This is a genomic window from Halomonas citrativorans (genome assembly GCF_014898005.1).
Taxonomy (GTDB): Bacteria; Pseudomonadota; Gammaproteobacteria; order Pseudomonadales; family Halomonadaceae; genus Vreelandella; species Vreelandella citrativorans.
This window is the reverse complement of sequence record NZ_JABUYX010000002.1, coordinates 114,009-171,347: the sequence shown is the minus strand read 5'-3', so window position 1 is coordinate 171,347 and position 57,339 is coordinate 114,009. Positions and strand designations below refer to the sequence as shown.

The 57,339-nt window shown below is 55.2% G+C and carries 54 protein-coding genes (2 of these 54 running past the window's edge); 24 read left to right on the top strand and 30 right to left on the bottom strand.

The window, feature by feature from the left end; genetic code table 11:
- Positions 1–1,020: the 3' portion of a TraB/GumN family protein gene (locus tag INT20_RS03910; RefSeq protein ID WP_193055265.1), read on the top strand. The gene continues 234 nt to the left of window position 1, outside the view; 1,020 of the gene's 1,254 nt are visible here — the last part of the coding sequence; its start codon lies off the left edge, out of view; it ends in the stop codon at positions 1,018–1,020.
- On the top strand, positions 1,017–1,922 hold the full coding sequence (locus INT20_RS03905; RefSeq protein ID WP_193055264.1) for a DMT family transporter: 906 nt from the start codon (positions 1,017–1,019) through the stop codon (positions 1,920–1,922). Before INT20_RS03910 ends, INT20_RS03905 begins: the two co-directional genes overlap by 4 nt.
- Here the strand turns inward: INT20_RS03905 and INT20_RS03900 are convergent.
- Positions 1,919–2,677 (bottom strand): tRNA-uridine aminocarboxypropyltransferase, encoded by a 759-nt coding sequence (locus INT20_RS03900; RefSeq protein WP_193055263.1) that lies wholly within the window; start codon positions 2,675–2,677, stop codon positions 1,919–1,921. The two genes, INT20_RS03905 and INT20_RS03900, sit on opposite strands and share 4 nt — an antisense overlap.
- Positions 2,678–2,846: 169 nt before the next feature.
- On the opposite strand from INT20_RS03900, the gene bioB reads away from it, so the two are divergent.
- Genes bioB through bioA form a run of 6 tightly spaced genes read left to right on the top strand, consistent with a single transcriptional unit; the run spans position 2,847 to position 8,504 of the window.
- Complete coding sequence (gene bioB / locus INT20_RS03895) at positions 2,847–3,899, top strand: biotin synthase BioB (RefSeq protein ID WP_193055262.1); 1,053 nt, start codon at positions 2,847–2,849, stop codon at positions 3,897–3,899.
- Positions 3,886–5,031 (top strand): 8-amino-7-oxononanoate synthase, encoded by a 1,146-nt coding sequence (gene bioF / locus INT20_RS03890; protein ID WP_193055261.1) that lies wholly within the window; start codon positions 3,886–3,888, stop codon positions 5,029–5,031. Before bioB ends, bioF begins: the two co-directional genes overlap by 14 nt.
- The gene (locus INT20_RS03885) at positions 5,028–5,744 is read left to right on the top strand and encodes an alpha/beta fold hydrolase (protein WP_193055260.1); all 717 of its coding nucleotides are present in this window, start codon (positions 5,028–5,030) and stop codon (positions 5,742–5,744) included. The genes bioF and INT20_RS03885 overlap by 4 nt, the downstream gene beginning before the upstream one ends.
- Entirely contained in the window at positions 5,741–6,532 is a 792-nt protein-coding gene (locus INT20_RS03880) for a methyltransferase domain-containing protein (protein ID WP_193055259.1), read from the top strand. Before INT20_RS03885 ends, INT20_RS03880 begins: the two co-directional genes overlap by 4 nt.
- The gene (gene bioD / locus INT20_RS03875) at positions 6,529–7,218 is read left to right on the top strand and encodes a dethiobiotin synthase (protein WP_193055258.1); all 690 of its coding nucleotides are present in this window, start codon (positions 6,529–6,531) and stop codon (positions 7,216–7,218) included. The genes INT20_RS03880 and bioD overlap by 4 nt, the downstream gene beginning before the upstream one ends.
- Complete coding sequence (bioA, locus tag INT20_RS03870; RefSeq protein WP_193055257.1) at positions 7,215–8,504, top strand: adenosylmethionine--8-amino-7-oxononanoate transaminase; 1,290 nt, start codon at positions 7,215–7,217, stop codon at positions 8,502–8,504. The genes bioD and bioA overlap by 4 nt, the downstream gene beginning before the upstream one ends.
- A 4-nt stretch (positions 8,505–8,508) precedes the next feature.
- Here the strand turns inward: bioA and INT20_RS03865 are convergent, their stop codons facing one another.
- The 12 genes from INT20_RS03865 to INT20_RS03810 form a co-directional block, all read right to left on the bottom strand.
- On the bottom strand, positions 8,509–9,222 hold the full coding sequence (locus INT20_RS03865) for an SIR2 family NAD-dependent protein deacylase (protein ID WP_193055256.1): 714 nt from the start codon (positions 9,220–9,222) through the stop codon (positions 8,509–8,511).
- Between the two features lie 24 nt (positions 9,223–9,246).
- Positions 9,247–11,001 carry a bifunctional isocitrate dehydrogenase kinase/phosphatase gene (aceK, locus tag INT20_RS03860; RefSeq protein WP_193055255.1) on the bottom strand — a complete coding sequence of 585 codons (1,755 nt, stop codon included), beginning with the start codon at positions 10,999–11,001 and terminating at the stop codon, positions 9,247–9,249.
- Between the two features lie 116 nt (positions 11,002–11,117).
- Entirely contained in the window at positions 11,118–11,954 is an 837-nt protein-coding gene (gene eutC, locus INT20_RS03855; protein ID WP_193055254.1) for an ethanolamine ammonia-lyase subunit EutC, read from the bottom strand.
- A complete protein-coding gene (locus INT20_RS03850) occupies positions 11,944–13,359 on the bottom strand; it encodes an ethanolamine ammonia-lyase subunit EutB (protein WP_193055253.1) in 1,416 nt (471 codons plus the stop codon). The genes eutC and INT20_RS03850 overlap by 11 nt, the downstream gene beginning before the upstream one ends.
- A 618-nt stretch (positions 13,360–13,977) precedes the next feature.
- The gene (locus INT20_RS03845) at positions 13,978–14,817 is read right to left on the bottom strand and encodes an SDR family NAD(P)-dependent oxidoreductase (protein ID WP_226912035.1); all 840 of its coding nucleotides are present in this window, start codon (positions 14,815–14,817) and stop codon (positions 13,978–13,980) included.
- A 1-nt stretch (position 14,818) separates the two neighbouring features.
- Complete coding sequence (locus INT20_RS03840) at positions 14,819–16,330, bottom strand: tripartite tricarboxylate transporter permease (protein ID WP_319022160.1); 1,512 nt, start codon at positions 16,328–16,330, stop codon at positions 14,819–14,821.
- Positions 16,331–16,332: 2 nt separating this feature from the next.
- Complete coding sequence (locus INT20_RS03835) at positions 16,333–16,863, bottom strand: tripartite tricarboxylate transporter TctB family protein (protein ID WP_193055252.1); 531 nt, start codon at positions 16,861–16,863, stop codon at positions 16,333–16,335.
- A 66-nt stretch (positions 16,864–16,929) separates the two neighbouring features.
- Entirely contained in the window at positions 16,930–17,922 is a 993-nt protein-coding gene (locus INT20_RS03830; RefSeq protein WP_193055251.1) for a Bug family tripartite tricarboxylate transporter substrate binding protein, read from the bottom strand.
- 65 nt (positions 17,923–17,987) lie between these two features.
- On the bottom strand, positions 17,988–18,701 hold the full coding sequence (locus INT20_RS03825) for an SDR family NAD(P)-dependent oxidoreductase (RefSeq protein ID WP_193055250.1): 714 nt from the start codon (positions 18,699–18,701) through the stop codon (positions 17,988–17,990).
- 4 nt (positions 18,702–18,705) lie between these two features.
- Positions 18,706–19,476: a citryl-CoA lyase gene (locus INT20_RS03820; protein ID WP_193055249.1), complete on the bottom strand. Its 771-nt coding sequence runs from the start codon at positions 19,474–19,476 to the stop codon at positions 18,706–18,708.
- 2 nt (positions 19,477–19,478) lie between these two features.
- A complete protein-coding gene (locus INT20_RS03815) occupies positions 19,479–21,005 on the bottom strand; it encodes a class I adenylate-forming enzyme family protein (RefSeq protein ID WP_193055248.1) in 1,527 nt (508 codons plus the stop codon).
- Positions 21,005–21,802, bottom strand: coding sequence for an IclR family transcriptional regulator (locus tag INT20_RS03810; protein WP_193055247.1), 798 nt, complete (start codon positions 21,800–21,802; stop codon positions 21,005–21,007). The genes INT20_RS03815 and INT20_RS03810 overlap by 1 nt, the downstream gene beginning before the upstream one ends.
- 309 nt (positions 21,803–22,111) lie before the next feature.
- Between INT20_RS03810 and zigA the strand changes: the two genes are divergently transcribed.
- Positions 22,112–23,338, top strand: a complete 1,227-nt coding sequence (zigA, locus tag INT20_RS03805; protein ID WP_193056474.1) for a zinc metallochaperone GTPase ZigA — start codon at positions 22,112–22,114, stop codon at positions 23,336–23,338.
- Between the two features lie 71 nt (positions 23,339–23,409).
- Here zigA and INT20_RS03800 read toward each other — a convergent pair whose 3' ends face one another.
- Complete coding sequence (locus tag INT20_RS03800) at positions 23,410–24,804, bottom strand: PepSY-associated TM helix domain-containing protein (RefSeq protein ID WP_193056473.1); 1,395 nt, start codon at positions 24,802–24,804, stop codon at positions 23,410–23,412.
- Positions 24,805–25,061: 257 nt separating this feature from the next.
- Between INT20_RS03800 and INT20_RS03795 the strand changes: the two genes are divergently transcribed.
- Positions 25,062–25,619 carry a DUF2946 domain-containing protein gene (locus INT20_RS03795; RefSeq protein WP_193056472.1) on the top strand — a complete coding sequence of 186 codons (558 nt, stop codon included), beginning with the start codon at positions 25,062–25,064 and terminating at the stop codon, positions 25,617–25,619.
- 259 nt (positions 25,620–25,878) lie between these two features.
- Here the strand turns inward: INT20_RS03795 and INT20_RS03790 are convergent, their stop codons facing one another.
- Positions 25,879–26,937, bottom strand: coding sequence for an SDR family oxidoreductase (locus INT20_RS03790; RefSeq protein WP_193056471.1), 1,059 nt, complete (start codon positions 26,935–26,937; stop codon positions 25,879–25,881).
- A 173-nt stretch (positions 26,938–27,110) separates the two neighbouring features.
- Between INT20_RS03790 and INT20_RS03785 the strand changes: the two genes are divergently transcribed.
- Together INT20_RS03785 and INT20_RS03780 are read left to right on the top strand one after the other, a co-directional pair.
- Positions 27,111–28,061, top strand: coding sequence for a LysR family transcriptional regulator (locus INT20_RS03785; RefSeq protein ID WP_193056470.1), 951 nt, complete (start codon positions 27,111–27,113; stop codon positions 28,059–28,061).
- Between the two features lie 174 nt (positions 28,062–28,235).
- Complete coding sequence (locus INT20_RS03780) at positions 28,236–29,351, top strand: metallophosphoesterase (protein WP_193056469.1); 1,116 nt, start codon at positions 28,236–28,238, stop codon at positions 29,349–29,351.
- Here INT20_RS03780 and INT20_RS03775 read toward each other — a convergent pair.
- The 4 genes from INT20_RS03775 to INT20_RS03760 all read right to left on the bottom strand — a co-directional run bounded on the left by INT20_RS03775 (position 29,342) and on the right by INT20_RS03760 (position 33,321).
- Positions 29,342–31,345 (bottom strand): RecQ family ATP-dependent DNA helicase, encoded by a 2,004-nt coding sequence (locus INT20_RS03775; RefSeq protein ID WP_193056468.1) that lies wholly within the window; start codon positions 31,343–31,345, stop codon positions 29,342–29,344. The two genes, INT20_RS03780 and INT20_RS03775, sit on opposite strands and share 10 nt — an antisense overlap.
- A gap of 81 nt (positions 31,346–31,426) precedes the next feature.
- Complete coding sequence (locus INT20_RS03770) at positions 31,427–31,645, bottom strand: DUF1653 domain-containing protein (protein WP_172118579.1); 219 nt, start codon at positions 31,643–31,645, stop codon at positions 31,427–31,429.
- A complete protein-coding gene (gene tcdA, locus INT20_RS03765) occupies positions 31,642–32,535 on the bottom strand; it encodes a tRNA cyclic N6-threonylcarbamoyladenosine(37) synthase TcdA (RefSeq protein ID WP_193056467.1) in 894 nt (297 codons plus the stop codon). The genes INT20_RS03770 and tcdA overlap by 4 nt, the downstream gene beginning before the upstream one ends.
- A gap of 12 nt (positions 32,536–32,547) precedes the next feature.
- Entirely contained in the window at positions 32,548–33,321 is a 774-nt protein-coding gene (locus tag INT20_RS03760) for a pseudouridine synthase (RefSeq protein ID WP_193056466.1), read from the bottom strand.
- A 171-nt stretch (positions 33,322–33,492) separates the two neighbouring features.
- On the opposite strand from INT20_RS03760, the gene sodC reads away from it, so the two are divergent.
- The 6 genes from sodC (at position 33,493) to INT20_RS03730 (ending at position 41,072) form a co-directional block, all read left to right on the top strand.
- The gene (gene sodC, locus INT20_RS03755; RefSeq protein WP_193056465.1) at positions 33,493–34,041 is read left to right on the top strand and encodes a superoxide dismutase family protein; all 549 of its coding nucleotides are present in this window, start codon (positions 33,493–33,495) and stop codon (positions 34,039–34,041) included.
- Between the two features lie 201 nt (positions 34,042–34,242).
- A complete protein-coding gene (locus INT20_RS03750; RefSeq protein ID WP_193055235.1) occupies positions 34,243–35,706 on the top strand; it encodes a carbon starvation CstA family protein in 1,464 nt (487 codons plus the stop codon).
- Positions 35,707–35,932: 226 nt separating this feature from the next.
- Entirely contained in the window at positions 35,933–36,772 is an 840-nt protein-coding gene (locus INT20_RS03745; protein WP_226912034.1) for an ATP-binding cassette domain-containing protein, read from the top strand.
- Positions 36,772–37,647, top strand: coding sequence for an ABC transporter ATP-binding protein (locus INT20_RS03740; protein ID WP_193056464.1), 876 nt, complete (start codon positions 36,772–36,774; stop codon positions 37,645–37,647). Before INT20_RS03745 ends, INT20_RS03740 begins: the two co-directional genes overlap by 1 nt.
- Positions 37,648–37,774: 127 nt before the next feature.
- The gene (locus INT20_RS03735) at positions 37,775–39,295 is read left to right on the top strand and encodes an ABC transporter substrate-binding protein (RefSeq protein ID WP_193056463.1); all 1,521 of its coding nucleotides are present in this window, start codon (positions 37,775–37,777) and stop codon (positions 39,293–39,295) included.
- Positions 39,296–39,308: 13 nt separating this feature from the next.
- Positions 39,309–41,072: an ABC transporter permease subunit gene (locus INT20_RS03730; RefSeq protein WP_193056462.1), complete on the top strand. Its 1,764-nt coding sequence runs from the start codon at positions 39,309–39,311 to the stop codon at positions 41,070–41,072.
- Positions 41,073–41,161: 89 nt separating this feature from the next.
- Here the strand turns inward: INT20_RS03730 and bfr are convergent, their stop codons facing one another.
- The 5 genes from bfr to lptF all read right to left on the bottom strand — a co-directional run bounded on the left by bfr (position 41,162) and on the right by lptF (position 44,828).
- Entirely contained in the window at positions 41,162–41,647 is a 486-nt protein-coding gene (gene bfr, locus INT20_RS03725; protein ID WP_172118571.1) for a bacterioferritin, read from the bottom strand.
- Positions 41,648–41,825: 178 nt separating this feature from the next.
- Positions 41,826–42,032: a bacterioferritin-associated ferredoxin gene (locus INT20_RS03720; RefSeq protein WP_087109929.1), complete on the bottom strand. Its 207-nt coding sequence runs from the start codon at positions 42,030–42,032 to the stop codon at positions 41,826–41,828.
- Between the two features lie 201 nt (positions 42,033–42,233).
- Positions 42,234–42,698 (bottom strand): RDD family protein, encoded by a 465-nt coding sequence (locus tag INT20_RS03715; protein WP_193056461.1) that lies wholly within the window; start codon positions 42,696–42,698, stop codon positions 42,234–42,236.
- On the bottom strand, positions 42,691–43,755 hold the full coding sequence (gene lptG / locus INT20_RS03710; protein ID WP_087109933.1) for an LPS export ABC transporter permease LptG: 1,065 nt from the start codon (positions 43,753–43,755) through the stop codon (positions 42,691–42,693). Before lptG ends, INT20_RS03715 begins: the two co-directional genes overlap by 8 nt.
- Positions 43,755–44,828 (bottom strand): LPS export ABC transporter permease LptF, encoded by a 1,074-nt coding sequence (gene lptF / locus INT20_RS03705; protein WP_193056460.1) that lies wholly within the window; start codon positions 44,826–44,828, stop codon positions 43,755–43,757. Before lptF ends, lptG begins: the two co-directional genes overlap by 1 nt.
- Positions 44,829–44,950: 122 nt before the next feature.
- Between lptF and INT20_RS03700 the strand changes: the two genes are divergently transcribed.
- The 5 genes from INT20_RS03700 (at position 44,951) to INT20_RS03680 (ending at position 52,395) form a co-directional block, all read left to right on the top strand.
- Complete coding sequence (locus tag INT20_RS03700; protein WP_193056459.1) at positions 44,951–46,468, top strand: leucyl aminopeptidase; 1,518 nt, start codon at positions 44,951–44,953, stop codon at positions 46,466–46,468.
- Between the two features lie 153 nt (positions 46,469–46,621).
- Positions 46,622–47,731: a branched-chain amino acid aminotransferase gene (locus tag INT20_RS03695; RefSeq protein ID WP_193056458.1), complete on the top strand. Its 1,110-nt coding sequence runs from the start codon at positions 46,622–46,624 to the stop codon at positions 47,729–47,731.
- Positions 47,732–47,800: 69 nt separating this feature from the next.
- Positions 47,801–48,232, top strand: a complete 432-nt coding sequence (locus INT20_RS03690; RefSeq protein WP_193056457.1) for a DNA polymerase III subunit chi — start codon at positions 47,801–47,803, stop codon at positions 48,230–48,232.
- Between the two features lie 50 nt (positions 48,233–48,282).
- Positions 48,283–49,473: an MFS transporter gene (locus tag INT20_RS03685; RefSeq protein ID WP_193056456.1), complete on the top strand. Its 1,191-nt coding sequence runs from the start codon at positions 48,283–48,285 to the stop codon at positions 49,471–49,473.
- A 63-nt stretch (positions 49,474–49,536) separates the two neighbouring features.
- The gene (locus INT20_RS03680) at positions 49,537–52,395 is read left to right on the top strand and encodes a valine--tRNA ligase (RefSeq protein ID WP_193056455.1); all 2,859 of its coding nucleotides are present in this window, start codon (positions 49,537–49,539) and stop codon (positions 52,393–52,395) included.
- 151 nt (positions 52,396–52,546) lie between these two features.
- Here the strand turns inward: INT20_RS03680 and INT20_RS03675 are convergent, their stop codons facing one another.
- On the bottom strand, positions 52,547–53,017 hold the full coding sequence (locus INT20_RS03675) for an META domain-containing protein (protein ID WP_193056454.1): 471 nt from the start codon (positions 53,015–53,017) through the stop codon (positions 52,547–52,549).
- A 19-nt stretch (positions 53,018–53,036) separates the two neighbouring features.
- Positions 53,037–53,477 (bottom strand): lactoylglutathione lyase, encoded by a 441-nt coding sequence (gloA, locus tag INT20_RS03670; RefSeq protein WP_193056453.1) that lies wholly within the window; start codon positions 53,475–53,477, stop codon positions 53,037–53,039.
- Positions 53,478–53,753: 276 nt separating this feature from the next.
- On the opposite strand from gloA, the gene INT20_RS03665 reads away from it, so the two are divergent.
- Positions 53,754–54,824: a metal-dependent hydrolase gene (locus INT20_RS03665; protein ID WP_193056452.1), complete on the top strand. Its 1,071-nt coding sequence runs from the start codon at positions 53,754–53,756 to the stop codon at positions 54,822–54,824.
- A 53-nt stretch (positions 54,825–54,877) separates the two neighbouring features.
- On the opposite strand, the gene INT20_RS03660 is transcribed toward INT20_RS03665, so the two are convergent.
- The 4 genes from INT20_RS03660 to INT20_RS03645 form a co-directional block, all read right to left on the bottom strand.
- Complete coding sequence (locus INT20_RS03660; RefSeq protein WP_193055221.1) at positions 54,878–55,603, bottom strand: MliC family protein; 726 nt, start codon at positions 55,601–55,603, stop codon at positions 54,878–54,880.
- A gap of 41 nt (positions 55,604–55,644) precedes the next feature.
- Entirely contained in the window at positions 55,645–56,157 is a 513-nt protein-coding gene (locus INT20_RS03655; protein ID WP_193056451.1) for a DUF3087 family protein, read from the bottom strand.
- Between the two features lie 69 nt (positions 56,158–56,226).
- On the bottom strand, positions 56,227–57,312 hold the full coding sequence (locus tag INT20_RS03650) for a 3-deoxy-7-phosphoheptulonate synthase (RefSeq protein WP_226912044.1): 1,086 nt from the start codon (positions 57,310–57,312) through the stop codon (positions 56,227–56,229).
- A 2-nt stretch (positions 57,313–57,314) separates the two neighbouring features.
- Positions 57,315–57,339 carry the final stretch of a hypothetical protein gene (locus tag INT20_RS03645; RefSeq protein ID WP_172118479.1) on the bottom strand. 131 nt of this gene lie beyond the right edge of the window, so only the last 25 of its 156 coding nucleotides appear in the window; its start codon lies off the right edge, out of view; the stop codon is at positions 57,315–57,317.

Below are 57,339 nucleotides of genomic sequence, written 5' to 3'. Positions count from 1 at the left end.
ATGGGTGAGCAGGACCTTTTTCAGGTATTCAAGCAGGGCAAAGCGGGTATGGTCGCGGCAAGCCTGGCACTGGGCGCTTTTCAACAGCGTATCGCTGAGCAGTCCGGCATTGAGCCAGGTGCCGAGATGCGCGCCGCGCTTGAAGAGTGCCGTAACCGTAACCTGCCGCTTTTACTGGTTGACCGCGATGTCGGGATAACGCTTAAGCGCATCTACCGCAACGTGCCCTGGTGGCAACGCTTTTCACTCTTTTCAGGCCTGATTGGCAGCGTACTATCGCGCCAGGACGTATCCAAGGAAGAGATCGAAAAGCTAAAAGAAGGCGATATGCTGGAAGCCACGTTTAGCGAGTTTGCCGCTGAATCGGAAGCCCTTTACACCCCGCTGATTCGCGAGCGCGACCGCTACATGGTGCTACGCCTTGCCGAACAGGCGCCGCCTGGGCGCTTCAAGAACGTGTTAGTGGTGCTGGGTGCTGGCCACCTGAAAGGCACCGCTGAGCACCTGGAAGCACCATTACCCGAGAACCCAACGGTAGAACGCGAAGCGCTGGAAGCTTCACCGCCGCCCTCCAAACTCTGGAAAGCCTTGCCTTGGCTGATTACGGCGCTGGTCATTACCGGCTTTGCCATTGGCTTCTCACGCAATACCGATTTGGGTTGGCAGTTGGTGCTGGAGTGGTTCTTGATCAACGGGATTCTGTCCGGCGGGGCGACCCTTATTGCGCTTGCTCACCCGGTCACCGTTATTACCACTTTCTTTGCCGCACCGCTTACCTCGCTTAACCCAACGATTGGGGCCGGTTTTGTCGCCGCCGGGGTGGAGCTTTACATGCGCAAACCCAAGGTGCGCGACTTCGCTTCGCTACGTCAGGATGTCACCCACCTCAAAGGGTGGTGGAAAAACCGGGTGTCGCGCACGCTGCTGGTCTTTATCCTCGCCACGCTCGGCTCAGCCGTGGGCACTTGGGTCGCAGGCTTTCGAATTGTAGGTGCCTTGTTTGGTAGCGGCGCGGCGTGAGTACGCTTAAACGTTCGCCCTGGCAGGCGGATGCCTTGCTACTGCTGGTAACCATACTGGCGGCAGCCGGATGGATTTTCTCCAAGGAAGCGCTTGCCGGTATGCCGCCGATGCTGTTTATCGGCACTCGCTTTTTGCTGGCTGGGCTCATCCTGCTGGGCTTTGCCTGGCCCGCCTTAAGCGCCATGCCAGCACGGCGTATTCGGCGCGGTATTTTTGTGGGTTTTCTGTTTAGCGGCGCCATTGGCTTCTGGATCATGGGGCTTGCGACGTCAAATCACCTGGGCGAAAGTGCGTTTATCAATAGCCTGGGGATATTACTGGTGCCTATCGTTGCCAAGCTGCTGTTTGGCGATAGACCTCCACGCACCACTTGGATCGCCCTGCCCGTTGCTCTGCTGGGCTTCGCGTTGCTTTCCCTTAATGCTGGTTTCAAGGTAGAAACCAGCCAGCTTTTGATGGTCTGCGCAGCACTCTGCTTTGCGTTACTCATCAATATTAATACCCGCGTCGTGCGAAACGTAGCCGCCCTACCGCTCACCACACTTCAGCTGTTATCCGTGGGCACCGTACTAACCCTGGTGTCCTTTATGTTTGAGCGCCAGCCCGTGGCGCTTAACACGTCTATTCTGGGCTGGTTTATGGCCAGTGTTCTATTGGCAAGCGCCCTGCGGTTTTTCCTGCAAATTACCGCCCAGGGAATGACCACGCCAAGCCACGCCTCGGTGGTATTGATGCTGGAAGCGGTATGGACCGCATTATTTGCCGCCTGGTGGTTTGGCGAAGTTATGGCGCCGCTACAGCTACTCGGCTGCGGGCTAATTTTTACCGCCCTGCTGATTAACCGCTGGTACTGGGTGCGCAAGATACTCCTGCGTTGGCTACCCGGCGCTGCCCGCTAGCGACGCTCTTCCCTCTCTTCAACCCCTTCCTTTCGTGCTAACAGGCGCGTCATTGCCTCAGTGGGTTCTGCAATTTTCTTGTAGAACCGGCTGGCGGCGTAGCTATCGTTAAACACATCGAAGTAGTCATCCAGCACGGCCGCCGCGTTGTTGTCGCCCCCTTGGCGCAACAGCTCAATGGCCACCTCTGCCGTACATAAATGCGCTTTCGAGGCGGGCTTACGCAGCCGGTAGCGGGTTTCGCGTTCGGTATGTAACGGCAATACCGGCAACGCATCCAGGTACGCACTCTTGCGAAACATGCGCCGCGCCTGCCGCCATGTACCATCCAGAATGATAAACACAGGAATACGCGATTCCTGTTTGGCGCTGTGTACGGCGTCCATTCCCACCACCCGGTCAGCATAATCGGGCTGGTCATCCGGGAAGATGACAAAGGGCACGTAGCGCGGGTCTGCCAAAAGCTCGGTTAACTGCGCATCCGGCGCCGTTCGATACCAGGTAAATACCTGCGTTTGCGCCAGCACATCCCCTATCAACCGACCCGTATTGGTCGGCTTATAGTGCTCCAACGGATGCGTCAGCAGCCATACCTGGGCGTGGCTTTCGGCCTTCACCTGGTACGGGCAAAGGCAGTTTAGCGCGGGCAAATTACAGCCCTCACAGCGTATGACAAAACTGCCCCGCGCCTTGAACTCTCGACGCGGTGGGCGAGGATGACCAGTGACAGAATCACATTCAGTTGAGGCAGGCATCCGCGCTCCAAAGGTCGTCAACAGGATGAAAAAGGGCGCAGAGTATAAAGCAGTGCTTGATCGTTGACGAATCCATCACCACCGTAAACCTTTTAAATTTTCATAGTTGACATAACAAACGCTTCATCGCTAGAGTCTTGTCAACTTTTTACACAGACATGGTTTACCAATGATCGCGACTGCTGCCCCACGCAATGACTGGACGCTTGAAGAAATCAACGCCCTGTTTGCTCTGCCGTTTAACGATTTGCTGTTCCAGGCCCAGCAGGTGCACCGAGCGCATTTCGACCCTAACGCGGTCCAGGTATCAACCTTGCTGTCGATTAAAACCGGCGCCTGCCCCGAAGACTGTAAGTACTGCCCGCAATCGGGCCACTACACCACACAGCTTGAAAAAGAGAAGTTGTTGGAAATCGAAAAGGTGGTGGAACAGGCCCAGGCCGCTAAGCAAGCTGGCGCCAGCCGTTTCTGCATGGGCGCAGCCTGGCGCAGCCCCCGGGACAAGGACCTGCTCGTTGTCGAAGAGATGGTCCGTCGGGTAAAGGCGCTGGGGCTTGAAACCTGCATGACGTTGGGCATGGTCAACGACCAACAGGCTACCCGTTTGGCAACCGCCGGGCTTGATTACTACAACCACAACCTGGACACGTCCCCCGACTACTACGGCGAAATCATCACCACGCGCACCTACAGTGACCGCTTGGAAACCCTGGCGACTGTTCGTGAGGCGGGCATGAAGGTCTGCTCCGGCGGCATTTTGGGCATGGGGGAAGGTGCTCAGGATAGAAGCGCCCTGCTGCAACAGCTGGCCAAACTCAGCCCGCACCCGGAATCGGTGCCGATTAACATGTTGGTCAAAGTGCCCGGCACGCCACTTGAGAACGTGGAAGATCTCGACCCGCTGGAGTTTATCCGCGCCATTGCCGTCGCGCGCATCATGATGCCCCAAAGCCATGTACGGCTTTCCGCCGGGCGCGAGCAGATGAGCGAATCCACCCAAGCGCTGGCGTTTCTGGCCGGTGCCAACTCCATCTTCTACGGCGACAAGCTGCTAACGACCAGCAACCCCCAGGCCACGCGAGACAGGGCCCTGTTTGCCAAGCTAGGCCTGCATCCAGAAACGCGCGAAACCTGTGAAAGCGAGGCCGCGCAAAGTGAGCGCTTGGCTCAGCAGCAGCTTAACCAGCGCGTCGCTGAGCTTGCGGTGGATGCCAGTGTCTGAAGCGTGGCATCAACGTCTGGCCAATGCGCGAGCGGTTCGTCAGCACGCCCAGCAGTGGCGCACTCGGCGTACCCGACAGCCACACCTGGTGAACTTCGCAGACAATGACTATCTTGGCCTGGCAACCGACCCTCGCGTTCAGGCTGCCCAAGCCGAAGGCGCTCGCCGATTTGGCGCCGGGGCTGGCGCATCGCATCTGGTGAACGGCCACCACGCGATTCACGATGCCCTGGAAGACGCCCTGGCAGCCTGGACAGGCCGCGAGCGGGCCGTGCTGTTCTCCACCGGCTATATGGCAAACCTGGGCGTGCTACAGGCGCTAGCCGATACCCACACGGCCATTTTTCACGACCGGCTCAATCACGCCTCACTGCTGGATGGAAGCGCGCTGAGCGGCGCCCGCTCACGGCGCTACCACCATAACGATAGTGACGACTTGAGCCGCCTGCTGGCGCGCAGCCGCTGTACCCACAAGCTGGTAGTGAGCGACGGTGTCTTCAGCATGGATGGCGATGTGGCCGATATTGAAGCGCTGGTGCGGGTAAGCCAACAGCATGCTGCCTGGCTAATGATTGATGACGCCCACGGCCTTGGTGTTATAGGTAATAACGGCAGTGGCTGTGTGGGCACACACTGGGGAAGTGACCAGGTGCCGATTCTGGTCGGTACACTGGGCAAAGCGCTGGGCACGGCCGGTGCGTTTGTTGCAGGCGATGCACAGTTGATCGACCATCTGACCCAGTTCGCCAGAAGCTATATCTATACCACCGCACAACCGCCCGGCGTTAGCGCCGCGACGCTGGAAGCACTTGCGATTGTCCAGCGCGAGCCCGAGCACCGCCTGCGCCTTGCGCGTCATATAGACTACTTTCGTGAAGAGGCTCTACGGCTGAACCTGCCGCTGGGTGAATCGCGCACGCCCATTCAACCGCTGTATCTGGGAGGCGAGTCGCGCGTGCTGCTGTGGGCCGAAAAGCTGTATCAAGCGGGAATTGACGTTGGCGCAATTCGTCCACCCACCGTGCCCAGGGCTGAGTCTCGCCTGCGCATTACGCTCAGCGCTCGCCATTCGCGTAGTGATATCGACCGGCTTCTCGAAACGCTGGCGGCCTGCCACTTGGAGGCATTATGACGCGCCTGGTACTGCTTTCAGGCTGGGGAATTGACCGGCGAATCTGGCGGCCGCTGCACCCTTACTGGCCCGCCAACGTCGAGGTTGCCGCCGTTGATTGGCCTGGTTACGGCAAGGTTCCTGCACTGCCTGACAACGCCTCCCTGAGTGAGCTTGCCACGGCCATGGCAAGCCGTCTGCCCAGCGATGCGGTTTGGGTCGGATGGTCGCTGGGCGGCCTGCTGGCGACGGCGCTGCTTGACTATCTTCCTGCGCCCCAGGGGCTACTACTGCTGGGAGCAGGTGCCAGGTTCTGCACGCCGGATAGCGCAACGTCAGCAGCGCTTGCCGACTTCCAAGCCATCTTTGCGCACCGTGGCGATGCCGCGTGGCGTCACTTTCTGCGCTGGCAGGCTCAAGGAGAGCCCGCTCCGTATCAGGTTCACGCACAGCTGCGTGCCCTGCTTGGCAGTACGCCCCCGGCAGACCGCACCACGCTTTCTGCAGGCCTTCACTGGCTGGCCACACTGGATAATCGTCGACGCCTAAACACGTCGCCATGCCCAGTGGTTCATCTCGTGGGCGAGCATGACCCGCTGATCAGCGCTATTGAGTGCCAGCGGACGCTAACACTTGAACGCGGCGGCCACTGCCCAATGCTCTCGCAACCAACGCGTTTGGCGTCACTGCTCGCCGCTCAAGCCACTGCGCTATCTGCCAGGGAAATGGCATGAGTTCGATCCCCCCTCAGTTACGGCGGCCCAGCGCCGACTGGCAGGCCCGAGTGGCGCACGCTTTCTCCCGGGCAGCACCGCAATACGATGCACTGGCCAGCGCCCAACGCCATATCGGTGAAACGCTATGGAACGACTTGCCATCTGAGGCTAGCCATATACTCGACCTGGGCTGCGGTACTGGCTATTGGTCGCAGCGACTAGCCGAACGCTACCCCCATGGACACGTCACGGGGCTGGACATTGCGCCGGGCATGCTGGAGCACGCTCGCTCGCGCCACGGCGACCACATTGCCTGGCAGCCAGGCAGTGCCGAGTCGTTGCCCACCCCTCGCTACCTATTCGACCTGGTGTTTTCCAACCTGGCCATTCAGTGGTGTCGCGACACTCTGGCCGTTATGCAGTCGCTGTATCGAGTGCTGGCGCCAGGCGGCCTGGCGTACATCAGTACGCTATTACCCGGCACGTTGGCCGAAGTGGCTTTCGCCTGGCAGCGCTCAAGCGCGCTGTTAACGACGCCCTCCTACCGCCTGGTTAACGGTGCTATTCACAAAAGCGGCCTGCGCTGCACTCACCAAGCGACCCACGTGGAAACCTTCTTTTATCCTGACATCAAGGCCGTTATGGCTTCCATCAAGGGGGTTGGCGCACAAGTGGCCAGGCCCAACGCCATGCTCACCCGGGCGGACCTGGCAGCGGCTGCCACGCGCTTTGAGCAGCTTCGTAAGCGCCAAGGGCTTCCGGTCAGCTATCACTGCCTGAACCTGCAACTGGAGAAACCCCGATGAAGCGCTTTTTTGTTACCGGCACCGACACCGATGCGGGAAAAACGCTGGTCGGGAGCGCGCTTCTTTATGCCGCCCGATGCCAGCAGTTGAGCACCTTAGGGCTTAAGCCCATCGCCTCTGGCAGCTCGCTAACGACGAAAGGGCTGCGCAATGGCGATGCGCTGGCACTGCAGCAGCAGTGTGAACCGCCGGTTGACTACGCCACGGTTAACCCAATGGCCTTTGAGCCTGCGATAGCACCTCACCTGGCCGCACAGGAGGCAGGCCAGATGCTAAGCGTGCCTGAGGTTGCCCACTGGCTGCGTGACACCCTTGGCCAGACGCCGAGGGCGTTCACTCTGATTGAGGGTGCGGGCGGCTGGCGCGTGCCGATCAACGAACAGGAGGATTTTGCCGACATCGCCATCGCGCTGAGGCTGCCGGTGATCCTGGTGGTTGGTTTAAAGCTCGGCTGCCTGAACCATGCCCGCTTAGCGGCCGATGCCATTCGCGCCGACGGTCTGACGCTTGCGGGCTGGGCAGGCAGTGTGATTGACCCCGCCTTTGCGGCGGATACTACCCGTTTCACGCCCAACATGGCCCACCTTAACGCCAGGCTGGCAGCGCCCTGCCTGGGCATTGTGCCGCATTTGACAACGCCCGATGCGGCCACCGCCCACCGCTATCTCTCGTTGGAGGCATTATGAACTCGCCAGTCTGGCACCCCTACGCACACCTTAAAACCCAACCGCCCGCCCCCAGGGTGGTCGGCGGTAGCGGCGCCTATTTTGAGTTGGAAAGCGGCGAGCGCCTGCTGGATGCTACCTGCTCCTGGTGGTGCATGATTCACGGTTACGGCCATCCGCGCCTGGTGGCGGCTATTCGCGAGCAGGCGGAAACACTCTGCCATGTGATGCTCGGCGGGCTCACTCATGACCCCGCCGATCAGTTGGCGCGTGAGCTGGTGCGCGTCACGCCCGACGGGCTTAATCACGTCTTCTACTCTGACAGCGGCTCGGTAGGCATGGAGGTGGCGATGAAAATGGCGCTGCAGTACCACGTGCTTACTGGACAACCAAAAAAGCGCAAAATGCTCTCGCTAATGAAGGCCTATCACGGAGATACCACGGGCTGCATGGCCGTGTGCGACCCAGAAGAAGGCATGCACAGCCTGTTTTCAAGCCTGCTGCCCCAGCACCATTTTGCGCCTGCGCCAATCGCTCCTTTTAACGCAACGCAAGCGCAGGTAGCCGCCGATTTAGATGCGCTAGGCGAGGTGCTTGAGCGTCACCATCAGGACATTGCTGCGCTGCTGATGGAGCCGCTGCTGCAGGCTGCGGGTGGGCTGAACATGACCTCCCCGAACTACTTGCGCGGCGCCCGGGCCCTGTGTGACGCATTTAACGTGGTGCTGATCTTTGATGAGGTTGCCACGGGGTTTGGCCGCACCGGCAAACTATTTGCCGCCGATCACGCCAACGTTAGCCCGGATATCATGGTGCTTTCCAAAGGGCTAACTGGCGGCTATTTGGGCCACGCCGCCACGCTTGCGACCGACCGCATTCACGACGCTTTTATCGGTGACAGCGCACACCACGCTTTTATGCACGGCCCAACGTTTATGGGCAACCCCTTGGCGTGCCGGGTAGCGCTGGAAAGCCTGGCGGTATTTGAAGAGGAAAACTATCCTGGCAAAATAGCGCTCTTAAACCGGTTACTGTGCCGCACCTTACTGGAGGATCAAGCGCTCATGGCGCACCCAGAGGTTGCCGATGTGCGCATACTGGGCGCCACGGCCGTTATTGAAGCGCACTCGGAAGCAGCGTTAACAGGCGTTGCCACATTTGCTCGCGAGCAGGGTGTTTGGCTACGCCCGATCGGGCGCTGGCTATATACCATGCCCGCCTATATTACCTCTGAGCAGCAGATAACCCACATTACCGATGTCATGAAGGCCTGGTTTCTGAAATCGTCACCTCGCTTGTCAGGCTAAAGCGTTAAGGCAGTGTTAGCGCGCCTTCTCTTTTCCAGCGCTCTACCAGCGCGGGCACGCCTTCCCCGGCAGTAGCATTAATCGCCAGTACGCCAGGTGGGCTTAAGTCATCGGCATCCGGGTCAACCAGTGCGCAGGGCGTGTCGTAGTCGATATACGAGAGCAGTGAAGCGGCGGGCATCACCGCAAGCGAGGTTCCGACGACCAGCAAAAAATCCGCTTGGCTGGCTAGTTCGCAGGCCTCTTCAAACAGCGGCACGGCCTCGCCAAACCAGACCACGTCAGGGCGCAGCTGGCTGCCCTTATCGCACAGATCACCCAACGCAATACCGCCTTTAACGAGCGGATAGCGCATGCGCTCATCCGCGCTGGAGCGGGCATTTAAAATTTCGCCATGCAAATGGATCACATCGCTGGAACCTGCCCGCTCATGTAGATCATCAATATTTTGAGTGATAACGGTGACCTTGAACCCCGCCTGCTCCAGGCTTGCCAGCGCCCTGTGCGCGGCATTGGGTTGGGCACTGCGAATCTGCTCTCGGCGTTGATCATAAAACGTCAGTACGCGCTGGGGGTCGCGCTGCCAGCCTTGCGGCGTTGCCACCTCTTCAACCGGGTGGTCTTCCCATAAGCCATCGCTTGCGCGGAATGTCTTGATACCACTTTCGGCGCTGATCCCCGAGCCGGTAAATACCACCAGATGGCGCGCTGTCGTCATGATTACCTCGCTGCTTTACCGCGGTTACTGTGCAGCGTCTACAAAGCGCTGCTCGTTTCCATAAGGGTACACGTCAATGATACGGCCATCGACAATGGCCTGCTGCAAGCCCTGCCAGTAGCGGACCTCAAACAGCTCCGGGTGAAGCTGTTTAAACACCCGCAGCCGCTCCGGGTTAGCAAACATGAACGGGCCAAACTCCTCGGGAAAGATATCGTTCGGGCCAATGGAGAAGCTTTCATTTCCACCGCTCAGGTAATCGTCACCACTTGCGGCCGGGATAGCGCGAAAGTGGCACTCAGTGAGGTAACACACCTCATCGTAGTCGTAAAAAATCACCCGTCCCTGGCGCGTAACGCCAAAGTTTTTGAGCAACATATCGCCTGGGAAAATATTGGCGGCGGCCATCTGCTTGATGGCATCGCCATAGTCCTTGAGCACCGCTAACTGCGCCTCATCATCACACTGCTCCAGATAGATATTCAGCGGCGTCATCATGCGCTCGGTATAGCAGTGTTTGATGACGACTTTCTCGCCTTTCAGCGTCACGGTAGAGGGGGCAACTTCCAACAGGTGAGCCAAGCATTCCGGGTCGAAATGATCGTTATGCACGGTGAAGTTAGAAAATTCCTGAGTATCGGCCATGCGGCCTACCCGGTCGTGGCGCTTCACCAAATGATACTTTTCGCGCACGATATCAGGTGTCACGTCCTTGGCAGGGTCAAAGGTGTCTTTAATGATCTTGAATACCGTACGCGCACTTGGCAGTACAAACACGGCCATCACCATCCCGCGCACGCCGGGGGCGATAATAAACACGTCCTCGCGCTTAGCGACCTGCTGATTAAGCGCGCGAAAGAACTCGGTTTTGCCATGTTTAAAAAAGCCAATCGCCGCGTAAAGCTCACCAGCTGGCTTATGGGGCATTAGGCGCTGCAGGTAACCCACACACTCATTCGGCACCGCGACATCCACCTGAAAATACGCCCGGCTGAACGAGAAGATAATGGCTACATCGTCAGGCGTAATCAGTACGGTATCCAGATGAAGCCGGGGGACGCCCTCAGTGTTCTGCTCGGCATGCTCCTGGTGGCGTACCGGCAAGACCAGCGGCACTTGTTCCCCGCCGCCGGTGACTCGTCCCACCAGGTATGCCCCTTTATTGCGGTAAAAAACGCTGTGAAGCAGCTCTATAGCGGCGTCCTTGGCCTGCCATATAGTGCCTGGCAACGTTTTGTTTAATAGCGCGGCACCCAAGCGAGTATCTCGTGCCATATCGGCAAACGGGTTGTGCAAGGCAGCGCCTTCCAGTGCCCAGCGCAAAGCCGCCTGCCAATCCCCATCAATTGAACGGCGTCGGCACAACTCAATGCCTGAACGCTGCGCGGCCTCCTTTCGAGAGCTGATCACAAACATCCACTCATTGCGAATATGGCGATGCTTGAAAATGGCGCAAAAGAGCGAGTTAAAAAAGGTTTCGGCCAGTTCAACATCCAGCCGCGGACGAATTAGCTCGGCATAGTGGCTACGCGCTTCACGCCAGACCTCGCAATGGGTTAATAACTCATTTGAAAATGTACGCTTGAGACGTTCAACCGCGTCATCCACCTGCTGCTGATAGAGATTAATCCGCGCAATGGACGCTTGCTGGCTCTCCCGCCAGGCACCTTCTTGAAAACGGCGCTGAGCATCCAGCGTGATCGCTTTAAAGCGGGTTCGGTACGCTTCAAAGCCATGCAAAATGGTCGCGGCCAAGCGATAGGCAGGCGTGGTGTTCACAAGCGGGACTCTTGTCGCTTTTTGATCAGCCTATAGGATGAAACGCCATGAAGCCATTCAGCAAAGGCGCTTTATTGAATAAGTGAGTAGCCTCTTCACGTCGTGCGGTATAAGCGCTAATCAGCGACCAAAAAGTTTTTCGTTGCGCCCGAGGCGGCTGCGTCGCCTTCAAATACGCCGTCTTCACTGCGATCTTTTAATTTAACGCCCGATACTTTCAGCTTACGGGCGTCTTTGAGCAGTAAAAAGAGCCGCCGAGCTGCCTCCTGCATGTTCAAGCCCGCTGGGCGCACGTTGGAAATGCAGTTGCGCCGGTCATCCTTAAGCCCCGGCTCGGGCGCCCAGGTCATGTAAAGCCCGAGGCTATCCGGCGAGCTCAGCCCGGGCCGCTCACCGATCATCACCAGTACCGCATCGGCATTGAGCAGCGCGCCAATTTCATCGCCAATCGCCACCCGACCCTGCTCGACGATAGCGAGCGGCGCTAACTGCCACGCAGCGTTGTCCTGCTCAAACTGCTGATACAGCGCTTTTAAAAATGGCTGGCTGTTCTGCTGGACCGCCAGAGCAGAAAGTCCATCGACGATCACCACAGCCAGATCCACGCGTGATGGCGACGTTTGGGCATTGTGTAAGCGCTCCCGCGAATCATCATTTAACCGGCGGCCAACATCGGGGCGCTGGAGATACATGGCTCGGCCCTCCACTTGGCTGTGCAAGCGAAGCGGCTCATGTTCAAGCGCAAAGGCTTCTTGCAACTGCTGAGCCAGCGCTTCGACATCCAGCGGGGCATGCACCGCATCCTGCGCCTGAGCGTGGGCCAATTGAAACTCCAGCAGCTTACCGGTAGGCAGGCTGACGCCCGCCCGGCCCAAGCCGATACGCGCATCGGTAAATGCACGCAGCCGTTCCCAAGGGTTCTCTACAACAATAGGCGTTGGGTTAGATGTCATGGCGTGGCTCCCTGGGCAGGTGGCGCAGGCTGTTAGCGAACGCAGCGGGCACCTGGTCGTTTAGCGTGTGTGTTTTCACATCGTTGAAAATCTGCATCTCATCAAGCCAGCGCTCAAACTCCGGCGCGGCTTTTAGCCCAAGCACGCGGCGGGCGTAGAGCGCGTCGTGAAACGAGGTGGTCTGGTAATTGAGCATAATGTCGTCAGACCCCGGTATGCCCATCACGAAATTGCAGCCCGCTACGCCCAACAGGGTCAGCAGGTTGTCCATATCGTTCTGGTCGACTTCAGCATGGTTGGTGTAGCAAACATCACAGCCCATGGGCACGCCCAAAAGCTTGCCGCAGAAATGGTCCTCAAGCCCGGCCCGGGTGATCTCTTTACCATCGAACAAGTACTCGGGGCCGATAAACCCCACCACCGTATTGACCAACAACGGGCTGAATTTGCGCGCCACCGCATAGGCACGCACCTCGCAGGTCTGCTGGTCAAGCCCATGATGAGCATCCGCGGAGAGCGAACTGCCCTGGCCGGTTTCAAAGTACATGACGTTGCGCCCCACCGTGCCCCGGTTAAGCGACTGGGCAGCCGCTTCGGCTTCAGCAAGCGTGCTTAAATCAAACCCGAAGCTGCGGTTGGTGGCTTCAGTGCCGCCTATCGATTGAAACACCAGGTCCACCGGGGCACCCTGCTCAATGGCTTCCAGCGTATTGGTCACATGGGTAAGCACGCAGGACTGGGTGGGAATCTGGTACTTCTGAATCACGTCATCCATTAAGCGCATCAGCTTAACGCTTTGAGCCACGTTATCGGTGGCTGGATTAATCCCGATCACCGCGTCACCGCTGCCATACAGCAGGCCATCCAGAATACTCGCCGCAATGCCGGTGACATCGTCCGTCGGGTGGTTGGGCTGTAGCCGGGTAGAAAGCCGCCCGGGCAGGCCGATGGTATTACGAAAAGCCGTGGTAACTCGGCACTTTCTGCCCACCAGAATCAGATCCTGATTGCGCATCAGCTTACTGACCGCCGCGGCCATTTCCGGCGTAATGCCTGGGCGAACGGCGGTGAGCACTTCTGAAGTTGCCTGATCCGAGAGCAGCCAGTTACGAAAATCCCCTACCGTTAAATGCCGAAGGGGCGCAAAGGCCTCGGCGTCATGCTCATCGATAATCAGCCGGGTGATTTCATCGTGTTCGTAGGGGATCAGAGCGTCGTTCAAGAAGGTGGTTAACGGCAGTTCCGCCAACACCATCTGTGCCACCACGCGCTCCTCAGCGCTTTCGGCAATTACACCCGCTAAACGATCACCCGAACGCGCGGGGGTCGCTTTGGCCATCAGTTCGGTCAGGCTTTTAAAGCGATAATGGCGGCTGCCTACTGTCGTTTGAAAGGTCTGGGCCATGGGGTTTACCTAGTATTTATTTTCCCAACGGCTAGGCGTTACAGAATAGACATTACTACTTACACCATAGCGCTATCACTCATCTTTCAGTATCGAATCTTAGAAAACCGTAAATAAACAATAAAAAATAACGTTAAAAAACAAAAACTAGCTTAAGGCACAACCACCACACTTGAGAGGTACCTATACACTTAACCGACGTGCTTGACGCATAAAAAGATGCATCCAGGAAGCCTTTGCCGTTGATGCCTATGGACACGATCAAACCTGAGTTTCTAGCAACATGAGCACGATCAACTTAACATTGGACACTTTTATGGTCGACTGGATGACATAGGGTTGGATGCCATGCATATCTTAAAGGACACCGGGACAAGCAGTGCGACTCTACAGCCGGCCAGATGTCATGTAAGCCATTGATTCCACGGGAACGAAACACATCAATCCATTTGGCACGGGTGTATTTACCGCGACACTGAGACGGCTAATGACTTCAACGCTGTTAGTTGTCCAACCTCCTGCCAGTATGGCGCACTAACTCTGGAGAAAACCTCATGCCATTAGGTTGGGTTCAGCACGCCCGTGAGACTATTCGCCAGACCGCCGGTCAGGCGTTACTCAAAATATAGGTGGTTGTTGCACAGTGGCAGAGAGCCCACCATCAATTAATATTTCTGTTCCAGAAATATACGATGCTTTATCAGAAGCTAAAAACAAAGCGGCTTCTGCGATATCAAACCCTGTTCCCATTCGGCCTAATGGGCATTGCATAGCTCGGGCAGCCCGCATTTCGTCGGAAGTTTTTTTTCCATAAGAATTAGCGAGTGTCTTTTCGATGCGCGGTGTGTCAATTAAGCCAGCAATTATCGTATTCGCTCTAATACCATAGCAGGCATTTTCCATTGCCAAGAGCCGCATGAAATGAATAGCCGCGGCCTTGGTGGTACCGTAAGCAAGATGAGGATATCCAACGTCACGAACCGCGGCGATAGAAGACGTTGTTAAGATAACTCCACTAGCCTTTTCACGCATGGAGGGCAGTACTGCTGAGGTAGCAACATGAAGAGAAGTGAGGTTGGCATCGCTAATACGCCGCCAGTCTGCTGGAGATGTCTGTTCAGAGGCTCCAGCCTTTCCTACCCCTACATTACAATAAAGTATATCGACCTGGCCTAAAGCCTCGATAACTTTGTATATAGTTGCGGTTAAGTCCTCATCCTTTGTAACGTCAATTTCAACCGCCCGGCCTTGACCGCCTCTACTTTTAATGAGTGCTAGGGTTTCCTGCGCAGCAGATAATTCCCGATCTGCAACAATGACGATCGCACCTGCCTCGGCGTACTTTACACAAATCGCTTTTCCAATCCCCCAGCCGGGGCCGACTGACCCACCGCCAAGCACTAAGACAACTTTACCCTCTAGATCTTTTATCATTATTAATCCACCTTTCTTATTCATTTCATATGCCGTCAGAATGGGCGCTACTGGCTCTGGACTTCGCTGCTTTTGCCGCTAGCCACTCCCGGCGTAACCCCATAAAAAGAGATAATGCGACCGCCGCTATAAAAAACCAGCAGATCCAGCTTCGGAAAAAGATGGATATGTCTTCTGATATCAAATAGGAACGTCTTAAGTTATCTTCGAACAGGGGTCCAAGGATGAACCCGATGAGAAAGGGGGCTGAAGCCATCCCTATCCGAGTCATTACAAAGCCAAGAAGCCCAAAGGCAAACATCATTAGTACATCAAACATCTGATTTTGGACGGCATAACTTCCGAATACGCAGAAAAGCAGAACCGATGGCAAAAGAATGTGCCGAGGGATGTCCGCAATTTTTGCGAAATGGCGTATTGCTAAACTACCGGCGACAAGCAGTACGAGTGAGGACAGCATTATCCCTGCAAAGATTGCATATATTATGGTTATGTTATCTTGGAAGAGTAGCGGCCCCGGCGTTAGCCCGTGAAGCATAAAAGCCCCTAAAATAACGGCAGTTACAACATCACCAGGTATCCCTAATGCTAAGAGTGGTATGAGTGTCGCCCCGGCGACACCATTGTTGCCAGATTCCGAAGCCGCCACACCTACAATTTCCCCAGTGCCGAACTTCTCCGGATGACTGGATACTCTCTTTGCCTCACCATAAGAAAGAAAAGCAGCAGCCGTAGCCCCCGTTCCTGGAATCGCACCAATGATCACGCCAATAAAGCTTCCGCGAATAATTGTAGGTAAGCACTTAATAAACTCAGGCATAGATACTCGACTTCGGTCTGCCCCTTTAACGGCAATCGGCATTATTTTTTGAACATAAAAATCGATAACCTCAGGAATAGCAAAAAGGCCAATAAGCAATGGAATGTAGCTAACACCACCCATTAAGTTGAAATTGTCAAAAGTAAAGCGCTGGGTTCCATAGACTAGGTCAAGCCCAATTGTCGAAACCAAGATACCTAAAGTTCCCGACATCAACCCTTTCATTAAAGATGATCCTGATATCGAGATTACAATTGTCAAAGAAAAAGCTATTAGCCAGAAATACTCTGGAGGTCCGAATTTTAACGCGAAACTTGCAATGGTTCCGGCTAGGAAGATAAGAGCAAGATTGGAGATTAAATCTGCCGTGCATGAGGAATATAAGGCTATCTTTAGCGCTTTTCCGGCTTTGCCTTTGCGAGCCATTGGGTAGCCATCAAGGATTGTACAAGCTGCTGCTGGCGTTCCAGGCGCTTTTACCAAAATAGCGGTAATTGATCCCCCGAAAATTCCTCCCTTATAGATTCCTATCAGAAGCAATATTCCAGTGATAGGGTCGAGCGAGAATGTAAAAGGCAGAGCCAGCGCTACAGCCATTGTTGCAGTTAGCCCAGGAATGGCCCCAACTGTCACGCCAACTAATACCCCGACCGTTATAGCAAGAAAGTTACTGAGACTGAAAAAAAGGGTAATACCCTCGGCGATGTTTGACATCATCGTCAGATCCATCCTTCAAGTAGGCCTTTCGGAAGCGGAACCTGCGCAAACAGCGTAAAGAATAGATAAAGAACTAGCGGAAGCCCGATTGAGACTGAAACCAGGATTAGAGGCCGTCGCTCTCCACCCAGCCAGATAAGAAACCCTGTAACCATTATAGATATCAACAACATACCGAGGTACTGAGTTAAAAAGCAATAGGCAAAAAAACAGGCGGCTACTAATAAAATATGTAACGGCCACCTACGCCTTAAATGGGTAGACTCATCATTTTCCTCTTTAGGAACCCCTAGGCCGATTGATGCCTGCATCCCGTAGATCAAGCCAAAAATCCCAATTAATGTGGTTAAAACGTAAGGTAGAAAGACCGGAGAGAGAGGAAGCCGCTCTACTGAAGCAGGTGAAACCACTCCCGCAGGAATTACAATCCAAGCGAAGAGAACTGAAGCCACAAATATTCCCCCCCCAAGCATGGCATCTTTTATGCTTTTTTTAGCAACAGCCTCGGGTCTCTGTTCAATGTCGTCGCTCATCGATAAGCCCTCTATAAACCCAATGAAGTGGAGCGGACGTAAATTTTCACGTCCGCTCTAAAATACTTACTCCACGGTCACGCCGGCTTCATCGACGACCGTTTTCCATTGAGCTAGTTCTTGATCGACATGTGAAGCAAGGTCTGCTGGTTCGCCACCTTCGATCGTGGCCCCTCGCGTCCTAGCGAATTCCTTAAAATCGTCGCTCTGCATCACTTCCTGCATTGCTTCGTTAAGTTTCGTAACCACTGCATCATCTGTTCCCGCTGGAGAAAATAGACCGAACCATGAAATGGCAGAAAATTCCTCAAGTTCGGCAATACCCGCCTCAGAAAGTGTGGGAACATCAGGCAATGCTGCGGATCGCTCACTCGTCGTGACTGCCAGAGGTCGGATTGCACCTGATTGGATTTGCGGGAGAGCCGAAGGCATATTCTCGAACATTACGTCAACATCCCCAGAAAGTAGTGCTGGCATTGCTTGACCACTTCCACGGTATGGTACGTGCGTCATCCGAGCCCCCGTACGTGCTTTAAACATCTCCCCTGATAGATGAATTGAACTTCCAACTCCTGACGAAGCGAATCTCATCTCTCGCTCATTGGCTTGATCAATAAATTCCTCTACCGAATTAATATTGCTCTCATTAGAGACCACCATCACATTCGGGATCGAAAGAAGATATATAATTGGATCAAAATCATTCTTCGCATCGTATTGCAGGTTTTTATAGACAGCCGGCGCAATGCCATGAGATGAAACGTTTCCCATAAAGAGAGTGTATCCATCAGGGTTTGCCATTGCAGCCTGTGTGCTTCCTAGCGTGCCCCCGGCTCCGGCCCGGTTTTCCACGGTCACCGTCTCATCAAGGACGCTTGTTAGCCCCCTTGCTACTTGACGAGCAAGTATGTCGGTCGATCCACCAGCACTATAGGGAACGATCATATTGATACGCTTAGTTGGAAAGTCCTCTGCTTGTGCGTTCGCTTGCGATGTGAACGCCATGAGTGAAGTGCTGACCAAAATGGACGACAACAGTGTCTTCGAGAGTTTTGTCATTATTTTTTCCTCTGCATGAATGTACCCACTCGGGGATTCTCCAGTGCTAATGCAACTGGAAACCTTTATACGGAGCCGATCGTCATGCCTCCGCAGATGTAAAGTACTTGCCCAGTAACAAAGCCTGATTTTTCGGATGCAAAAAAACTTACTGCATTAGCAACATCATCTGGCGTGCCTAGCCTTCCAACAGGTACGCGCTCAATGATGGATTTCGTGCGTGGATCGTCCGGCGGGTTAACCTCTTCAAACAGACTTGTTCGTATTGGGCCGGGGCCCACCGCATTGACAGTGATACCATGTCGTCCGAGTTCGAGTGCCCATGTTTTCGTTAAACCATGTAGCCCAGCCTTCGTCATCGAATAAACCGTTCTCATTTCTTTACCTAAAGCGGCGCGGCTAGAGATATTAACAATGCGGCCTATACCAGCCTTTTTCATTGCAGGAATAACAGCCTTGGCACATAAAATTGGTGCTGTCAGGTTGATGGAAACGACTTTCTCAATGCTATCAAGCTCGGTATCTTCAATCGCAGAAGGCATAACGATACCGGCATTATTGACTAGCCGAAGTACGCTATGAGTAGCGGTAAATTCGATGATTTTGTTCTCTGTCGCTATGGCATCCGCGAGATCGACCTCAATAAATTTCTCTGCGTATTCATGTTCAGGTTGAATCCGATCTACCACAACAACACGCAGTCCATCCTCAGAAAGGCGTTTCGCTATCGCACCACCTATGTTCCTTGAGCCGCCTGTAATAAGTACATAATTGGACATTTCTTTAATCCTCGTAGGGTATAGATTTATCGACGAGGTCCCAGATATATCGGCCTGAAGGGCGTTGCTGCTCTTCCGCAATATGGGCAACCAGACCGGCGGTGCGCCCAATAACAGAGAAGCCTCGCATCAGATCTACAGGAATACCCATTTCGCCAAGCAGTGCGGCTGTTGCGCCAGTCGCGTTGATAGTAATGTGCCGCCCTGTGATTTCATCAATAACTTCGGAAAGAAGATGGAGGGATTCGATATACTTTCCTGAGAACCCATTTTTTTGACCTATTTCTATAAGCCGTTTTGCCCGAGGATCGTCAGGATAATGTAGGTGATGCCCGAAGCCTGGGATGTGTGCTTTTCGGCCTCGATATTCATTGACGATCTCTTTAGCGTATGTTCTGCGTTCTTCGCCCTCTAATGAGGCAAGGCTGGCTAATAAGCGCGCATTGTTTTCCACGGTCCCGACAAACTGGCTTCCGATTGCTAAAAGCCCTGCAGCTACGGCCCCTTGTAAGTTTTCAGGTGCGCTCATGTAGACGGAACGCGTTGCTATGGCGCTAGGCGTAAAGCCATGCTCCATCATGGTGATTAGAACAGCATTCATTACTCGCTGCTCCTCAGGCTTAATTTGACGGCCAAGGATATGTTCCATCATCACGGAAACGAAATCAGATTGAGAGCCGGACTTGAGCATATCTTCAACGAGGTTTTTTTCCCGATAAAAGACCGCTGTAGGAGTATGTCGGCTTAGAGAAGTGGTAGGCGTTTTAAAGACCATAATTATGTATCCTTTTGTTTGCCGGCTTTGGCCGACTTTATATAGTCATCAATGAGCGTCTGCTTCTGAAGCTTTCCATACGCGTTGCGGGGTAGACGATCGTAGACAACAAGAGATTTGGGGGTCTTTACCGACCCAAGTTTTTCCTTAATGAATGCAATAATTTCATTAGGCTCCACCTGAACTCCATCACGTAATTCAACAGCGGCATGGACAGCCTCCCCCCATTTATCATCAGGTACGCCGAAGACAGCACAATCTATAATCGCCTCATGCTCAGCGATAGCCGGCTCTATATCGATTGGGTAGACGTTGAAGCCTCCTGTGATGATGACGTCCTTCGATCGCCCTTTAATGAAAAGAAAACCCTCATCATCGACAAAGCCAAGGTCACCAGTACGAAGCCATCCATCAACTAAAGTCTCAGCAGTTTTATCTGGCTGACGCCAATAGCCGGTCATGAGGAGGTCACCTCGCAGAACGATCTCTCCATTAGATCCAGCGGGAAGCAAATTACCGCTTTCATCGATAATGCCAACTTTCGAAAGAATGGTTTCACGACCAACAGAGGCCCGTTTTTCGGGGCGAAGCAGGTCTTGTGCAGTTATCATAGTGGCGATCTGCGGCGCCTCCGTCTGACCATAATTTGAAGCTATACAAGGCCCGAATATTTTTTGAGCATCAGCAATAGCCTCTGATCGCATCGGTGCCGATCCATAAACAAGGTTTCTTAGCCGATCGTAACTTCCCTCTTTGGCTTCAGGTATCTGCATCATCAAGTAAAGAACTGTCGGCGGTAAAAAAGTGGTAGTGATATCGCTCGTTAGTAAATAATGAAGCGTCTCTTTTGGTCGAGGCTGGTCCAAAATGACGATGGTGCCTCCGGTTGCTAGCGTCGGTAAAATATATGTCGAGGTTCCATGCGTGATTGGTGCCGCTGCGAGATATCGATCGCCCTCTTGCATGTCCCACGCCAAGATCTGTGTAACGATATTCGTGTTCCAAGCACGGTAAGGCTGCATTACTCCCTTTGGTTTACCAGTAGTACCTCCAGTGAACTTAATTGCTTGTGTTTCATGGAGTGGTAAAAGGTGAAAGGTCGGTTTCTTTCCTTCATATTTTCGGATCAATTTGGCTAATGAAGTCTGCCCTTCTTCTGCGCTCGCAATAAGAATCTTAGCTCCGCCATTCTTGACCAAGTGATGGCTATCCTCATCTACAACAACAATCGACATTTCAGTGAATTCAATCGATTGACAGATTTCCGCCTCTCTATTTTTTGGGTAGAGAGGAACCCACACTTTCCCCGCAGCCAGAACCGCCAGCCAAGCGATTAAGTGGTCGATATGATTGAAGCAACAAATGCCAACTCTGGAACCCGGAGTCGAGTCAATATCCTGAAACGCCGCAGCCAAAGCATCCGATTTATTCTTTAACACTTTATAAGTGATTTTTTCGTCGCCGAACTCAACTGCAATACGATTCCCATCTTTAAGTACTTGCCTATAAAAAAAGTCAATTGGGTACATCAGCGTCTCCTCTTAACCTGCATGCCTTCACGTTTGACGGCAGCACAAATCATCGCCGCAATCTGCTTTCGCCGTTCTTTGCTTAATCGAGAAATTGTGGTCGTCACGGAGATAGCGCCAATCAACGAATTTTCTGAGAACAGTGGTAATGCAATCGCACCGATATCTGGAATGACATAAGCATCGTTAAAAACGTAGCCTTGAGAATCGAGAAGACTTACTGCATCGCGAGCAATTTCAGCTGTCATACAGCCATACCTTAGATATCGCTCTGCCTCGGATATGATGACTTTTTCCCTCTCTTCGTCGGAGAGGCTGGCAAGTAGTGCGAGGCTAGCAGCGCCAACGCCGAGCGGGCGTCTTGCACCTATTTTTAAAGTATTGATTGTTATATGAGAGCTACCAGAAACAAGGTCGATACATAATGATTCGCCTCGAGATGGAACAGAAAGACAAACAATTCCATCAACCTCCTCCTGTATAGCTAATAAGGTTGGGTGTAACTTTCGACGAAGCTCAAGGAAAGCAACATCAGATCCAGCTCGTTCAACAATTTCATAAGGCATAAGCCCTAGATGGTAGAACTTAGAGTAAGGGTCAAGGCTAATGAAGTTTTCTTCAACTAAGGCATTCAGCAATCTGTAAGCTGTTGAAATATTTATTCCAGCTTTCGTGGAAGCCTCACTCAGATTAATTCCTTCTGAGCCTTTCTCTGCCACTGCAGTTAACAAAGCTAATCCTTTGGACAAGGAGGACTGAGCCACTTTATTGGATGGTAACGGTGTTTTTACCCGCATTAGTTCTTACCTTTTTATATTTTATTGTTCATAAAAAGGTAGCTCAGGGTAGTTTACGTTTGTATTAATCTTTCGTATTACGAAATTTATATTTTTACTAGATGAAAATATAAAACTAATAAATAGTTTAATTTACTTAATATTTATATATTAAGACAATGATAAATAAGTTTTTTTAAAAACCGAAGTGCCCATCCCTCCTTTCTTGCATCTGTCACCAAGCCTCACCATTTCGCTAACAGCACTTTCTAGTCGCCATATATTGTTATATTATTACATAACATAAAACCATTTAGAGGCATGCTAGCAATGACTGCGTTTTCTCCCCTGCCCGTTACCGTGCTGTCGGGCTTTCTGGGCGCTGGTAAAACCACCGTGCTCAATCATATCCTCGCCAACCGTGAAGGCCTTCGCGTGGCGGTGATTGTGAACGATATGAGCGAGGTGAACATCGACGCCGCGCTGGTGCGCGGTGGCCCGGGCGAGCCAACGCTTGAGAGCGAAGTAGCGCTTAATCGCTCAGAAGAACGCCTTGTCGAGATGAGCAATGGGTGCATTTGCTGCACGCTGCGCGAAGACCTGCTTATAGAGGTCAACCAGTTGGCCAAGGAAGGAAAATTCGATTATCTGGTCATTGAGTCGACCGGTATTTCCGAACCCTTGCCAGTGGCTGAAACGTTTACCTTTGAGGATGAGGACGGCCAAAGCCTTTCCCATATCGCCCGGTTGGATACGCTGGTAACGGTCGTTGATGGTGCCAACTTTCTTGCCCAATACCGTGAAGCACAAAGCCTGGCGGAAGCAGGAGAAAGCCTCGGCGAAGAGGATGAACGTAACGTTGCCGACCTGCTGGTGGATCAGATCGAGTTCTGCGATGTATTGCTGATTAGTAAAACGGATTTAATTAGCGAAAAAGAGCTGGAGGCACTCAAAGCCATTTTGCACTCCCTCAACCCCGATGCCGAGCTGGTGCCTATTCGCCAAGGCGGCGTACCGCTTAATAAAGTGCTAAATACTGGCAGGTTTGACTTTGAGCGCGCTCAGCAGGCGCCGGGCTGGCTAAAAGAGATGCGTGGCGAGCACGTACCCGAAACCGAAGAGTACGGCATCGGAAGCTTTGCTTATCACGCCCGTCGCCCATTTCACCCGGCCAAATTTCACGACCTGCTGCATTCCGAGTGGTTTGGCGAGGGTTTATTGCGCTCGAAAGGTTTTTTCTGGCTGGCCACCCGCCCCCAGTGGGCCGGGCAGTGGAGCCAGGCAGGCGGCATCGCCCATCACGGCATGGCCGGTATGTTCTGGAAGTCGGTTCCTGAAGAGCGCTGGCCAACTGCCCCCGAATACCGCCAATTCATCACCGAGAAGTGGGAAGAGCCGTTTGGGGATATGCGCCAGGAACTGGTGTTTATCGGCCAAGGGCTGGATAAAGCCCGCATGTGTGACGCACTGGATGCCTGCTTACTCAACGAAGGCGAGCTACTGGAAGGCATGGAGATGTGGAAAACGCTGCCTGACCCCTTCCCCGCGTGGGAATAAATCTGCTTGCAAGCGCCAAGGCCTCAGGTATCGACCTGAGGCCTTTTCTATTGTGCTTATTATCAGCGTTTTTACACGCTTCGGGGCTTTCTGGAAGCCGCCCAGCGCAGCGCATCAATGATCGCAATAATGATCAAGCTGCCACCCAATACCGGTAAGGCGAACCCTAAAAGCGTTAGGATGGCGAGCAGGCCCAACTGAGCGGGCACGCCCAGCATGATAAACAGCGCGGTCATGGTTTGTGCCTTATTCACCGTGGTGTTTTTAACGCGCTGCCACCACATCCGATAACCCCACACAATAAGAAACACCAGTGCCGCTGCAAATAGCGCCAGCACCAGCTGGTTAAGCAGGCCAAACAGTACGCCCATATGTAAATCAATACCCCAGCGCGTTAGCTTTGCCGCCAAGGGAAACGTTGAAAAATCCGTTTGCTCAAGAATACGCATATCGCTTGGGTTCAGTGCGATCTGGTCTACCTGAGTAGGCCAGCGGCGGTCAATTTCAGTCACACGCCACGCTCGGCCTTCGCTGGCAGGCGGTTCTAGCTGGATTCTACCTGCCACTAATCCTGCGCTCCTGACTGCCGCAAGCGCCTGGTCGAATCCTTCCGGGCTTACAAAATCTCCGGCTTCGGGGGCGCTGCTCACACCATGGTCGGCATGCATGTCGTGATGGGCATGGGAATCATGGCTCACTGCATCCCCTGGCGCGGGAAGCACGGTCGATACGCTCAGCGTACCCCAGCCCCACGCCTGTCTTAATTCGCCAATATTGCCACCGGCCCATTGCGACCAGGTAAGCCCCGTGGCTGAGAAAAACAGCAGCCCGACGAGCGCAAAAACACCTGCGGTTGCGTGCAAGCGCCGTGCCGCCATACGCGGGCTTGGGCTTTTAAGCGCTTTACGTCGCGCTAACCAAAGCACCAGGCCCAGCAGCGCAATGATCCATAACCATGACGCCGCTAGTTCGCTGTACAAGCGCCCTACATCGCCTAACAGCAAATTACGGTGAAACTGATCAAGCGCCGTGCGAAACGGCAATATGCCGCTGGTGCCATACACCGTCATGTCGCCTTTTACGTCAAGCGTTGCCGGGTCTATAAAAATAGCCCGATGCTCGGAAGGCCCAAGCGCTGGGTCAGCAAACATAACACGCGTGGTACTGTGCGCATCCGGTGCGGGGCGGACCGCGGCGGGTAGCGTGTCCTGGCCTACCACCCACTGCGCCGTTTCAATTTGCCGTGCCAGCGGCTGCGGTGCATTCTGGGTACTTACCGTTAAGGCATCACGGTAAAGCCACGATTCCACCGACGGTGTTAAAACGTAGACAATACCACTTAAGGCGGCCACCAGGATAAAGGGACCTACCAAAAGCCCCACATAAAAGTGCATTCGCATTAATAGCGCAAAGAGAATTTTTCCATTTCGCCGGGGCAGCGTTGGATCGGTTTTTTTTGAGGACATGCTTATCATTTCCTAAGAGATATTAAACAACGTACTTTATCGGCATGGCGTATATGCAAAGGATTATTGATCTTTAAAAAAGCTAACGATTAAAACGCTACAAACATCTTCTTAAATCATGCATATAAAGAGTGCGACTATAGGACGCATAAGGCTCAGCGATTTAAGGAATCTACCGTTAACGGATAATTTTATGGTTACTCAGTACCGGGCTGGTACAATCACGCTTCTTGTTAACTCCGTGAGGGCTGAATTTGATGCCACTGTCTCGCTCAGCACGCTTACCCTACTATCGCGCTACATTAGCGATGGCGTGGGTAGCCATGTGCCTGTTATTTGCGGGGCCGCTCATTTCTCAGTTCCAGGCGGGTCATCACGACCATGGCCACCATGCTCACAGCCAGCTCCATAACCACAGCAACAGTCATCACCACAATGCGGATGCTGAACATCATCACCCTACGGATGAACACGCCGAGCACCCTGTAGCGCATTCCCCGACACCAGATACGGGCGCGCTTTCCAGCACGTTGTCAGACTGGCACAACCAGTGTGGCTACTGTGAGCTGTGGCAACACAGCCCGTCGCTCTCTATTGCATTACTCGCCCTTGCCCACGAAGCCTTCGTTGCGCTGGGCGGCGCATTTCTAACACTCCAGACCGGTGCGTTTTTTCAGTATAACTATCCGCATGCGTTAACTCGCGGGCCACCTTATTTTATCTTCGAGCATTTAAAAACATCGACGCGAACAGTGTTAATAGTAACGCGTAAAAGTAAAAAAGAAACAGGGTTGTTAGGCTTTTTAAAAGCATAACAAGGCCCGGATTTAGTGCGTCTTAATATTTAAAAAACACGACGAATATCTTTTAAGCTTATCCCTTAACAACAAGACAGCTTGGCACTTACTGCTATACATTAAAACTATTAATAGCTTTTCTACTCTTTTAACTAGCATCCGGTTAACTCATTTTTTATCACCGCACTTGAGCCATTACATCCAAGAAGGCGCTCAGGAACGCAAAATGGGGTGCCATTAGGCACCCCGGTGGCGATTTTTCTGAAAGCGGTATGACTCAAGGAATGATGCGTTCTGCGCGCAGGCGGGTGAACAGATCAAAAAACGCGCCACGGGTTTCGCGGAAGTGGTCAAAGCCGAAATCGCGTGACTTGGTCACATCGTTAACGCACTCAAGCTCACGACCAAGGTCGGCATCAGAGTGCCACCAGGAAGCTAGCCTGGTCACATCGGCTTCAACAAGGTCATGCTTTTCAGCAATGTCGGCCCAGATTGGCGCGCTATCGGCCATTTGTGTTTCCAGCGGCAGCGGCGTTTCCGGGCAATCGGCCACCTCCAGTTCGAAGAACTCGCCTATTTCACGCCACATCCGGCGCCAGCGGAAAAAGTCACCGTTAACGGTGTTGAACGCTTCGTTGTGCGCCCCCGGGGTAGTGGCCGCCCACTCCAACTGGCGCGCCAGCACCAACGCATCGGTTAGGTCGGTCAGTGCATTCCACTGAGTCTGCGAGCCTGGAAAGGTAAACGGCTTGCCAGTTGCTTTGCAGATAGACGCGTAAACCGCCAGCGTCACGCCCATGTTCATGGCGTTACCCAGGGTATAGCCGATCACGGTATGCGGGCGGTGCACGTTCCAGCTGAAGCCGTCACGCTCGGCGGCGGCGAACAGGGTGTCTTCAAGGGCGTAGAAGAAGTTATCACCCGGTACGCGCGGCGCGGATTCGCGAAATGGCGTTTCAGTCTTGCCGCTGCCGTAGCTCTCAAAAGAGCCCAGGTACTGCTTGGTGCCGGTTACCAGCGAGACATGCTTGATTTTCGCGCCCTGCAAGGCATCCAACAGGTTCTGCATCATCGCGCCGTTGGCCTCGACATTGGCCTTTTCGCTATCGCGCTTGATCCAGGTGCAGTAGAACACGTGCGTGATGGGTAAATCGGTCAGAGCTTTCTCGGTCGCTTCGCGATCCAGCAGATCAACGGCAACAGGGATAACACCGGTCTGGGTAGTGGCGCGGCGTGATAAACCATAAACAGTCCAGCCGCTGGCATTAAGATAGCTTGCCAGGTTACCGCCAGTGATTCCTGTCGCGCCTACGACAAGCGCGTTGCCTTTACGCATTATTGACTCCTTATCCAAATGAGATAACTCGCATCAATCCAGCAAGTGTTGACAAAGTGAGTTCTAAAATCGACGAACGCTGGGCTCGTATCGGTTGAGGCTTATTCTGGACAGCAGCCAAAGTTGCTACAATTGGAAAAACCGCAAATCTTTATTGCTGTAGGCGCAACTCAATGGATCTCAATGCATTACGCGTTTTCGAGCGCGTTGCCGCGACCGGCAGCTTTACCGCCACGGCTCGTCATTTTCATCGCGCTGTGTCGTCTATCTCGCGCCAAATTGCGTCCCTGGAAGAATCGTTGGGTCAGCAACTGCTCTATCGGCACACGCGGGCAGTGACGCTGACCGAAGCCGGTGAGCGCTACTATCAAGATGTGCGAGGCATCCTTGAACAGCTCGACCTGGCGACCGAAGCGCTGACAGCGCCAAATGCCGAGCCTTCCGGTGTGCTGCGCTTAAACGCGCCGGTCGCCTTTGGTCAGCGTCAAATCATGCCAATTCTGCATCGCTTTCAGCAGCGCTACCCGGCGGTCAACGTCGAGTTAATGCTGACCGATCAACTCACTGACCCGGTACGCGAGGGCATCGATATTACCTTTCGCGTAGGTGAGCTTGCTGACACTACGCTGGTGGCACGCCGCCTGGCCCCGATGAATTACGTGGTGGCCGCCGCACCGAGCTATTTGCACAATGCAGGCACGCCGAATACGCCTGATGACCTGGCTCAGCACAGCTGCCTACTTTACCAGGGTGAAATGGGTCGCCAGCGCTGGTACTTCCACCACCCCGAACAGCGCCAACCGCTGACCTGCAAGGTGGATGGGCCGCTTTGTAGCAATGATGCCGAAAGCCTGGTACAAGCAGCGCTCATGGGGCACGGGCTTGTCATGTTTCCGACTTGGCTAATCGCCGATGAGTTGGCCTCGGGAAAACTGCTACCCGTGCTTGAAGCGTGGCGCTGCGAGGTGGCCCCCGGCAGGCGCGATATTCATGTACTGTACGCGCAGCGTCGCCTGCATACGCGAAAGGTAAGCGCCTTTTTGGATCATCTGTTCGAAATGGTGGGTCCAGCTCCCGCGTGGGATAACTGGCGTGAAAGACGCCTGCCCGATGAACGTACTTAGTGGCAACACTTAGCGAACGTACGTAGCGAAAGTACGTAGCGAAAGTACGTATCGAAAGCACTTTACGAATGCACGTAGCGTTGAACCAAGCGATTTTTACACTTTTTTGATGAATAGCTAATTTAGTCGTTTATCTATATAACTACGCCCACTCTCTTATACGAGTTCCTTTTGATGTTTCACTTCATCGTTGCCATACCCTGCCTGATGGTTATTGCCCGTTTCCTGGTGCCGCTGCGTTGGCCGTTATGGGTCAAGATTGCCCTTAGCGCGTTACTGCTGCTCGTGTCACAGCACCACCTGCTGACGTTTTTGGCCTTTGGCAGCATGTTTTCCCCCGAGGTACCCAGAAGTATGGTGCTGATGATCAACTGGCTGTTCGGCACCCTTCTTTTCCTGGCGCTGTTACAACTCATCGTTGATGCGGTAACACTTCTTTTAATGGCAGCAAAAAGGCGGCGACTTAAGATCCCTGCCTCGTTACGTTATGCGATCGGGATCATCGCGCTGGGAATCGCAGCCTTTGGGGTCAACCAGGCAGTACGCGTACCGCCCATGAAGGAGGTTGAAGTAGCCATTACTGGGCTGCCCCCGCAGTTTGACGGGTATCAAATAATTCATTTAACCGACCTGCATATCAGCCGGTTATTTGAGGCGCCATGGGTTAAAGCGGTGGTCACCAAAACCAACGCCTTGGCGCCTGATTTAATCGTGATTACCGGCGACCTGATCGACGGCGACCTTGAAACCCGAAGGTTGGATGTAGCACCGCTTCAAGCGCTTTCGGCGCCGGATGGCGTTTATGCAAGCCCCGGCAACCACGAATATTACTTTGGGTACGAGCAGTGGATGGCGCATTACCAATCACTTGGTATGCAGACGCTGGCCAATCAACATGCTGTGATCACACGAGACGGTGCCCACCTGGTACTTGCTGGCATCACCGATTTAAGGGCGCCGCGCACCGGCTGGCCTGCGCCAGATGTAGACGAAGCAATCGCAGGCGCCCCCGATAGCGCGCCGATCATCCTGCTCGACCACCAGCCTTTTGATGCCGCCAGGGCAGCTGCCGCCGGGGTTGATGTGCAGCTTTCCGGCCACACCCACGGCGGCATGATTTGGGGGTTTGATCGTATTGTGGCCTTGGCCAATAACGGCTTTGTCTCGGGCTTTTACGATGTTGACGGAATGACGCTTTACGTCAATAACGGCACCGGGCTCTGGCCTGGCTTTGCACTGCGCTTAGGCAAGCCTTCAGAACTCACCCGCATTACGCTGCGTCAGGGGTAAGCGCCAAGGGTAAGACACCGCTCGGCCCACTGCCGTATTTCAGGGTATGCGCGCTGCTCAAATACGCCAAAGCCATCAAGGCTTCGCGCCTTGAGCGGCGTAAACACCGGCATACTCAGGCCGCACAAAAAATGGGCTAGCCGCTGGCTGTTGGGAGGCTGGCCTATTTGCGCCGTATGGCGTTCCATAAAGGGCACGGCGTAACGGCTGAAATCGGCGTCTGTCAGTGCCGGTAAAGACGGCGCGGCAGGCAGTTGAACGCGATGCCCATAGCAGACCGAGCAGTGCCCGCACCGGCTGTCGTCGCTTGCGCTTAACGTGGTGTCGCCAAAGTGCTCGGTTAAACGCCGAGTCAGGCATGTATCGGACTCAAAGAGCGCCAGCATGGCCTGCAGCCGCTCAATCTCGCTTTGCTCGCGCACTAAGCACTCGTCATATAGCTGGCTTACCATCCTCTCAAGGCTGAATGCCGGCTGACGGACGTCATACACGTCGGTCATTCGTTTGCCTTCCAGCGTCAGCCAGCCTTTGTCCTGAAAGTACTCAAGAGCGGTGATTACACGGGCGCGGGAGGCATCAATCTGTTGTGCCTGCCCAGCCGCATGTAGCCGTTCAAAATCCACGCTCCCCCAAGTGCGGGCGATGGGGATGTTGTCGACCAGCAGGCGGACAAAGGTCGCCCGTTCGCCTTGAAAGCGCGCGATCAGCGTCTCTGGTTCAGTGTGATAACGCAGCCGGTATTCCGCCAGAAAGGCAAAGCGCGGTGCAATAATGCCGTACATTTCCAGCCGTACCAGCAGGGTTTTCAATGGCAGCAGGCGAATATTGGTATCGCGTGACAACACATTGAGCAGCACTTCCCATTGCCGCTCGGGCGTGACACCGGCAGCGGCGATCTCTTCAAGCAAGCGCACAATGCCCACGTATTCCGGCGTATCGCCGTACACAAAGTTTTCCAGCACGCGCAGGCCATCGCGCCCTGCCATGGTCAGGCAAGTGGAAGGTAAGCCATCGCGTCCTGCCCGGCCGATCTCCTGGCTATAGTTCTCGATGGATTTGGGCAGATCAAAGTGCACGACGTTGCGAATATTGCCTTTATCGATGCCCATGCCAAACGCAATAGTAGCCACGATGCACGGCGACTCCCCGCTCATAAACTGGCGCTGAATCTCATCCCGGCGCGATGAATCCAGCCCCGCGTGATACGCCTGAGCGTTGATTCCCTGGGCAGCCAAGGCGCTGGCTACCTGTTCAGCAGTTTGCTGCAAGGTGACATAAATGATGCTGGGCGCTTCATTGCCCGGCTGCATTTGGGGTTTTAGCCAATCAATCAGATGCTGCTGGCGGTTACCTGCCACTGGGTGCACCAGTAATTCAAGATTGGGCCGATAGAAGCCGGTGGTAATCACATTGTTTGGATCAATGGAAAACTTCTCACCCATGTCGGCGATCACCGCAGGCGTGGCCGTGGCGGTCAGCAGCAACACTTGAGGGATTGCGAACTCGTGCTGGTACTCGGGTAACTTGAGATAGTCCGGGCGAAAGTTATGCCCCCATTCAGACAAGCAGTGGGCTTCATCGACCACTAACAGCGAAATATTCACCTGGCGTAGAAAATTCCGGAAACGCTCGTTCTTGAGCCGCTCCACCGACACCATGAGAATCTTCAACTCGCCGCTTCTGGCGCGCTCCATCACATCACGCACGGTGTCGCGGTCCTGGGTAGAATCAATAGTGGCCGCCGCCACGCCATGCCGGGTTAAAAAGGCCAGCTGGTCCTGCATCAGCGCTAAAAGCGGTGACACCACTAACGTTAAATGGGGTAGATGCAGCGCAGGCAACTGATAACACAGTGACTTCCCCGCACCGGTGGCGAAGATAGCCGCCGTGGAGTGGCCCTTTAACACCCGGGAGACCACGGCCTGCTGGCCGCCGCGAAAGTCATCAAAACCGAATACGTCTTTCAGCGTTTGTTGCGGCATCGGTGAGGACATATAGCTTCCTGATGGTAACGTACTGGAATATGCGGCGATTTTTCAGCCTGAATTAGCCATCTGACCTGCTCAAAAAGTGCACTAAAATGCCTTTTCAAGCGCAAAGCGCGGTTGGGTCTGGCCCTCTTTATTTACTGTCTCCATAAACATTTCAAGCGGGCGCACCCACAGCCCGTACTCCCCATAAAGGGCGCGGTAGATCACCAGTGGCTCTTCGGTTTCACTGTGGTGGGCAGTGCCAACCACTTCATAAAGTGCGCCTTTATAGTGGCGGTAAATACCGGGAACGGGGGCGGTCATTGGCTTTCCTTCTGAGTGGCTGGCTGGTTGGCTTTTTTAGCCAGGCGTTCGAGCACTTTGGAGGATGCGACAAAGCCGAACGTGCCGGTGACGAACGTGGCGGCGCCAAAACCGGAGGCGCAGTCCAGCCGGGTGGCGTCACCGCTGCCGGGCTTTTGCAGGCACACTTCACCGTCGCTATCGGGATACACCAGCTGCTCGTCGGAGTAGACACACTCGACCGAGAAGCGCCGCTTGGGGTTGCGCGAGAAGTTGTAATCCCGGCGCAGACGCGAGCGCACTTTGGATAACAGCGGGTCGTGCTCGGTACGGGTTAAGTCGGCCACTTGAATACGTGTGGGGTCGGTTTGCCCGCCGGCGGCACCGGTCACGGTAATCGGGATTTTACGCCGCTTGCACCAGGCAATCAGCGCGGCCTTGGCGATAACGCTGTCGATGGCATCCACTACATGGTCGGCGTCCTCGGGAATGCGCTCGGCCAGGTTCGTGGGCGTGACAAATGCCGTGTCAGCGACGATGTCGATGTCAGGCGCAATCAGGCGACAGCGTTCCGCCAGCACGTCCACTTTTGGTTTACCGATAGTGCCATCCAACGCGTGCAGTTGACGGTTGACGTTGGAGACACACACATCGTCCAGGTCGATCAAGGTAAGCTTACCGATACCTGAGCGCGCCAGCGCCTCCACTGTCCAGCTACCTACGCCACCTACGCCCACCACCACCACATGCGCATGGCGAAACGCGGTAGCCGCACGCTGCCCGTAAAGGCGCCGAATACCGCCAAAACGGAATTCATAGTCGTTAGAAACATGGTCGTTAGAAGCCGTGCCAGCAGAGGCTGGCTCAGCACTTGCCGGGGTAACCGGTGGAAGTGAAGGCGTAGTAGACATGGCAAGCTCTTTTTAAAGCGTTTGAAGGGCAGAGGGCGCTGTCAGCGGCGGTGTCCGCACGCTGTCCAACGGCAGGTGGCCTGCCCAGCCTAAATGATGGAACAAGGCGGTCATGGTGTCATCCAGGGCACAGGTTAGCGCAACCCGTTTAGCCAGCACGGGGTGATCAAAGGCTAAATGCGTAGCCGCCAACAACAAGCGTGGCGCATTCAGTTGGTCGGCAAAAAAGCGATTGTGGACGCTTTTACCGTGCTTGGCATCACCAATGATGGGGTAACCGCGCCGGGATAAATGGCGGCGAATTTGATGGCGGCGCCCGGTAAGCGGGCGCGCCTCCATAAGCGAATAACGGGCTACTGGGTAGCGGTCGACCTGAACGGGAAGCTCAACACTGTCCAGGCGGCGTATATCGGTCATGGCGGGCATCGCAGGCATTTCTGCTTTAGGCCGCGAGCCATCCTCTTCACGTAGCGGATAGTCCAGACGCGCCTCATCAGGTGCTTTGCCACGCACCACCGCCAGGTAGCGCTTTTCGACCTGGCGTTCACTAAACGCTTCGCTTAAAAGCCCGGCGACAGTCGAGGAGAGGGCAAACACAATAACGCCCGACGTCGGCCGGTCCAGCCGGTGCACAGGATAAACGCGTTTGCCTATCTGATCACGCAGCTGCTGCAACAAAAACTGCGTTTCACCCCGTGCCAGCGCCGAGCGGTGTACTAAAAGCCCGGCGGGCTTATGCACGGCGACAAGGTGCTCATCCTGATAGAGGATTCTAAGCGGCAACATAGCACTTCCTGGGTAAAAACGAGGCGCTATTGTCGCGGCTGAGCAGGCTGATGTCATCCGTAACGTTAGGTTAAAGCTAGCCAACCAGCGTTGGCAACATGGGGACTCGGCAACTACCTTGTAAAGGCACCCCTTCGGGGGCTTCCACGGAACAGGAAAGGAGAACGAACCATGCGTTATTCAGCTCCGCTCACCGGTATCGCCGCAGCCCTGCTACTGGCCACTACCGCTAGTGCTCAAACCAATGAGAGCGAATCGCTTGAAGTGAATATGCACGAGGTAACGTCCGAAGGTGTAAACGATGCGCTCGGTACCGTGACGATTGAAAGCTCCGAACTCGGAGGTGTGTTACTGACGCCCTCCATCACCGGCCTAGAGCCAGGTATTTATGGCTTTCATCTGCACCAGAACCCCAGCTGCGAACCGGCCGAAAACGATGACGGCGAAATGACCGCTGCCCAGGCCGCCGGCGGCCACTACGACCCGGACAATACCGATACTCATCAGGGTCCTTATGGCGAAGGCCACTTGGGTGACCTGCCGGTACTGACCGTCAACGACGATGGGGAAGCGAACCTGCCCGTGCTGGCACCTCGGCTGAGCATCGACGACATAACAGACCGCGCCCTGATTATTCATGAGGGCGGCGACACGTATGAAGACGAGCCACACTTGGGTGGCGGTGGTGCGCGCATGCTCTGCGGTGTGACACCTTCATAACGCGCTTACGTTACGCAAGAAGATGACCGGGCAGCCTAAGGCTGCCCGTTTTCATATTGATGTGTGTCATTACGCTCAGTGGGCCACTAAAGTCTTAAAGCGGTTTGCTTAACGACACTGTACATTCTGCCAACTAATCAGCGCCCTAGCTGATTTTTCATCTGTCGTCTTTCACTATCCCCTGACCACTGAGTGCCCAACATGATTACCTTTATCGTCTCGATACTGCTGTTAATCGTGGGTTATTTTACCTACGGTAAATTCGTTGAACGGGTCTTTGTCACTGATCGCAAGCGTCAAACGCCTGCTTATAGTATGCGTGACAACATCGACTACGTACCGATGAACACAACGCGTAACTCGCTTATCCAACTACTTAATATTGCCGGTGTCGGGCCCATTTTTGGCCCTATTCTTGGCGCACTTTACGGTCCGGTCGCCTTCGTCTGGATCGTGGTTGGGTGTATTTTCGCCGGTGCGGTGCATGATTATCTAACGGGCATGATCTCGATTCGCAACCACGGCGCTCACCTGCCTCAACTGGCGGGCAAGTTCCTGGGTAAAGTCATGAAGCACGTGGTTAATGGCTTTGCGATTTTACTACTGCTGCTGGTGGGTACCGTATTTGTCACCTCCCCCGCCGCGCTGCTGGACAATATGACGCCGATATCACTTACCCTGATTATTATGGCGATTTTTGTCTACTACCTGATTGCGACACTGCTACCGATTGATAAGGTGATCGGCCGCATCTACCCCTACTTTGGTGCGCTGTTATTGTTCAGCGCAGCGGGTATCGGCATTGGCATGATCGTGACGGGCGCGCCGATCCCTGAGCTTTCGTTCCAAAATATGCATCCGGAAGGCGCACCTATCTTCCCGCTACTGTTTTTAACCATATCCTGCGGTGCGCTGTCTGGTTTTCATGCCACCCAAACGCCTATTATTTCGCGCACAACGGAAAACGAAACCAGCGGGCGCAAAATCTTTTACGGCATGATGATCACCGAAGGCATTATCGCCATGATCTGGGCAGCAGCAGCCATGAGCCTGTTCCACGGTGACCAAAGCCTTTCTGACGTGTTGGCAGCGGGCGGTCCTGCGGCCGTGGTAAGCGAAGTATCCACCACCATGCTTGGCGCCGTCGGCGGCACACTAGCAGTACTGGGCGTTATCGTTCTTCCGATCACCTCTGGCGACACCGCGTTTCGTAGCGCACGCATGATCATTGCCGACTACCTGAAAATTGATCAGCGCCCGATCGTTAAGCGTCTGCTAATCGCCGTACCTCTGTTTGTCGTGTCGTACGCACTCACCCACATGGACTTCACGCTACTGTGGCGTTACTTCTCTTGGGCAAACCAGACCACCGCCGTGATCGCGCTATGGGTCGCCACGATGTATCTGGTGCTATCGCGCAAACCGTACCTGATTACGTCAATTCCGGCGGTCTTCATGACCATGGCTACCTTTACCTATATCGCCTACGCGCCGATTGGTTTTGGCCTGCCACTGCAGGTGAGCTATGTGGTGGCGGCACTGGGTACGCTGGTGTGCATCGCCCTGTTTATGAAGCGTGTACGTCGCTTGAGCCGCGCGACCTTTACGGTCGATGAGCCTGCCACGAACTTTAGCGAAGACGTTCTCGCGGCCTCCTCCAAATAAATCCATCCCCCGGGCAGCCTGCTGCCCGGTATGCATTAAGCGCTGCACCGTCAGCGCTTTTTTATGCCTATCCTTTTGTCATCTCTGCTACATTTTTCATCACTCCCGCGCCTACCCTTTCTATTACTCTCTTCCTCTGCCCCCGGATTTTATTACGGCATATTGTCGATCTCATAGAAAACGTTATATCATAACCATTAATAGCGATTTAATGGCCTGATTTGAGATGTTGGCAATGTGCAGCGACCCCGTTTTATCCGTGCGTAATCTGCGCATTCAAATTGACCAACAGCCGGTGGTTGATGGCCTCTCCTTTGACGTGATGGCCGATGAGCGCGTATGCCTATTGGGCGCATCGGGGTCGGGGAAATCATTTACCGCGAAAGCGGTGTTAGGGCTTTTACCGCCTAATGCTCAGGTACAGGGAAGCATTCGCCTTCTTGGCCAGGACGTTATTCACACCCCTGCTGCACAACGGCGCAATGAAACCCGCGTATCCATGGTGTTTCAGGATTCGCTTTCGGCGCTCAACCCGCTGGTGACTATCGGCTCCCAGCTGCGCGAGCCCTTCACGCGCCACCACGGCTTATCGCGTAAAGCGGCCATTCAGGCCGTTATTGCGTTACTGGAAGCCATGGGGCTTCCTGACCCGCAGCGGTTGATTAAACGCACGCCTGCCGAGCTTTCCGGTGGTCAACGCCAGCGCGTGTGTATCGCGCTTGCCATGGCCTGTAAAACCTCGTTGCTCGTTGCTGATGAGCCTACGACCGCACTGGATGTCGTCACCCAGGCGCAGGTACTCCGCGCCCTGCGCGAACATACCGGCAAAACGGCCACGTCTCTGCTGTTTATCACTCACGACCTTCACGCCGCCGCTCAGCTGTGCCAACGCGCAGTGGTTATCGAGCGCGGCGTCATGATTGAAAGCGGTGAGCTGGATACGCTGATTACCGCCCCACAACACCGCTTTACTCAAGAGTTAGTGGCCGCTGCGCATAGCGTACAGCCAGCCGAGTTCACGAGCGTGGCCGAACCTCTATCCGTTGATTACTTAAAGAGCGCCTGATGCAAAGCCCCCTACCGTTTAGTCGTCAGGAAGCACTCGTGGGTAGAGAAGCATTTATATCGGCACGCGGGCTTAATAAAAGCGTCACGCTGCCACGTGAGGTGTTTTGGCGAGCAGGTGAGCGTAAGCACATCATCAACAATGTTGACCTTACTCTTTACCCCGGCGAACGCGTGGGGCTGGTGGGCTTGTCCGGCTCGGGTAAAACCACCTTGTTGCGCTCGTTGCTGGCGATTGAAGCGCCTGAAAGTGGGTCAATTACCTGCCAACATAAAGTAGTGCGCCCCGCGTCCACGGCCCGCCTGCGCTGGTACCGCCAGGCGGTTCAGTATATTCCCCAGGACCCGGCTTCTTCGCTTGACCCGCGAATGAGCGTGCGCGCACTGGTTGCTGAGCCGCTGATTCGCCTTCAGGTGAAGTGCGACCCGATTGAGCGCGCCCAGGAAGCGCTTGAGCACGTGGGGCTGGGCACTTCATTTCTGGACCGCAAACCCCATGAGCTTTCCGGCGGCCAGGCGCAGCGGGTAGCCATTGCCCGAGCCATCGCTACCCGCCCGCGTTTTTTACTGGCCGACGAGCCGCTTAGCGGGCTTGACCTGCCGGTGCGCGCCCAGGTGATTAACGTGCTGAAGCGGCTTTGCGATGAGAACGGCACAGGCCTGCTGATGGTGTCCCACGATTTATCCGTGGTCGCTAACCTTTGCAAGCGCACCCTGGTAATGGACGACGGCAGGATTGTTGAAGACCGCCCTACCACTGAGCTTTGGCGCGCACCTCGCCATCCCATCACGCTTGATTTGATCAAGGCCGTCTCTCAACTGCCTACCTGCGCTTACCCGCACTGTCGTCCGACGGACGTGGGGGCGCTTTTATAGCGGGCTTATAAATAACCTATCCGCGACGAATAATCCGTTTCGCCAACATGGCGTCCAAGCGTTTGCTTACGAACGTTTGGCGGCTGTTGTTAACGTCTACTTCTGTTCCTGACATGGAGACTCCCCAATGCTACGCCACAAGTTTCGCCTATCGTTACCCGCTGTCCTGGCCGCGCCTTTTCTACTCGCTGGCTGCTTTGATAACCAGCGTGATGAAACCTCTGCCTCACCAGACGCCGACGAGCGAATTAGCGTCGCGATGCTTCAGCCGCCGCGTTCAGGGTTGAGTCCGTTATCCGACGACGCGTTTAAACTATCGCGCTGGAGTAACGCTGAAACTCTGGTTCGCCTGGACACCAACAGTGACCCGCAGCCGTTCCTGGCGACCGAGTGGGAGCAGGTGGACGACCAAACGTGGCGCTTTGTGATTCGTGACGGTGTGGTTTTCCACGACGGTACCGAGCTGACCGCCAACGACGTCGTGAATTCCCTGACAGCCGCCACTCAAGCGGCCCCCAAGCCGCGTATTCTGGACGGCGTTAACATGACCATTGAAGCCGATGGCGACAATGCCGTGCTGGTGCGTACCGAGAAAGCCGACCCACTAATTGCCAACCGGCTTTCCAGCCCGCAGCTGGCGATTCTAGCCGCTAGCGCCTATGGCGATGATGGCCGAGTGAATCCCATCGAAGCAGGCACCGGCCCTTTTGTTTTGAAAGAGATCAATGGCACCACCAGCGCCACGCTCGACCGGTTTGATGATTACTGGGGCGAGCCCGCCGCCATTGCCGGTATTGATGCGGATTATGTCTCCGACGGTACGGCGCGCGCCGCTTCCCTGAGAACCGGCACCGCCGATGTGGTAGAAGCCATTCCGGTATCGCAAGTGGCGCTGCTGGACCAGGCGCTGGTGCACGAAGTGCCCATGCCGCGCACCAGCACGCTGTATCTGAACACCCAATCAGGCCCCATGGCGGACCCCGGCTTGCGAGCGGCCGCGCGTGAAGCGATTGATCGTGCCGCCATTGTGAAGACCGTTTACGAAGGTCGTGCCGATATTGCCGAAGGTCTACTGGGTCCGGCACTGGCCTGGGCAAGCGACTACCGCACCTCAATAGATGACCGTGCCACGCCTACCGCACCAGAGGGCGTCGAAATCACTCTGGCGACCTTTACTGATCGCGCTGAGCTGCCGGAAGTTGCCGTCCTGCTTGAGCAGCAGTTGACCCAGGCTGGCTTCAAGGTGACGCAGGAAGTACGCGAGTACGCGCATATTGAATCCGACGCGTTAGCCGGTGAGTTTGATGCCTTTATCCTGTCGCGTGCCACTGTGCTGGATTCGGGCGACCCGGTGGCCTACATGTACAGCGACTTCGCCTGTGAAGGCTCTTTCAATATCGCCCAGCTTTGCGACCCGGCCGTTGATGAGGCGCTTGCCAACGCTTCACAGCAGCCCACCGGTGAAGCACGCCGCCAAGCGATTATCGACGCTGAAGCCGCTATTCTGCGCACCGATGCGGCGATCCCGATGCTCCACGAGCGGGTCATTCAGGGGGAATCAGCACGGGTTAGCAACGCCGAGCGCGACCCGCGTGAGCGCATGCTGATCACCGAAAAAACCGCTATCGATACTGATAGCGAGTCCTGAAGGCGCGCCACGCATGATTAACGCAACATCACAGCCCCTGTGGCGCCGCCTACGCATCGAGCCGTTTATTCCCCTGTTGTCACGCCTAGTGACGCTGGCAGGCGTTGTGGTTCTGGTGGGGCTACTGCCCTGGCTTTCAGGCCGCGACCCGGCGCTCAGCATCTTGCGGGCGCGTTCTGCCGAACAGGAGGCAACACCAGAAGCACTGGCGGCCATTCGTGCTCAGTTGGGCCTGGAATCCGGGCCGCTGGAGATGCTGAAGCACTGGCTGCTGGGGCTTTTGCAGGGTGATGCAGGTAACTCATGGATTTCAGGCGCGCCGGTGCTGCCCGGCCTGCTAAAAAGCGCACAGGTATCCTTGCTGCTAATGAGCTTTGCCATGCTGGTGGCGGTGGTTACCGCAACGCTTATTTGCCTGCCAGTGGTGCGGCAGGGTTTGCGTGGCCAGATTAGCCGCTCGCCTGGCACCGTGGGCGCGGCATTAACGGCCCTGCCGGAGTTTCTCCTCGCCTCACTACTGCTGGTGGTGTTTGCCGCCTGGCTTAACTGGCTGCCGCCCTATGGCTGGCGCGGCTTGAGCTATGCGGTGCTTCCCGCATTGGCGCTGGGGCTTCCCGCAGGCGGCTTGCTGGGCCGCTTGTTCAGCGATGGCCTATCGGCCACCTTTACCGAGCGTTGGGTGGCCACCTGGAGTGTGGCGGGCTTCTCTCATCGCCGTATTACGCTCTCCGTTCTGCGCCGTACGCTGCCAAGCCTTATGCCCCAGGTGGGTATGGTCATGGTCGGCCTAACCGGCGGTGCGATAGCCGTCGAGCAGGTGTTTTCGATTCCGGGCCTTGGCCGGGCAACGCTGGGAGCGGCATCAGCCCAGGACATGCCTGCACTGCAAACCGGCATTCTTATTCTGCTGGTGATTGCGATTGTGCTGGGCAGCCTTGCCAACATTGGCCGCGCGCTGCTGCTCGGCCGGGCATTTCGGCTGGGCGCATTGCCCGTTACCCACACCGAGCAAAGCGTATCGCGGCGAGCGTGGATCGTCCCGAGCGTCGCGGTTCTTCTGCTGTGTGTGCTAGTGATTGCAGGCATTACCCGCGACCCGTTTAGTTCGGCCTTTATGCGCCTGGAAACACCCAGCCTTGGCCTGCCGCTAGGCGCGGACGGCACTGGGCGCGATATTCTGGCCCGCGTGGCCCATGGCGCGCTCTCCACCATTGGCATGGCGGTTGCGGTAGTATTTTTCACGCTGATATTGGGGCTCTTGATTGGCCTGGCACCCAAGCTTGCCACCGGCCCCATTGAGATTACCAAGGCAACGCCGCCCACCATTGCGGGGCTTATCGTGGCCGGTTTGATGGGACCCAGCACCAGCGGCGCCGTTATTGCGGTTACGGCCGTGGCCTGGGCACCCTTGGCGGCGCATACAGCAGCGCTGGTCGCCGAGGCAAAAGCCCAGCCCCACGTACGCATCACGCCCCTTCTAGGAGTGGGGCAGCTGCGCTTGATGGGCCGCTATATTCTTCCTGCGGTGATTGGCCCGGTATTTCGCCACGCCATGCTGCGCTTACCTGGGGTTGCGCTGGCGCTTGCGGCACTGGGCTTTTTGGGTCTGGGACCGCGGCCACCTTCGCCAGAGTGGGGGTTAGTGCTGGCAGAAGGTATGCCGTACATTGAGCGTGCGCCCTGGGCGGTGCTGATTCCTGCGCTGGCGCTGGTGCTGCTCTCGGTACTGGCGGTATCGCTTTCAAGTTTTGTGGGGTCAAGCAAGCCAGCCCGTTAGGCAATAGCACTCATGATAGGCAAAAAAATGCCCCCGACACTGTCGGGGGCATTTTTGTGAGCGGTCGTCAATAAGTGCTGGGCTAGCGCTTACTCGTGGTCGCCCGCCAGCTGCATTTGGCGCAGCATGTAGTTCTGAATACCGACCTGCTCAATCAACTTCAACTCGGTTTCGATATGGTCAATGTGCTCTTCTTCATCGGCGAGCAGATCACGCAGCAAATCACGTGAAACGTAGTCTTTAACGCTTTCACAATACGTGATGGCTTCGATGTAGTCGTTACGGCCGTCGTGCTCAATACGCAGATCGCTTTCGAGCATCTCTTTAACGTTTTCGCCAATGTGCAGCTTGCCCAAGTCCTGAAGGTTAGGAATACCTTCCAGGAACAGGATGCGCTCAATTAGCTTATCGGCGTGCTGCATCTCTTCAATGGACTCGTCATATTCCCATTTGGCGAGCGCTTTTAGGCCCCAATCCTTGTACATCTTGGCGTGCAAGAAGTACTGATTGATAGCGATAAGCTCGTTGCCTAACGCTTTGTTGAGATGCTGAATTACCTGGGGATCACCTTTCATGACGTCACCTTTTCGTTGTAATGCTGAGAGTTTCTAAGCAATCAAACAGTTACGTTAACAAAGGAGTATAGGCCACGCAAAGGCATACTCCCAGTTTTCTGAGAGTATAAAGAAGAGATCAAAAAATTCAAACAAATCAGTTATTTGCTAACGATAACTCTAACAAGAGTGATTCGCGTCATACGGCGTAAGCGAGACTCATATCGGCTTCCAAGCGGGCATTTTGTACCGCTTCACGCGTTAGCGATTTAGCCATACAAGCGCACTTGCCGCACTGGGTCGCACAGCCGGTGGCTTCACGTACTTCTCGCCAGCTGCGCGCTCCGTCGCTCACTTGCTGACGTATCTGATGATCGGTTACTCCCTTGCACACGCAAACGTACATGGCGACACCTCATTAATCACATGAGGTGAATGTAAATGATTCGCATGCATCTTTGCAAGTAAAAACAAATGCTCTTTAGCAGTGATTGCACTTAGCATTTAGCTTTTATTATTCAATTCAGCTTGTTAGTTATTTAGTTGCGAAACACCTAATACGTACTTTGCCCACGAAAACCTCTGATTAACGTAATGAGCACACTCGTTAGTCAGAGGTTTCCTGGCGTTTCGGTACTATTACCGTGCAGGTATGAGAGGCGATATCTGGCCAGCTACGCCGCTGCTTATCGACAAGCACCCACCCATAGCCCATGCCCAGCGCCGCCAGCGAGAACCAAGCCGTGACACAGCGAACAAGGCCTTGCTTAAGGGTGATTTTTTGCCCGTTCGGTGCTTGCACGCGCAGGTGCCATGCCTGCATACCCAGCGTCATGCCGCTACGAGACCAGAAAAAGCAGAAGAAAAAAGTGACGGAAACAAGCAACAGCGCGCGCAGGCTCCAAACCGATAGCGCAGAAGCACCCACGGCTTCAACGGGCTGCCCCAACACCAGTCGAAAAAAAGCCAGATGGACGATTGTTACGGTCAGCCAGAGCGCCACTACCAACACACTGTCGTAGAGCAGAGCCCCCAGGCGGCGACCTAAACCAGCGCCCATGACGTCAGCCATTACGGCGCAGGAAGTAAACCCCAACAGCAGCGCAGGCGAGTGTTGGCACCAGCACTGCCCATACGGGCGAAAACCCAAAGATCGTCGACGCAGGCGCAAGCAGATCCTGCATATATTTAAATGACAGCCCGGTCACGACGCCATAAAAGACGCGAGTCCCTGCCGCCACAGTGCGCAGCGGGCCAAACACGAAGGACGCCGCTATCAATACCAGCGATCCCATGGTGAGGGGCATTAAGACTTTTTGCCAAAAGTACAACAGCGGTTGATCCGCCGTTAAGCCTTGCTCTTGAAGGTAGCGTGCATACGCCCATAGCTCGCTGGGTGCCTGACTATCGACCGAGCGCAGCAGCCGCTCTAACTGCACCGGCGTAATCTGTGTTTCCCAAACAGCACTGGCCTGATAGTCGGATTCAGTGCGGTCATCATAGATACGTGTCGTGGTGATGTTTGCAAGCCGCCAGGCGCCCTCTTCCCAGTGCGCCCGGTCAGCGTGGGTGGCTTCCACCAAGCGGCGCCCATCAAACCGGTAGCGGGTTAAATCAAGCACGACCTCATCGGCCCGTATGGCACCAAATCGGTAAACGCTGTCGCCTTCAAACTGCCAGCCGCTACGGCTGGCGGGTTGAGCACTTTCCCCTTGGCGCTGCTCAAGCCGCCACGCTTCGGCAAACTGCTCGGTACGCGGGCTTACAAACTCAGCAACCAGTAGCACGGCCACAACCACCAGCAACACCGGTTTCATCACACCCCAGACGATGCGCGCCAGCGAACGACCTGAAGCACGCATCACGGTCAACTCGTTGCTGGAAGCCATACTTCCCAAACCAATGAGCGCGCCTATCAGTACCGCTACGGGCGCGTATTGATAAAACCGCCAAGGCACGCGCATCAGCAGATAGAGAAACACATCAAGCGCGGTAAAATTCCCTTGTACATCGCTCAGGTCGCCAATGTAGGCAATGGTGATATCCAGCCCCAGCAGGACGAACTGCACAACGATAATTGCCCCCAGCACGTTGCGAGCGATGTAACGATCCAGACGATCAGCCAGCATTAGCGCATCCCCTTACGTTGTGAGCGCCACAAAAGCAGCAAGCCGAGGCCTAAAAACAAGAGATGCACGGGCCAAACGCCAACCAATGGCGAGAGCTTTCCACTGCCAATCGCATCGACCGCTGCAAGCAGTAAGCTCAAATAAGCCACATACAAAAATACCGCCGGTAGTAGCTTGGCAAACCGGCCCTGGCGTGGGTTCACCCGAGAAAGCGGCTGGGCGATGAGCGCTAATACAAAGACCATGAACGGCAAGCCGGTACGCCACTGAAACTGCGCCTGGGCGCGTGGGTTAGGATCATCCCAAAGCGCCGCGGTGGTAGCGTACTCAATAGAATCAAACTCCTGAAGGCCGCGACTTAACCCCAGGCGCATCGTATAGCGTTCAAACGTTAGCCGTTGAGCATCCTGCTGGCCCGGTACCACACCGTAACGCTCGCCATTTTCCAATATTAAAAAGCGGCTGCCCGTTTCAACGCGCGTTTCCTGATACCCCGAACCGGCCCGAGTAACAAAGCTATGTGGGTTTTCTGTATTAGGCCGTTCATGAACCAACACCTCTTGCATCTCGGTGCCGTCGCTGCTGAAATCGCTGATATAAGCGGTACGCCCACCACCGAAATCCTGGAATCGCCCGGGCGCCAGTACCGACACATCCAACCGGCTGCGCTGCTCTTCAAGCGTCGCTGCCGTTTGCAACGCCCCGGCGGGGGTTAGCCACAAGCTACAAAAGCCCACCAGCACCGCCACTACCGAGGCGGGCAGCAACGTTACTCGCAACAGCCGCAGAGGGCTCGTGCCACAGGCCACCATTACGGTGATTTCGCTGTTCATGTACATTTGGCCATAGGCCAGCAGGATGCCCAGAAAGAACGCGAGCGGCAGCACCAGTTCCATAAAGCCAGGCAGATGAAACACCATCAAGCTACCCAGAATGGTAACGGGGATATCTCCCTCCGCCGCGTCAGAGAAGTAACGAATAAAACGACTGCCCATAATGACCAGCAGTAAGATACCTGCCACAGCCGACATGGTGAGTAACACTTCGCGAGTTAAGTACCGAAATAAAATCAATGCCCTCTCCGGCTAATCGTGCAGGATGCCATGCAATGCGCCCATGGCTTGGGTACACTAACCCAACACCCAGTACGGGGCATTATCCCGAATCCCTCGATGCTTGTCTTGTTGGAGACGTTATGGAATTTTCCGTTCAGACCGCCAATCCGGCCAAAACCGAAACGGCTTGTCTCGTCATCCCCATGTTTAAAGGTAGCGACTTGTTGCCCACGGCCGCCAGCCTGGACGACGCCAGTGAACGTTTAATCGGTCAGTTGCTTGAGCGCGGCGATTTCGATCCTGCTCTTGGCAACGTACAGATGATTCCTTTCGCGCCGGGGCTTTGCGCAGAACGGCTTTTGTTAGTAGGCCTCGGAGAGCGCGAAAAGTGCCAGGAAGGCGCCTTTTTAAAAGCGCTGGATGCGGCCATGGTGGCGCTGACCAAGCTGCCCGTCGATGAAGCAAGCATCGCGTTTAATGATGTTCCTCTTGAAAGCCGCGACAGCAGCTGGAAAGCGCGTAAGGTGCTGGAGGCCGCAGAACGCGCGGTTTACCGCTTTGACCAATTTAAGTCGCAGCCAGCGCCTTTAGCACGCTTTAACGCACTCACGCTGTTTAGCGAGCCTGAAAACGCGACACTTACCCAACAAGGCGCCCAGATTGGCGCAGCGATTGGCCAAGGCATCAACTACGCCCGCACGTTGGGCAATTTACCGGGCAATGTGTGCACGCCAAGCTACCTGGCCCAACAGGCAGAGCAGTTGGGCAAGGCGTCCAACGGCGCGTTAGAGGTGGACATTCTCGACGAAGAGGCGCTGGGTGCCCTCGGCGCTGGCTCACTACTGTCGGTTGGCCGAGGCAGCCACGAACCTACGCGCTTGATTGTCATGAAGTACAACGGTGCGACGGAGAGTGAAGAAGCCCCCCACGTCCTGGTAGGCAAAGGGATCACGTTTGACACCGGCGGCATTTCGCTGAAACCCGGCGAAGGCATGGACGAAATGAAATTCGACATGTGCGGCGCCGCCAGCGTATTCGGCACCGTGAAGACCATGCTTGCGCTCAAGCCCAAGCTCAACCTGGTATTTATTGTCGCCGCCGCAGAAAACATGCCCGATGGCCTTGCCACCAAGCCTGGCGATATTATTAAAACGCTGAAAGGTCTAACGGTTGAAGTGCTTAATACTGATGCCGAGGGCCGCCTGGTACTGTGCGACGCACTGACCTACGCCGAGCGCTTTAAACCAGCAAGCGTTGTCGATATCGCCACGCTAACAGGCGCGGTGATTGTTGGCCTGGGCCACCACGCGACGGGCCTGCTCTCCAACGATGACGACCTGGCGCTCGATTTGCTGGAAGCCGGTGAAGCCTCCTGGGACCGCGCCTGGCATTTACCCTTATGGGATGAGTACCAGGAGCAGTTGGAATCCAACTTTGCCGACCTGGCCAATATTGGCGGGCGCCCGGCAGGTACGATTACCGCTGCGTGCTTTTTATCGCGCTTTGCCGATCATTTCCCATGGGCGCACCTGGATATCGCCGGTACCGCCTGGCACTCGGGCAAACAGAAAGGCGCCACTGGCCGCCCGGTAGGCCTGCTTTCCCAGTACCTGCTGGACCGTGAAGCCGACGGCCAGGTAGAAATCAGCGCCAACTAATCGCACGGATCGTGCGCTCAATGGTTGCCTTTGAGTGCCACAACCGTTAAATCTGGAAGTATTAGCGTGTGCTCTATCGTTTATGGCACGCGCTACGCTAACGACACGCTTATATCGCCCTTCGGGGCCTGGCTCTAGCGGAGAAAACACGCCGTGCCCACTAGCTCTACGACTCGTTTTGAAATCCTGCCGTCCAATCAGCCAACGGCCGACAGCATTCGTGACAACATCCTGACCAACCCAGGTTTTGGCAAGCACTTCACCGACCACATGGTCAATATCCGCTGGACGGTCGATGCCGACTGGCACGGCCATCAGGTACGCCCCTACGGCCCGCTGACGCTCGACCCGGCCGCATCGGTCCTGCATTACGGCCAGGAAATTTTTGAAGGCATCAAAGCCTACCGCCATGCCGATGGCTCGGTCTGGACCTTCCGCCCGGAGAAAAACGCCGAGCGCTTCCGCCGCAGCGCCCGCCGCCTGGCACTGCCAGAACTCTCCGATGAAGACTTCATTGGCTCCATCAAGGCGCTGCTGGCTCAGGACACGACCTGGGTGCCCACGCCGTCAAGCGATGCCGACGAATGCAGCCTTTACCTTCGCCCGTTCATGATCGCCTCGGAAGCTTTCCTGGGCGTGCGCCCGGCCCACGAAGTCGACTACTACGTGATCGCTTCTCCGGCAGCGTCTTACTTTAAAGGCGGCATCAGCCCGGTTTCCATTTGGCTCTCCTCGCACTACAAACGGGCAGCCCCAGGCGGCACCGGCTTTGCCAAGTGCGGCGGTAACTACGCAGCCTCATTGGCCGCGCAAAAAGAGGCCGAAGCTCACGGCTGTGGCCAAGTGGCCTTCCTTGACGCTGAGGAAAGCAAATGGGTTGAAGAGCTGGGCGGCATGAACCTGTTCTTTGTTTTCAAGGATGGACGCTTGGTGACGCCACGCTTAACCGACACCATTCTGGAAGGCGTTACCCGCAACTCGGTGCTCACACTTGCGAAAGACGAAGGTTTAACCCCCGAAGAGCGCCCCATCAGCATTGACGAGTGGCGCGAAAGCGCGGCGTCCGGCGAGATTACCGAAGTGTTCGCCTGCGGAACCGCGGCAGTCATCACTCCGGTGGGCGAGCTGGTGACGGAAAATGAGCGTATTCGCCTGAACGGCGACGGTGGCAACGAAGTGGCCATGCGCATTCGTAAAAAGCTGCTCGACGTGCAGTACGGGCGCAGTGAAGACAAACACGGCTGGCTCACCCGGTTGGTGTAATGCCTCCCTCCGCCGCCAGCCCTGGCGGCGGCACTGTTTTAAACGCGTTTTGAAAGAGCTGGAGCCGCTATGGCGCGCATCGATTTTTATATCCTCCCGGATACCACCCTGGAAGCGCGTTTGGCATTCGCCTGTAAGCTGGCCGAAACCATTTGGCGTAAGGGTTACCGGCTACACCTTCACTGCGAAGACAAGGCCTTGGCCGAGCAGGCTGACGCAGCCCTGTGGAATTTTCGCGAAGACGCCTACCTGCCCCACGCGCTTGAAGACAGTGAAATGGCGGCCAGCGTACCGATAACGCTGGGCTGGCAAACCCTGCCTACGCCCAAAGCAGAAACCGCGCTTCTCAATCTGCACCCCGATATTCCTGATGGCATTGAGCGCTATGCGCGCGTTGCCGAAATTATCAACCAGCATCAACACGTTCTGGTCGCCAAACGCGCCTGCTGGCAGCGCTATAAAGAACTGGGCCACGAAGTGGTGCCGCACAAGCTTGGGTAACGCTTCAACAACTTTTGCACCTAACAATAACCAATTAGCGGAAGTGTATGATGATGTCTGCCTCTTTTTTAACTCGCCATCCGCTCGCTGTGATTGTGATTGCTCAGCTGTTTGGCACCTCGCTGTGGTTTAGCGTTAATGGCGTTGGCTTGGCATTGCAGGAGGCGGTGGGTCTTAGTGAAGGTGATCTCGGTTTACTGACCATCGCGGTGCAGGCCGGGTTTATCACCGGTACGCTACTAATCGCCATTACCGGCCTTGCCGACCGCATGCGGGCAAGCCATCTGTTTGCGCTGTCAGCAGTGCTCGGTGCGATTATCAACGCGGCATTTATTGGCGTTGCCGACAGCATAACGCTGGCGGCAGTGGCACGCTTTGCCACCGGCCTATGCCTGGCAGGCATCTACCCGTTGGGCATGAAGCTGGTGGTGAGTTGGACACCTTCGCATGCGGGCGCGGCCTTGGGTTGGCTTGTCGGCATGTTAACGCTAGGCATCGCCTCGCCCCATTTACTGCGCGGATTAACGTTGCACCTGCCCTGGCAATGGCCACTGCTATTGGCATCGCTGTTGGCGCTGGTCGCAGCGTTGATGGTTTTCCGGCTAGGCGTTGGCCCCCACCTACCCGCCAAAGCCGGAAGCGGGCGCCCCTGGGCCGGACTTGGTGCGTTCAAGCAGCGCTCGTTTCGCAAAGCCGCACTGGGCTACTTCGGCCACTGTTGGGAGCTTTATGCATTCTGGGCGCTGGTGCCCTTTTTGGTTAGCCGCGAGCTTGAGCGGCTCAATGCGTCAGCAAGCCTGCAGCCGTGGCTAAGCTTTGCCGTTATTGCCCTTGGCCTGCCTGGCTGCGTGTGGGCTGGTCGGTGGAGCCGGAAAGCAGGTAGCGCCCACGTCGCTTTTGTGGCGCTATTAACATCGGGCGTACTTTGCCTGGTTTACCCGCTATTGGGCAGCCTTTCACCCTGGTTACTGCTGGCGCTGCTGGGCGTTTGGGGTGTTAGCGTGATTGCCGATTCAGCGCAGTTTTCGGCGCTGGCATCGGCCCACGCGCCCGCCGAGCGGCTGGGCGCGGCCTTGGCCATGATGAACGCTATCGGCTTTGGTTTGACCATCCCCTCCATTGCCTTGGTAACCGCCCTTTGGGCAAGCCAGAGCGTGGCGGTTATCTGGTGGTTGTTGCCAGGCCCTGTGTTGGGTTTAATCGCGATGCGTGGGTTACATCTCCCCTCGGCAAAGGCCTGACGCTCTGCCTCTTATCGCGCTATACTTGTCACCATTTTTTTGCACGTTGTGAGCCGACTCCCCATGGAAAAGACCTACCAACCCGAACAGATTGAAACCCGCTGGTATCAGCGCTGGGAAGCCGATAACCGCTTTGCCCCTTCGGGTAAGGGCGCGCCTTTCTCCATTATGATTCCGCCGCCCAACGTCACCGGCAGCCTGCACATGGGCCACGCGTTCCAAGACACCATCATGGATACCCTGACGCGCTGGAAGCGAATGCAGGGTAACAATACGCTGTGGCAGGTAGGTACCGACCACGCCGGTATCGCCACGCAAATGCTGGTTGAGCGCAAGATCGCGGCAGAAGAGGGCAAAACGCGCCACGACCTGGGCCGCGATGCGTTTATTGATAAGGTCTGGGAGTGGAAGGAGGAGTCTGGCGGGCACATTACCCGCCAACTGCGCCGCATGGGCGCCAGCGTTGATTGGAGTCGCGAGCGCTTCACCATGGATGACGGTTTCTATAAAGCCGTTCAGGAAGTCTTCGTGCGCCTGCATGAGGAGAAACTGGTTTATCGTGGCAAGCGGCTGGTCAACTGGGACCCGACGCTGCACACGGCGATTTCCGACCTGGAAGTGGAGAACAAGGAGCAGCAAGGCAGCTTCTGGCACTTCCGTTATCCGCTGGCCGACGGCGTTAAAACCGCCGATGGCAAGGATTATGTCGTGGTGGCCACTACTCGCCCCGAAACCCTGTTGGGCGATACCGGCGTTGCAGTCAACCCAGAAGATGCGCGATACGCCTCGCTGGTGGGCAAGTTTATTGAGCTACCGCTGGTGGGCCGCCGCATCCCTGTAGTGACCGACGAACACGCCGATATGGAGAAAGGTTCGGGTTGTGTGAAAATCACCCCGGCCCACGACTTCAATGACTATGAAGTCGGCAAGCGCCAAAACCACCTGCTGATCAACGTCTTTTCCAAAGACGCCACGATTCTTGAGCAGGCGGAAATCTTCAACCTTAAAGGCCAGCCCCAGCCGGAAGAAGACGCTAGCCTGCCCGCCAAGTACGCAGGCCTTGACCGTTTTGAAGCGCGTAAACAGATTGTCGCCGATATGGACGCACTTGGCCTGCTGGAGCAAGTGGAAGCTGTTAACAACACCCTGCCCTATGGCGACCGCTCGGGTGATGTGATTGAGCCGCTGCTGACTGACCAGTGGTTTGTGGCGGTTGAAAACCTTGCCAAGCCCGCTATCGAGGCAGTGGAAAAAGGCGACATCCAGTTCGTGCCCAAGAACTACGAAAACATGTATTTTGCATGGATGCGCGACCTGCAGGATTGGTGTATTTCCCGCCAGCTATGGTGGGGCCACCGCATTCCGGCGTGGTATGACGCCGAAGGTAACGTCTACGTTGCCCGCACCGAGGCCGAAGCCCGAGAGAAGCACGGCCTGAGCGCTGATATAGCGCTGACTCAGGACGAAGACGTGCTGGACACCTGGTTCAGCTCAGGCTTATGGACCTTTGGCACACTTGGCTGGCCAGAAAAAACCCCGGAACTTGAAACCTTCCACCCCACCAGCGTGTTGGTGACAGGCTTTGACATCATCTTCTTCTGGGTAGCCCGGATGATTATGATGACGCTGAAGTTCACCGGCCAAGTGCCCTTCAAAACCGTGTATGTCCACGGTCTAGTGCGTGATGGGCAGGGCCAGAAGATGTCCAAATCCAAGGGCAACGTACTCGACCCGATTGATCTTATCGACGGCATTACGCTGGATGCACTGCTTGAAAAGCGCACCGGCAACATGATGCAGCCGCAAAAAGCCAAGGCGATTGCCAAAGCGACCAAAGACGAATTTAAAGACGGTATCGAAGCCCATGGCACCGATGCGCTGCGCTTTACGTTCCTCTCGCAGGCCACCACTGGGCGCGATATTAAATTTGATATGAACCGCCTGGAAGGTTACCGCAACTTCTGCAACAAGCTGTGGAACGCCTCGCGCTACGTGCTCATGAATGCCGAAGGCGAAGATTGCGGCATCGCTTCTCAAGGTCAGGGCAGCGAGGTGGAACTGTCGCTGGCCGACCGCTGGATCATTTCCGAGCTGCAGAAGACCGAAGCCCAGGTGACCAAGGCGATGGACGAATACCGCTTTGACCACGCCTCGCAAGCGCTCTACGAGTTTGTCTGGAATGAGTATTGCGACTGGTATCTCGAGCTTTCCAAACCAGTGCTGTGGGACGAAAATGCCTCCGCTGAAGCCAAGCGCGGCACACGGCGTACGCTGGTGCGCGTGCTGGAAACCATCCTGCGCCTGGCGCATCCGATGATGCCGTATATTACCGAAGAGATCTGGCAGCGCGTCTCCCCCTTGGCGGGCACGTTTATGGGTGAAGGCGCTTCGTTGATGCTTCAGGCATGGCCGGAAGCCGATGAGAGCAAGATCGACGAGCAGGCCACCCACGATATCGAGTGGCTGAAAGGTGTCATTATTGCTGTGCGTAACATTCGCGCCGAGATGAATATAGCCCCCGGCAAGCCGCTGGACGTGCTGTTAACCAAAGGCAAGCCGGAAGACGCCAAGCGCCTGGAAAGTAACCGCCATTTCCTGGCCAAGCTGGCCAAGCTGGAAAGCGCAAGCTGGCTTGAAAACCCCAACGATGCCCCGCTTTCAGCAACGCAATTAGTAGGCGATATGGAAGTTCTGGTGCCGATGGCCGATCTAATCGACAAAGACACCGAGCTTGCTCGATTGAATAAAGAGATCGAAAAGCAGGACAAGCTAATGGTTGGCATTGAGAAAAAACTGGGCAACCCCGGGTTCATGTCTAAAGCCCCCGATGCAGTCGTCGAAAAAGAGCGCGGCAAGCTTGCCGAGTTCCAGTCGGCTAAAAAACTGCTGCAAGAACAGAAAACCAAGATTGAAGCGCTGTAAACCGCGGACGTAACTCGTTCAGCCTAAAACGCCCGGCTCTTAATGGAGCCGAGCGTTTTTTATAGTTTATCTATAACTCTACGTATACGCCGAAGCTATGGCAGGTGGTAGGCTTCGTCAATCACACTTCCCACGCGCTGTTGCGATGATGCTAGCTTCCCTCACGCCAGCCGCCAAGTACTCGGCTATCTGGGCCAAAAAAGACCAACCGGTCATGGTCAATGAGGTAGCGATAAGCACCTTCCAGCATATTCGTTACCTGCTGGGCATCCTCCATATTGGGACAAGCCATGCGCGTGCTGGCAAGCTGCTTAACATCGAAACGGTGCCCTTCCCCCAGACTTACCTGCCCCGAAAAGCGGTTGCAGCCGTCATAACCAGAGATCGTTCCATCGCTAGAGATTTCAAAAAACGGCGTTTCATTAAACGCTAACTTCTCATCTGTTCCGATCAACAGAAGATCCCAGCGCTGATCCACTATCGCTCCTGAAAGCTCCGCACTGCTCGGCGCTTCATGACTCTCTTGAGGCGCGGGCGAACTGCTGCACGCGCTCAAAAGAAAAGCCGCCGATACACACAAGGGCAGCAAGCAATGACGCAGCGTTAACGTCTTCATGGACATAATTATCACCTTATAGGTTTTACCAGTTGCCGCTGTTTTCCATGGAAGCCCATGGCTCTTGAGGTGCTAGCGTGTCGCCCTTTTGCAGTAGCTCGATGGAGATACCGTCAGGCGATTTAACAAATGCCATGTGTCCATCCCGTGGAGGACGGTTAATAGTAACACCGGCGTCCTGGAGCTTTTGACAAAGCGCGTGAATATCGTCTACCCGATAGGCCAGGTGACCAAAATTACGCCCGCCAGTGTAAGTTTCAGGGTCCCAGTTATACGTCAATTCAAGTTCGGGAGCGGAGAGCTGCGCTGAGCGCTCTTCGTCTTCAGGGGCGGCAAGGAAAATCAGCGTAAAGCGGCCTTTTTCATTCTCTTTACGGCGTACTTCTTTAAGGCCCAGCAGGTCACAGTAAAAGTGAAGCGATGCATCCAGATCGCTGATACGTACCATCGTGTGTAAAAACTGCATGTTATTTCCTTTTCATTAAGGCCGGTGAATGAATGTTAACGCGGATATCCATTATGTGGATGGAAACAGAATAGGTCTTAACCAGCAAACCTTGTGCATATCAGATAGCGTATGCCCAAATGCTCGTCAAAGCTCATTATTCAGCCCGACCTGCACCACTATCGGTTTAAATGAAGGCCTGCTTTAACTAACCATTAGACGGATTTATTATACAAGGTCGAATTCAAAGAAAAATCTGTATAGTGCTATTTGAGGGCTATCTCAAAGGAGACGTTAGTGGACTCAATCACACAGGCGGCGTTGGGCGCTGCGATTGGTGGTGCGGTGCTGGGTCGGCGCTTGGGCCGTAAAGCCATTCTCATAGGGGCACTATTGGGCACGCTGCCCGACCTCGACGTAGCGCTGGACTATGGCGATGCGATCGCTAATGTGACCGAGCACCGTGGGTTTAGCCACTCGTTATTTGTACTGACCGGACTCGCGACGTTACTAGCCCTGCTTAGCAACCGTTTTGCCCCTGCACGAGATATTTCCTTTATCCACTGGTGGTGGTTTTTTACACTCACGCTAATCACGCACCCACTGCTTGATGCTCTGACCACCTATGGCACACAGCTCTTCTGGCCGCTAGAAACATCACCGGTCGCCTGGCCGATTGTATTTATCATTGACCCGCTCTACACCCTGCCTCTTCTAATTGGTTTAATCGTAGGCATCGCGTCAAAACAGGTACAAAAGTACGCTACGGCCGCGCTGGCTATCTCAAGTGTTTACTTATTGCTAGCAGCCGGAGCGAAGCTGAACATTGAGCACCGGCTGGCAACGGTTCTTGCCGAGATGGGGCTAGAGGAGGCGCCTTTACTGGTTCAACCAACCCCTTTTAACACGGTGCTATGGCGAGCTACCGTGGTCAATGAAGATCGCTATTATGAAGGTCTGATTAGCGTATTTGATGGCAAGCGTCAGCCACGTTTGGAACCGCTACACCGCAATATAGCGCTTGAAGAGAGTGCGTTGTCGGGCCCGCTTGGCCAGCGGCTAATGTGGTTTACTGGCCCTTTTTTGCGCTATGACACCATCAATATTGAGGGACATGAAACATTAATTGCTACCGATCTTCGGCTGGGCTATCCCGGCTTTCACCCGTTCAGCTTCACCCTCGCAGCGCTGCAGGATGATACATGGATACCCGTGGATGTAAGCGAGCAGATCGAGAGCGCACGTGGGCTGCAGCTAAATATGCTGTCGCGTCTCGCAGCAAGGGCCGCTGGAGATACCATGGCGCTTTGTGCAAGCGACTTTATCTCGCCTGATTGGCGCGCTGACCCGCTTCAATATCACTGCTAGCGGTGGCCACCGCACCGCTAGCAGTGATGGCTGATAGGCGCTGAAATAAAAGCTTAGGGGGCGATTCCCTGCCCACAACCACTGAACTGCTCACCTCCGTAGCTGAGCGTTACCCGCGCAGGAAAGGGAAAACCACTCATATTGTCAAAGCAAGCGCCCGCTTCAATACGCACCCGAAAGAAAGGCTCAACGCGGGCGTTTTCAAGCACCACCCGGCCCGCTTCGTTGTCCATCACGCTCACCATATAGGGCAGTTCAATACGCTCCTCGCCGTAGTTAAGCTCCAGGGTTAACGTGGGGGAATCGTGTGCGAGCGCGACCACCCAGCCAGGCTCATTGCCATGCCCAAAAAACATAACGCCTGGCCGCTCTGCACGAGTAAGGACTTTACGCTCTTCACCAAGGGTGCACTGCAGTTGGCCACGCGGTGTTTCCACCATGGCCTGGTTACCTCGGTTCCAAAAACTGATACTGCCATCCTGGTAGCGAGCCCCGTTAGCGACGACCGCTTGAGGCAGCTGCCAGGCACCGTGCAGCGACCAAAGCCGTAGGTCATTAGTATTCGTCGCTGTCACTAAATTCTGGTCAGCGGGCTGACAGTGCCAGCCCTGGTACTGGTCGGCGTTTCCAGCAAAAAGTACCGAGGGCAGCAACGGGGCACTGCTGTTAACGGTCATTGTCCCAGACTCGTCTACTGGTGAAGACGTAGAGGCACAGCCGGTGAGTGCCATCAAACAAGCACCCACAGCGGCTAATCGAAGGGGGGTAAAAAACGTCATCTATCAAGGCTCCCTGCGCGCGTGATTTATTGTGTAATGCACTAGCTTCGCTTAAAGGCGTGTAGATCCTGTGGATCAAAGGTATCAAACTTGGGCGGCAATCCCAATGCTGCCCGTTTTTCCGCCAAGTGATGCTTCTCAGCCAGCCACGTGGGGTCTTGAGAGGGCTCACGACCGTTTAGCTCGGCTAGCTGCGTTATCCCTTGATGGTAAAAGGTCACGATATTAAGCGCGGCTTGATTATCATCTTCAAGTGCACGCCTAAGCGTAGGTAAATACCCCCTGATTTGCGACAGGTGTTGCTTTAACTGCCATACATAGCGCATCTCGGTCATCCAGGGCCGTTCGCGCAGCACCGCAAAGAGTGCGCTGGTGGCTAGAAGCCCCAGGAAGATACCTAGCGCGTAGAGCCATAGGCTGTTGCCCAAGGCAGAGGTCAGCAGCATGGAAAACAGCATTCCAAAAATGACCAGTTGGCCCGCCATCGCAAAGCTAATCATGCGCGCCTTACGACGGTAGCGTTGTACATCATGCGGCTCAAGGGTAAAAACCATGGCCAACCTCGCAATCCAAATGAGTGCTCTATGATACGGGGCTGACCAACGCAAACAAGCCTGAGTCGCTTAATGTGCGCTTAATCGTTCTGCGGCCATTTTTAACAACCGCTCGGTTGCCTCCCAGCCAACACAGGCATCGGTTACCGAGACACCGTAACGCAGTGCACTAGGGTTTAACGGCTGTTTGCCCTCAAACAAGTGGCTTTCAAGCATCAAGGCGACCAGATTGGCGTTGCCCGCCTGCCGCTGGGCCAGTACATCCAGCATTACTTCATTCTGACGGCGATGATCTTTACGTGCATTGGCGTGGCTACAGTCGACCATTAAACGTGGGTTCTGACCTGCCTCATGCAGCGCCTTGATAGCTGCCTGAACGTGCGCTGCCTGATAGTTCGGCTCGCCATGCCCGCCGCGAAGCACAACATGCGTATGCGGGTTACCGGCTGTTTGCTGCATGATGGGGCGCCCATGACTGTCTTGAGCAAAGCGCTGGTGCCCATGAGCGGCAGCTTGTATGGCGTCAATCGCGACCTGCACATCACCGCTGGTGGCATTTTTGAACCCAACCGCCGCGGCCAGGTCACTGGCCAGCTCACGGTGCAGCTGCGACTCTGTAGTGCGCGCGCCAATCGCGACCCAACTTAAAAGGTCATCCAGGTAAGGTGCGAGCATGGGCTGAAGCAGCTCGGTGGCCACCGGCAGGCCTCGGGCGGCAACGGCATGCATCAATTCACGAGAGAGGGTAATGCCCTTGGGCATATCGCCACGACCATCTAAATCAGGGTCATAGGCCAGCCCTTTCCAGCCAACCGTCGTACGCGGCTTTTCAACGTAAACCCGCATTACCGGTAAAATCTGCTCATCCACCTGCTCACTTAGCACCGCCAAACGGTCAGCGTACTCAAGCGCTGCGTCCGGGTCATGGATAGAACAGGGGCCTACCACCACCAATAATCTTTTATCCTGGCCACTTAATATTTTCTGAACCGCTTCTCGCTGTTGAGAAATTTGCTGGCCTAACCGAGCATCAACGGCAACGCTTTGGCGTAACTCGGCGGGTGTCGGTAAGTGATTAACAGGGCTGGGCGTACTGTCGCCAAGGGGATTGGCGTTAGCATTCTTGATCGGGGCTAGGCTTGCCTGGGCATTCATCATTAACTCTCCGGTATCACATGACAT

Excerpts from the sequence above, each read along its gene's own strand:
- INT20_RS03775 (WP_193056468.1), bottom strand. The coding sequence starts at position 31,345 with ATGTCCTCACCGATGCCGCAACAAACGCTGAAAGACGTATTCGGTTTT.
- INT20_RS03850 (WP_193055253.1), bottom strand. The coding sequence starts at position 13,359 with ATGGCCCAGACCTTTCAAACGACAGTAGGCAGCCGCCATTATCGCTTT.
- INT20_RS03690 (WP_193056457.1), top strand. The coding sequence starts at position 47,801 with ATGGCGCGCATCGATTTTTATATCCTCCCGGATACCACCCTGGAAGCG.
- INT20_RS03715 (WP_193056461.1), bottom strand. The coding sequence starts at position 42,698 with ATGGCTGACGTCATGGGCGCTGGTTTAGGTCGCCGCCTGGGGGCTCTG.
- INT20_RS03780 (WP_193056469.1), top strand. The coding sequence starts at position 28,236 with ATGTTTCACTTCATCGTTGCCATACCCTGCCTGATGGTTATTGCCCGT.
- INT20_RS03740 (WP_193056464.1), top strand. The coding sequence starts at position 36,772 with ATGCAAAGCCCCCTACCGTTTAGTCGTCAGGAAGCACTCGTGGGTAGA.
- INT20_RS03880 (WP_193055259.1), top strand. The coding sequence starts at position 5,741 with ATGAGTTCGATCCCCCCTCAGTTACGGCGGCCCAGCGCCGACTGGCAG.
- INT20_RS03845 (WP_226912035.1), bottom strand. The coding sequence starts at position 14,817 with ATGAATAAGAAAGGTGGATTAATAATGATAAAAGATCTAGAGGGTAAA.
- INT20_RS03745 (WP_226912034.1), top strand. The coding sequence starts at position 35,933 with ATGTTGGCAATGTGCAGCGACCCCGTTTTATCCGTGCGTAATCTGCGC.
- INT20_RS03900 (WP_193055263.1), bottom strand. The coding sequence starts at position 2,677 with ATGCCTGCCTCAACTGAATGTGATTCTGTCACTGGTCATCCTCGCCCA.
- INT20_RS03830 (WP_193055251.1), bottom strand. The coding sequence starts at position 17,922 with ATGACAAAACTCTCGAAGACACTGTTGTCGTCCATTTTGGTCAGCACT.
- INT20_RS03790 (WP_193056471.1), bottom strand. The coding sequence starts at position 26,937 with ATGCGTAAAGGCAACGCGCTTGTCGTAGGCGCGACAGGAATCACTGGC.
- bioD (WP_193055258.1), top strand. The coding sequence starts at position 6,529 with ATGAAGCGCTTTTTTGTTACCGGCACCGACACCGATGCGGGAAAAACG.
- INT20_RS03760 (WP_193056466.1), bottom strand. The coding sequence starts at position 33,321 with ATGTTGCCGCTTAGAATCCTCTATCAGGATGAGCACCTTGTCGCCGTG.
- INT20_RS03730 (WP_193056462.1), top strand. The coding sequence starts at position 39,309 with ATGATTAACGCAACATCACAGCCCCTGTGGCGCCGCCTACGCATCGAG.
- INT20_RS03660 (WP_193055221.1), bottom strand. The coding sequence starts at position 55,603 with ATGACGTTTTTTACCCCCCTTCGATTAGCCGCTGTGGGTGCTTGTTTG.
- INT20_RS03770 (WP_172118579.1), bottom strand. The coding sequence starts at position 31,645 with ATGACCGCCCCCGTTCCCGGTATTTACCGCCACTATAAAGGCGCACTT.
- INT20_RS03815 (WP_193055248.1), bottom strand. The coding sequence starts at position 21,005 with ATGTACCCAATTGACTTTTTTTATAGGCAAGTACTTAAAGATGGGAAT.
- INT20_RS03650 (WP_226912044.1), bottom strand. The coding sequence starts at position 57,312 with ATGAATGCCCAGGCAAGCCTAGCCCCGATCAAGAATGCTAACGCCAAT.
- lptG (WP_087109933.1), bottom strand. The coding sequence starts at position 43,755 with ATGCTGGCTGATCGTCTGGATCGTTACATCGCTCGCAACGTGCTGGGG.
- INT20_RS03825 (WP_193055250.1), bottom strand. The coding sequence starts at position 18,701 with ATGTCCAATTATGTACTTATTACAGGCGGCTCAAGGAACATAGGTGGT.
- INT20_RS03785 (WP_193056470.1), top strand. The coding sequence starts at position 27,111 with ATGGATCTCAATGCATTACGCGTTTTCGAGCGCGTTGCCGCGACCGGC.
- bioB (WP_193055262.1), top strand. The coding sequence starts at position 2,847 with ATGATCGCGACTGCTGCCCCACGCAATGACTGGACGCTTGAAGAAATC.
- INT20_RS03720 (WP_087109929.1), bottom strand. The coding sequence starts at position 42,032 with ATGTACGTTTGCGTGTGCAAGGGAGTAACCGATCATCAGATACGTCAG.
- eutC (WP_193055254.1), bottom strand. The coding sequence starts at position 11,954 with ATGACATCTAACCCAACGCCTATTGTTGTAGAGAACCCTTGGGAACGG.
- INT20_RS03700 (WP_193056459.1), top strand. The coding sequence starts at position 44,951 with ATGGAATTTTCCGTTCAGACCGCCAATCCGGCCAAAACCGAAACGGCT.
- tcdA (WP_193056467.1), bottom strand. The coding sequence starts at position 32,535 with ATGTCTACTACGCCTTCACTTCCACCGGTTACCCCGGCAAGTGCTGAG.
- INT20_RS03820 (WP_193055249.1), bottom strand. The coding sequence starts at position 19,476 with ATGGTCTTTAAAACGCCTACCACTTCTCTAAGCCGACATACTCCTACA.
- INT20_RS03810 (WP_193055247.1), bottom strand. The coding sequence starts at position 21,802 with ATGCGGGTAAAAACACCGTTACCATCCAATAAAGTGGCTCAGTCCTCC.
- INT20_RS03840 (WP_319022160.1), bottom strand. The coding sequence starts at position 16,330 with ATGATGTCAAACATCGCCGAGGGTATTACCCTTTTTTTCAGTCTCAGT.
- INT20_RS03685 (WP_193056456.1), top strand. The coding sequence starts at position 48,283 with ATGATGTCTGCCTCTTTTTTAACTCGCCATCCGCTCGCTGTGATTGTG.
- INT20_RS03885 (WP_193055260.1), top strand. The coding sequence starts at position 5,028 with ATGACGCGCCTGGTACTGCTTTCAGGCTGGGGAATTGACCGGCGAATC.
- INT20_RS03735 (WP_193056463.1), top strand. The coding sequence starts at position 37,775 with ATGCTACGCCACAAGTTTCGCCTATCGTTACCCGCTGTCCTGGCCGCG.
- INT20_RS03800 (WP_193056473.1), bottom strand. The coding sequence starts at position 24,804 with ATGTCCTCAAAAAAAACCGATCCAACGCTGCCCCGGCGAAATGGAAAA.
- INT20_RS03835 (WP_193055252.1), bottom strand. The coding sequence starts at position 16,863 with ATGAGCGACGACATTGAACAGAGACCCGAGGCTGTTGCTAAAAAAAGC.
- INT20_RS03750 (WP_193055235.1), top strand. The coding sequence starts at position 34,243 with ATGATTACCTTTATCGTCTCGATACTGCTGTTAATCGTGGGTTATTTT.
- sodC (WP_193056465.1), top strand. The coding sequence starts at position 33,493 with ATGCGTTATTCAGCTCCGCTCACCGGTATCGCCGCAGCCCTGCTACTG.
- bioA (WP_193055257.1), top strand. The coding sequence starts at position 7,215 with ATGAACTCGCCAGTCTGGCACCCCTACGCACACCTTAAAACCCAACCG.
- bfr (WP_172118571.1), bottom strand. The coding sequence starts at position 41,647 with ATGAAAGGTGATCCCCAGGTAATTCAGCATCTCAACAAAGCGTTAGGC.
- INT20_RS03795 (WP_193056472.1), top strand. The coding sequence starts at position 25,062 with ATGCCACTGTCTCGCTCAGCACGCTTACCCTACTATCGCGCTACATTA.
- gloA (WP_193056453.1), bottom strand. The coding sequence starts at position 53,477 with ATGCAGTTTTTACACACGATGGTACGTATCAGCGATCTGGATGCATCG.
- INT20_RS03865 (WP_193055256.1), bottom strand. The coding sequence starts at position 9,222 with ATGACGACAGCGCGCCATCTGGTGGTATTTACCGGCTCGGGGATCAGC.
- INT20_RS03675 (WP_193056454.1), bottom strand. The coding sequence starts at position 53,017 with ATGTCCATGAAGACGTTAACGCTGCGTCATTGCTTGCTGCCCTTGTGT.
- INT20_RS03680 (WP_193056455.1), top strand. The coding sequence starts at position 49,537 with ATGGAAAAGACCTACCAACCCGAACAGATTGAAACCCGCTGGTATCAG.
- INT20_RS03655 (WP_193056451.1), bottom strand. The coding sequence starts at position 56,157 with ATGGTTTTTACCCTTGAGCCGCATGATGTACAACGCTACCGTCGTAAG.
- zigA (WP_193056474.1), top strand. The coding sequence starts at position 22,112 with ATGACTGCGTTTTCTCCCCTGCCCGTTACCGTGCTGTCGGGCTTTCTG.
- bioF (WP_193055261.1), top strand. The coding sequence starts at position 3,886 with ATGCCAGTGTCTGAAGCGTGGCATCAACGTCTGGCCAATGCGCGAGCG.